The organism is Rhodanobacter sp. B05, from assembly GCF_002001085.1.
Lineage (GTDB): Bacteria > Pseudomonadota > Gammaproteobacteria > Xanthomonadales > Rhodanobacteraceae > Rhodanobacter.
In genome coordinates this window covers 173,015-230,676 of sequence record NZ_MUNU01000010.1, presented here as the reverse complement: position 1 = coordinate 230,676, position 57,662 = coordinate 173,015, and the positions used below count along the sequence as shown (strand labels likewise).

Genomic DNA, 57,662 nt, shown 5'->3' with positions numbered 1-57,662 from the left:
GAGTAGGTCACCGCCAGGGGCTTTATCCAAAAACCCCCACCCGAAACGGTGGGGGTTTTTCTTTTGTGCGGTGGCGACCGTAGGTCGCGACCCGCAACAGGTCACCGCCAGGGGCTTTATCCAAAAAACCTCCACCCGAAACGGTGGGGGTTTTTCTTTTGTGCGGTGGCGACCGTAGGTCGCGACCCGCAACAGGTCACCGCCAGGGGCTTTATCCAAAAACCTCCACCCGAAACGGTGGGGGTTTTTTCTTGGTCGGCGTTGCTGCGGCGATCAAAGATCGCGGGCTGCAACAGGTCATGGCCAGAGTCCAAAGGCACGATTGCGTCAGGGTGGGCTGTCCCCGATCGCCTATGATGGACAGACGCCAAGTCTTCCGACCGGCGCCCGAGGAGCCAACCATTGTTCGTCCACGTCGAAACCCGCCGCCGGCCACGCTGGCACTGGGCAACGCTGCTGATTGTCAGCGTTTGCGTGGTGTGCTTCGTCGGTCTGGCGATGATGCCGGCGCCGCAGAGGATCTTGCTGCTGCAGCAATGGGGGACGGTGCCGGCGAACGTCTTCGACGCGCACGAGGCGCTGCTGCCGCAACTTACCGATCCGGCCTTGCTGCGGTTGTTCACGGCGCTGTTCATCCATGTCACCTGGTTGCATCTGCTGAGCAACCTGCTGTTCCTGGTGATCTTCGGGTTGCCGGGCGAGCGCGCACTGGGCTCCTTGCGGTTTTTGCTGCTGTTCGTGATCGGCGGCATCGTGGCCAACCTGATCGGCGCGTTGTCGCTGGCTGGCGTGCGATTGCCGATCATTGGCTGCAGCGGCGCGGTGTCCGCCGTGGTGGGTACCTATGTCGCGCTGTTCCCGCGCGCCAAACTGGGTCTGGTCTTGCCGCTGGGGCTCTATCTCGAGTTTGTGCGTGTGCCGGCCTTCCTGCTGATCGGCATCTGGGTCTTGCTGCAATTGTTGTTCAGTTACGCCGGACCGAGTTATGGCGCCTATGTCTGGTGGGCTCACATCGGCGGCTTCGTGTTCGGCCTGGGTTTTGCGTTGTTCTCGCGCGAAGCGATCGCCCGCCGCCTGCGTGGTTGACTTGCCTGGTCAGACGGGCTCGGTCCAGGCATGCAGGCGGGCAAACTGGCGCAACAGGCGCCGCGCCACCGGGGTGGCACCCACGGCGTTGAAGATTCGCTCGGGGTCGGCACCCTCGCGACGAAGGTCGGCGCGTTTGCGTCGGATGTAGGCGCGCATCACCTCGGCGTTGAATTCGGGGTGGAACTGCACGCTCACCGCATTTGGACCATAGCGCAAGAGCTGGTGCGGATCGCGCGCGGAGCGGGCGAGGATAGTCGCCCCGGCCGGCGGCTCGAGTACGCTCTGCTCATGCGTCGTGTGCGCGCGGAAACCATCGCGAACGACACGCGTCAGCGGATCGCTTTCCTGCCCCGCTGACAGCTCGATCGGTTGCGTGCCGATCTCGCGCCCGCCCGGCAGGTAGTCGACCCGTCCGCCCAGGGCATGCGCCATCAGTTGATGGCCGTAGCAGACGCCGAACAACGGCAGCCCGGCATCCATCGCATCGCGGATCCAGCCCGCGCTGCGTTCGCTCCAGGGAAGTCGTTCGGTGACCATCGCCGCCGAGCCGGTGATGATCGCGCCGGCGACGGCCTGTGCCGGCGGTAGCGCTTCGCCGGCGGCGACGTCGACCAGTTGCACCCGCTCCCGGCGCAGTCCGGCGACGAGCCGGAACCAGTGCGGAAAATCGCCATGCCGCGCACGGATGGCATCCGGCGCCCGGCCGGTGCGCACGATCAATACAGGTTTCATGCAGGGGTTCCGCGCGGGGTCGGGGTATCGCTAAGGTTGATCATTGTCGAAGCCGTCGATGGGCGGCAACACGGTGAGCACTTCCTGCACCGTGGTCAGCCCGGCGATGACCTGGTCGGCCGCCGAGATGCGCAGCGGGCGCATGCCCTCGGTGAGCGCCGCCTGGCCGAAACCGCTGAGGTCGAGCTGGGCCGAGATCATGCCGCGCAATCGGGTCGACAGCTTCATCATTTCGTAGATGCCGGTGCGACCCAAGAAGCCGGTGTTACGGCACTCCAGGCAGCCCACCGGCCCGAAGACCCGCTCGGGCACCGGCATCGACCAGCCGTGGGTCAGCACGTTCCACGCTTGCGGATCCTGGGTTGTGGGCTGCTTGCAATGCGGGCACAAGGTGCGCACCAAGCGCTGCGCCACCACACCGGTGAGCGTGGACTGGATCAGGTAGTGCGGCACGCCCAGATCGAGCAGGCGGGTGACCGCGCTCGGCGCGTCATTGGTATGCAGGGTCGACAGCACCAGGTGGCCGGTGAGCGAAGCCTGCACCGCCATCTGCGCGGTCTCCAGGTCGCGGATCTCGCCGACCATGATGATGTCGGGATCCTGCCGCAGCAGGGTGCGCACGCCGGCGGCGAAGTCCAGGTCGATCGCCGCATGCACCTGCATCTGGTTGAACTCGGGCGAGACCATCTCGATCGGGTCTTCCACCGTGCATACGTTGAGTTCGGGGGTGGCCAGGTGCTTGAGCGTGGAATACAGCGTGGTGGTCTTGCCTGAGCCGGTCGGGCCGGTGACCAGCACGATGCCGTGCGGCCGCTCGACCATGCTGCGCCAGTTGGCGCCCTCGCTCGCCGAGAAACCCAGCTGGGCGAAGTCTTTCACCACCAGATCCGGATCGAAGATGCGCATCACCACCTTCTCGCCAAACGCGGTGGGCATGTTCGAGATGCGCAGCTCGACCTCGCGGCCGGATGAGGAACGGGTCTTGATGCGGCCATCCTGCGGCCGACGCTTCTCGGCCACGTCCATGCGCGCGAGGATCTTGATGCGCGCGGTCACCGCGGTCATCACCGGTGCCGGCAACTCGAATACCTTCTGCATCACGCCGTCGATGCGAAAGCGGATGTGGCCGGTGTCGCGTCGTGGTTCCAGGTGGATGTCCGAGGCGCGCTGCTCGAACGCGTACTGCAGCAGCCAGTCGACGATGTGCACCACGTGGCGGTCATCGGCGCCGACCTCGCCGCTCTTGCCCAGCTCGACCAGTTGCTCGAAGTTGAGGATCGCCGCGGAACTGTCGCTGCCGGTCTTGGCGTCCTGTGCCAGCTGGATCGAACGCTGGACGCCGTAAAACTCCTGCAGGTAGCGGTTGATGTCGAGCGGGCTGGCGACGACGCGCTTGATGTCTCGGCGCAGCATCTGCGCCAGGTCGGGCGCCCAGCCTTCCTCGAACGGCTCGCAGGTGGCGAACGTCACCTCGCCGACGGTCGCGGCGATCGGCAGGATGCGGTGCCGCTTCGCATACGCCATGCTCACCACCTGGGTGACCGCGGCGACATTGATCTTCATCGGATCGATTTTCAGATACGGCAGCCCGGCGTGGCCGGCCAGCCATTCGGTCAGCGCCTCCAGACTCAGCGGGCGGCCGGGCTCGCGCTGGTTGGTCAGCTTGGCGTTGGCGATCAGCACCAGCGGGTGCAGTTCGACCGTGCTGCGGCCGGCACGCGCACCCATGCGGACATTCTTGGCGTCCTCGGCCGGCACGTAGCCGTCGACCACCAGGGCCGCCAGCACCTCGTCCAGTTCCAGCCGACCACGGCGGCCGAGCAGGGATGCAATTTGTGGTGATGCGGCCATCCGACTGTGTCCTCCCCAAGGCTTTGACGGCCGGGGTTTCCAGCCGCAAAGCACGCTGCAGCTATACTAACGCGCTTTAGCCAAGGTCACGGAAAACCATGTCCGCGCGCACCTTCCAGGATGTGATCCAGACCCTCAACCGCTACTGGGCGGAACAGGGCTGTGTACTGCTGCAGCCGCTCGACACCGAAGTGGGTGCCGGCACTTTCCACCCGGCCACCTTCCTGCGCGCGCTTGGCCCCGAGCCGTGGTCGGCGGCCTATGTGCAGCCATCGCGGCGGCCCACGGACGGTCGCTACGGCGAGAATCCCAATCGCCTGCAGCATTACTACCAGTACCAGGTGGTGATGAAGCCCAACCCCGAGAACATCCTCGAGCTGTACATCGGCTCACTGAAGGAACTGGGCCTCGATCCGCTGGTGCACGATCTGCGCTTCGTCGAGGACAACTGGGAATCGCCGACGCTGGGTGCCTGGGGGCTGGGCTGGGAGGTCTGGCTCAACGGCATGGAGGTCACCCAGTTCACCTATTTCCAGCAGGCCGGCGGACTCGAATGCCGTCCGGTCACCGGCGAAATCACCTATGGCCTGGAACGGCTGGCGATGTACCTGCAAAATGTGGATAACGTTTTTGACCTGACCTGGACCGACGGTCCACGCGGAGTCGTCACCTACGGCGACGTGTTCCTGCAGAACGAAATCGAGCAGAGCACCTACAACTTCGAGCACGCCAACGTGGTCGAACTGCTGCGCTGGTTCGACGTGTGCGAGGGTGAGGCGAACAAGCTGATCGCGGCCAACCTGCCGTTGCCGGCGTACGAGCAGGTGATGAAGGCCAGCCATACCTTCAACCTGCTCGATGCGCGCCGCGCGATCAGCGTCACCGAGCGGCAGCGCTACATCCTGCGCGTGCGCGCGCTGTCGCGCGGCGTTGCCGAGGCGTACGTGGCGCAACGCGAGAAGCTCGGTTTTCCGGGCCTGAAAAACGCCGTTGCCCAAGACCGCCGGGAGCAGGCCGCATGAACGCCGGCAAGTCGTTGTTGATCGAGCTGGGCACCGAGGAACTGCCGCCGAAGGCGCTGGACGAACTGTCCGCCGCCTTCCTGCGTGGTGTCTGCGACGGTCTGGCCAAACGCGGCGTCAGCGCGGGGCTGGATCAGGCCGTGGCTTACGCCTCGCCTCGCCGGCTGGCGGCCTTCGTTCCCGATGTCGCGTCGTCGCAACCGGAGCAGGTGATCGAACGCCGCGGCCCGGCGCTGGCTGCCGCCTTCGATGCCGAAGGCCAGCCGTCCAGGGCGCTGCTCGGCTTTGCGCAATCCTGTGGCGTCGATGTCGGTCAGCTGGAAAAGCTGGAAACCGACAAGGGCGCCTGGTTCGTCTGGCGCACGATCAAGCCGGGTCAGCCGCTGGCCGCGCTGTTGCCGGAAATCATCGACGAAGCGCTGAAGGCACTGCCGATCCCGCGTCCGATGCGCTGGGCCGATCACGACTACAGTTTCGTGCGCCCGGCGCACTGGCTGGTCATCCTGCATGGCGCCGAGATCGTCGATGGCGAAGTGCTCGGCCTGTCCAGTGGCCGCAAGTCGCGCGGCCACCGCTTCATGCATCCGCAGCCGGTGCACGTGGCTGACGCCGATGGTTGGATCGACTCCATGCGCGCCTCGAAGGTGCTGGCCGATCCGGTCGAACGGCGTCAGCGTATCCGTGACGAGATTGCGAAGGTGGCTGCTGGTATCGGCGGCACGCCCCGGCTGGACGATGCACTGCTGGACGAACTGGCCAACCTCACCGAATGGCCGGTCGCGATCGCGTGCACCTTCGAGCAGGCCTTCCTCGACGTACCGCCGGAGGCGCTGGTCACCACCATGGTGGTGAACCAGAAGTTCGTGCCGGTGTTCGACGCCAACGGCAAGCTCACCGAGCATTTCATCGGCATCGCGAACATCCAGAGCAAGGACCCGGCCGAGATCCGCCGCGGCTACGAGCGGGTGATCCGGCCACGTTTCGCCGACGCGAAGTTCTTCTGGGACGAAGACCTGAAGACGCCGCTGGCCAGCTACCAGGAACAGCTGAAGAACGTCACCTATCAGCAAGCCCTCGGCAGCCAGTGGGACAAGAGCGTACGCGTGGCCGAGCTGGCGCGCATCGTCGCCAACCGCGTCGGCGCCGATGCGGCGCAGGCGACGCGCGCGGCCAGCCTGGCCAAGTGCGACCTGTTGACCCGCATGGTTGGCGAGTTCCCCGAACTGCAGGGCGTGATGGGGCGCTATTACGCCAGTCACGACGGCGAGGGCGCGACCGTAGCCGCAGCGTTGGACAGCCACTACCAGCCGCGTTTCGGTGGTGATCGCATTGCCGCCGACAAGCTCGGTCAGGTGCTGGCCGTGGCCGAACGGCTGGATACCCTGGCCGGCATCTTCGCCATCGGCATGAAGCCCGGCGGCAACAAGGATCCGTTTGCACTGCGTCGCGCCGCGCTCGGCCTGGCGCGCACCCTGATCGAAGGTGGCCTGGAGCTGGACCTGCGTGGCAGTTTCATCGAGGCGCTGGAGCTGCTGCCGGACACGGCACTGGCAGCGGGCCTCAAGCCCGGCAAGGACGGCAAGCCACCAAGTCTGCATGCCGGCGCGCGCCGCGCGATCCTGGTCGATGAGCTGGTTGAGTTCGTGCTCGACCGCCTGCGTGGTTACTACGCCGAACAGGGTTTCGAGCACGCGCAGTTCGAGTCGGTGCTGGCGGTGCAGCCGGCGAGCCTGGCGGATTTTGACCGGCGCCTGCGCGCCGTCGTCGAATTCGGCCGCTGCCCGGAGGCGGCCAGCCTGGCGGCTGCCAACAAGCGCGTCGCCAACATCCTGCGCAAGCAGGCCGAAGAAGCCGGCGCGCCGCCGATCGGCCGCGCGGTCGATCCCGCACACTTCGAGGCGGATGCGGAGCGTGAGCTGGCTGACGCATTGACTGCCGCCCGGCGCGACAGCGCCGCGGCGCAGGCCGCCGGTGATTATGCCGCGGTGCTCAGTCGCCTCGCGCAACTGCAGGCGCCGGTGGATGCGTTTTTCGACGGCGTGCTGGTCAACGCCGACGATCCCGCCGTGCGGGCCAACCGGCTGGCCTTGCTCGCCCAGTTGAAAACCCAGTTCAGCACGGTCGCCGACATCGCCCTGCTCTGACGTGGGCGGCGCGGGAAAAAAAAGGCAGCCGCGCGGCTGCCTTTTTTTCGTCGATGAGTGCGGGGATTCAGGCCGTGGTGCGGCTCTTGCGGATGCGATCGGACAGGTGGTGATTGAATGCCATGATCGCACCGGTATCCACGTTGACGCCGCCGGGCCCGAGGATTTCATAGAGTTCGGTGAGCAGGTCGGTGTTCCCGGCCAGGGTCAGCGGACTGTCCGCCAGCTCCAGCTCCGATTGCAACATCTGCATCGCGGTGTTCAAGCGCTGCGGATCCAGACCGTTGACATGGGCGGACAACGGCAACTGGGTGACCGAACCCAGTTTGGTTCGCGGCCGATGGGTGCGCACGACTTCGCTGGTGTACTGATCGTCCTGGAAGTTCGCCGTGGGATCGACCTGGATCGCGCCCTCGCCCGCCACCAGCCACACCAGCGAGATGCCGAGCGTGCGTGCCAGGGTCACGCAGCGCGCGCGGGAGGGATCGGTGTTGCCGTCGCGCCAGCTGCGCACCACGCCCTCGGAGAAACCGCACATGCGGGCGATCTCGGTGGCGCTGCCGACCCGCTGGATCAGCAGACGGATGCGGTCCGCGAAAGTGCCAGCGGTGCTTTGGGAGGACGGCTGCTGCATGCTCATGAGGATGGCCAGGTCAGAAAGGGGAAAAGGGCAAGCCGGATCGCAAGTTATTCCGAGTGGTGGCAAGTGGAATGGTGGTTCCGGTCAGCGCCGCGATATTTTGCGCCCGCTTTCGGTCCCGTGCCAAGTCGATCGACACCGGGCACGCATCCATGCCGCACCGCCATTTGCACCTCATTCAGGAACGCTGGGCAGGCGCGTGCGTTGACATCGGTCACTCTGACATCGCACGGGCCCCAGAGTTTCAGCCTCGTTGCCGGACTTTCTTCCGGCGATATCCTGCTGCTACCGTCAGGCCGGTGTCGCCGCGGCCGCACCGGAAACGGCCAACCACCAGCACAGGACATCGCATGAGCCAATTCGGACTGCTCGGCAAGCGACGCTTCGCGCCCTTCTTCTGGACCCAGGCGCTGGGCGCGTTCAACGACAACGCGTTCCGCAATGCGCTGGTGATGCTGGTGGCATTCCAGATGGGGCTGGACGACCAGACCGTGTCGCTCTACACCAACCTGGCGCCGGCGCTGTTCATCATTCCGTTCTTCCTGTTCTCTGCCACCGCCGGACAACTGGCGGAGAAATACGAGAAGAGCCGGATCATCCGCTACGTGAAACTGTTCGAGATCGCGGCGATGACGCTGGCCGCCTACGGTTTCTACACCCACCACACCTCGCTGTTGCTGGTGGTGCTGTTCATGATGGGCATGCACTCGACCATGTTCGGGCCGATCAAGTACGCGATCCTGCCGCAGGCACTGAAGCCGCAGGAACTGGTCGGCGGCAACGGCCTGGTCGAGATGGGCACGCAGATGGCGATGCTGATCGGCATGATCGCCGGCAACTCGCTGATGCTGGTGGCCGGCGTCGGTCCAGTGCTGGCGTCGGCGGCGACGATCGCGGTGGCCGTGGCCGGCTACCTGGCGAGTCGGCGCATTCCGCCCGCGCCGGCCACTGCGCCGGAGCTGAAGTTCAACTGGAATCCGTTCAGCGAAACCGCCCGCGTGCTCGGCATCACCCGCGCCGACCACGCGGTGTTCAACGCGGTGCTGGGCATCTCGTGGTTCTGGTTCTTCGGCACGGTGCTGATCGCGCAACTGCCGATCTATACCCGCGAGACCCTGGGCGGCGACGGCTCGGTCAATACCCTGGTGCTCACCCTGTTTTCGATCGGCACCGGGGCGGGTGCGCTGCTGTGCGAAAAGCTGTCGGGCAAGCGGGTGGAGATCGGCCTGGTGCCCTTGGGTGCGTTCGGCCTCACCGCGTTCGGCATCGACCTGTACTTCGCCCGGCATGGGATGGCGGCAGTGCGCGGACTGGATTGGCTGGCTTTCCTGCACGGCGCCGGCAGCTGGCGCATCGTGCTCGACCTCATCGGGATCGGCGTATTCGCCGGTTTCTACGTGGTGCCGCTGTTTGCCTTCGTGCAGTCGCGCACGCCACGCGAAAAGCTGTCGCGCGTGATCGCCGGCAACAACATCCTCAACGCCCTGCTGATCGTGATGGCCGCCGTGTTCGGGCTGGTACTGGGGCGACTGGGCATGAACGCGGCGACGATCTTCCTGCTCGACGCCCTGCTCAACGTGCTGGTGGCGGTGTACATCTTCACCCTGGTGCCCGAGTTCCTGATGCGCTTCATCACCTGGGTGCTGGTGAACACGCTGTACCGGGTGCGCGTGGACGGCATGCAGCACCTGCCCGAAGACGGGCCGGCGCTGCTGGTGTGCAACCACGTCAGCTACATGGATCCGCTGCTGCTGATGGCGAACCTGCGGCGGCCGGCGCGTTTCGTGATGTACTACAAGATCTTCAACACACCGCTGCTGAGTTTCGTGTTCCGCACCGCCAAGGCGATTCCCATCGCCGGCTTCAAGGAAGACCCCGCGGTGCTGCAGGAAGCCTACGACGCGATCGACGCCGCGCTGGCGGATGGCGAGCTGGTATGCATCTTCCCCGAAGGCGGTCTGACCGCCGACGGCGAGATTGTCGTGTTCCGGCCCGGCGTGGAGAAGATCCTGGCGCGCCGCCCGGTGCCGGTGGTGCCGATGGCGTTGCGCGGCTTGTGGGGCAGCGTGTGGAGCCGGCGCGATTCGATGCTGCGTCGCGCACGACTGCCGCGACGGTTCCGCGCCAGGATCGAGCTGGTGGTCGATGCGCCGGTGCCACCGCAGCACGCCAGCGCCACCATGCTGGAAGCGCGCGTGCGCGAATTGCGCGGAGATCTGGCCTGATCTCCCCTGATCTCCGCTTTCAGCTGACCCAGCTGCCGATCACCAGCAGTGCCACCACGCTGAGCCAGGCCAGCAAGGCACGCAGCAGGGCGCTGCGCAGGCGGCGCAGTTCGTCCAGCGGGTCGCTGTGTTCTTCGGCGTAACCATCGCCGGCCTCGATGTCGATCAGCACGTCGGCCTGTGCGGCGGCGCCGAGAAAGCCCGGGCCGCGCTCGTACCAGCTGGTCGGCGTGGCCTGGATGTGCCAGCGGCGCCAGGCGTCGATCACTGCGTCCCAATGGCCGACCACCGCCAGGGTGAAGGTGAGCAACTGCGCCGGCAGCCAGTCCAGCGCGTTGGCGAGGTAGCCGGCGGCGCGCTGGCAGGCAGCGTCGAGCAGCAGCGAGTCGTCGCGGCCCAGCGTCTGCGTCAGCCGATACAGCAGCGCGCCGACCGGACCGAGCAGGAAGAACCACAGCAGCACGGCGAAGCGGCGGCGCAACGCGGCATAGACGATCGCCTCGCCCAGCGCCGGCGCTGCCCAGGTCACCGGGCGGCCGTCATCGGCCAGCGCCTGCGCGGCCGCTTCGCGGCTGACATCATCGGGTGCGGCCAGGATCGCCTCCAGGTCGCGCTCGAATTCGCGCGGGCCGAAGCAGTACAGCAGCACGACGAGGGCGAACAGCAACGGCAGCAACTCACCCAGCAGCGTATGGCTGAACAGCCACGCCAGCAGCACGCAGATCACCAGCGGCAGCGCCAGCGCCAGCACCACGCGTCCGGCGCCGCCGATATCGGACAACTGCACTACCCAGCGCCGGAACAAGCCGTCCCGGCGCCAGCCGGCCAGCTGCGGGGCAACATGCAGCAAACCCAGGGCGATGAGGGCGGCAAGCAGACGGATGGCCATGGCAGCGGACTCTCGGACAATGGCTGCATTGTAGCGAGCGCACGCGGCGCCCGGGCAGCATCACGGACCGCAGTGATACTCTGCGGTGGTGCGCTCAACCTGCGCCAGGCTGACATGCCGCTCCAGCCGTTCCCGCTCGGTCATGCCTCGCCATGCCTCGACATCCACGCCGGGCCGATCCCTGCCAGCCGTCCAGGTTGCTGCGGTTCCAGCGCATGCGTGGGTCAATCCGTGGCCCGTATCCGTGCACGGACCGCCCGATACCCGCGAAGTTCGAGGCTGGCGAAGTTCAGGGCTGGCGAAGAGGCCGAACGGCTCGGGCCGCTCAGGCCGTGCCGGTCAGCGCATCCAGATCCAGCCCCGCGCGCGCCTGCAGCCAGTGCGCGAGCAAACGGTAGGACACCGACAAGGCAGTGGACGGCGCGAAGCTTCCATCGGCGATGCCGTCGACGATCTGTTCGGGGGTGAACCAGCGCGCGTCCTCCAGTTCCAGGTCGCGCATGCGGATCTCCCGCGATACCGCGGTGGCGATGAAACCGACCATCAGCGAGGCCGGCATCGGCCACGGTTGCGAGGAGTGGTAATGCACCTCGTCGACGATCACGCCGGCTTCCTCGGCGACCTCGCGGCGCACCGCGTCCTCCAGTGCTTCGCCCGGTTCGACGAAGCCGGCGAGGGTGGAATAGCGATGCGCCGGCCAGCCGGCCTGGCGACCAAGCAGGCAGGCGCCCTCGTGCTCCACCAGCATGATCACCGCCGCATCGGTGCGCGGAAAATGCAGGCGCGCGCAGTTGGGGTTGCTGCATTGCGCGCGATGGCCGGCGGAAACCAGCCGCAGCGCCGCGCCGCAACAGGCGCAGAAGCGCGTCTCGCGTTGCCAGTGCGACAGCCCCTTCGCATAGGCGAACAGGCCGGCCTCGTCGGCGCCGAGCAGCAGGCCGGCGCCGCGCAGGCTCATGCGGCGCGCGCCGAGCGCCTCCTCAAGCTCACCGTTGCGCGATGGGTCATCCGCCACCAGCAGGAAATGCGGCGCACCATGCGCGATGCCGAGCAGGCTGGCGGGTGCGTCGGCAAACCATCGCTCGCGTTCGCCGGCATCGAGCCAGCGCAAGGCATCGCCGTCCCGGTGCAGAAACGCTTCGCCGCCGCCATCCAGCAGCAGGTAGCGCGCGGCATCCGAGCGGGCCTGTGTGGCGATCCACGCCGCTTCGTCGCGATGCTCGGCCACGCGGTCGAGCACCAGGCTCAATCCGGCAAAGGTGTTGGGGCGCGGCAGCCTGGCCTGATCCATCACGCCGCGATCAGGCGGAAAAGGACGAACCGCAGCCGCAGGTGGTCTTCGCGTTCGGGTTGCTGATCACGAACTGCGCACCGCTGAGATTCTCGGCGTAGTCGATCTGCGCGCCGGTGAGGTACTGCAGCGACAGCGGATCGCACAGCAGGGTGACGCCTTCGCGTTCGATCGCCAGGTCGTCCTCGGCCTGCGCCTCATCGAAGGTGAAGCCGTACTGGAACCCGGAACAACCACCGCCGCTGATATACACGCGCAGCTTCAGCGCCGGATTGCCTTCTTCGGCAATCAGCTCGTGCACCTTGTGCGCGGCGGCCGCGGTGAACACGAGCGGGGCGCCGCTGCTGCGGTAATCGGGAATGGCGACGATGGTTTCCATGGCTGTCTAGATGGGGGCGTGGCCGACAGGTGCAAGCATAGCGCGTCAGGCCGGCACGGCCTCGTCATCGATCGCGGGCGAGGCGGCATCCGGTGCGGACAATGCGCGCTGGGCCTCCTCCGCCTGGCGCGAGATGCGCCCGTTGACCTGGGCCCCGGCCGCCATTTCCATGGTGTGATAACGCAGGTCGCCGTCGATGCGTGCCAGCGGCGCCAGTTCCAGCCGCACGCCGACGAACACGTCGCCGGTGATGTGGCCGTTGATCACCGCATGCGGCACGCGTACTTCGCCCTGCACCTCGCCGTGCTCGCTCAGCGTGAACATGGCATCGTCGCCCTCGGCCAGCACGGTGCCCTCGATGCGTCCGTCCAGGTGCAGCGCGCCGCTGAAGCGCAGGTCGCCGCGGATCACCGTGCCGCGCGCGATCAGGCTGGTTTCGGGGCTGCTGTTGTTGCGGTCGTGGCGTCTACGGTTGAGCATCGCGGTCTCCCTCGGCGGTGGTGATGTTGCCGCTCAGCGCGGCGCTCCAGGCAACGGCGCGACTGATCGCTTCGCCAGTTGCCGGCTGGATGTGGATGCGCAGTCGCGTGGGCCGGAAATCCGCGGGCAGCACGATGGTGCCCTGCAACTGCTGGAAATAGGTGAATTGAAACGGCAAGCCGTCCTTCTGCGCGCCGTCGCCCAGCGCCGGCCAGTCGAGCGTGACCACCTTGTCGTTGCGCAGGCCCTCCACGCTGACCGTGGCATTGCCGCTGGTTTCGTCGCCGCGCTTGGCGTTCTGGGTGAGGCTGAGGATCAGCGTCCAGCCGCGCGAACCGGTGATCGGCTGCAGCTTCACTTCCTGCAGCTTCAGTCCCTGGCGCTGGCCATCGCCGCCGACCAGGCGCGAATAGAAGCCGAGGTCGGCGCGCAATGCGCTGAGTTCCTTCTCGCGCTGGGTCAGCGTGCCGCGCAGCGCACGGGTGGCCACGTCGTTGACCTGGGCCGCCCGTTGCAGGTTCGCCACCTGCTGCTTCAGATCATCGACCTGGGCCTGCAGCGCACGTTGCTGGCGATGATCGACCGCCGCCGGCGCGACGTGCGCGCTCAGGAAATACGCCAGCAGCCCCACCGCCAGCAGGCTGCCCAGCCAGCCCAACCCCCACCACAGCCGGCGCCAGCGCTGGCCGACGTCGTCGTGCCGGCGCACCACGAGGCGCGGTGGTGGTCGTGAACCCATGCGAGGCCGTTCCGGAAAACCCAAGGTATAGCCCCGACGTGACGAAAGCGTCAAGGAACCGGCGCACGCCTGCGCGGGTCCGGTGCGATGGCGTGCGCGGATCGTGACGCGGTATCAGCTCTGCATCTTGCTTTGCAGGTAGCGCTCCGCGCCGATGTCCTTGATCAGGCTGAACTGCGTTTCCAGCCAGTCGATGTGCTCTTCCTCATCGTGCAGGATGTGCTTGAACAGATCGCGGCTGATGTAGTCGGAGATGCCTTCGCTGTACGCAATGCCCTCGCGCAGGTCGGTGGTGGCGGCCATTTCCAGGTCCAGGTCGCCCTGCAGCGCCTCCAGCGGGTTCTCGCCGATGCGCAACTTGCCAAGCCGCTGCAGGTTCGGCAGGCCGTCCAGGAACAGGATGCGCTCGATCAGGCGATCGGCATGCTTCATCTCGTCGATCGATTCCTTGTACTCGTGCTCGGCCAGCTCGGTATAGCCCCAGTTCTTGTACATGCGGGCGTGCAGGAAATACTGGTTGATCGCGGTCAGCTCGTTGTAGAGCACCTTGTTGAGGAACTCGATGACCTTGGCATCACCTTTCATGGCGTTTCTCCCTCACGACAGACAGCGCGAACTATACAAATTCCGCGCAGCGATCGACGGAATGAGAACGGCAACGGTTTGCGGTCGTGCGATGCGCCCGGCACGGCGGCCGGGGGGAACTGGCTCAGGCGGCGACGAGCGGCAGCTTGCAGAGAACCTGCGCCCTGGCCTGGTCGAACGTGGTGTGCGCCTCGTCCCGGCAGCTGCCGCAGCAGTCGCCGCAACCGGTGCGTGCCTGCAATTCGGCAAACGTCCGCACCCCATCGGCCGCTTCGCGGCGGATGTCGTGGTCAGTGACGGCGTTGCACAGGCAGATGTACATGGCGCGTATAAGAACGCGAATGCGAATGATTGTCAACAAATAAATCGCCGCCGACTGCCGCCCGTTCAGGTGTCTGCAACCATAACCATGGTGCGATCGTCCTTGGGATTGGCGTCCGCCCTTGGCTATCAGGGCAATGCGCCCAGGCTCAGCCGGTACTCGGTCACCTGGCGATAGGGCATGCCCGGTTTCACGATGACGCTTGGAAAGCCCGGCTGATTGGGGGCATCGGGAAAACCCTGTGGTTCCAGGCATAGCCCGGCGCGTGGACCGAAGCGCCCCGCCTTCAGGGCCTGCCCGTCGTAAAACTGCAGTGCGGGTTCGGTCGTCCAGATCTCGAGGGTGACGCTGTTGACGGGGCTGATCAGGCTGGCGGCATGGGCAAGCGATGCGCGATCTCGCGTCTGCGGCTCAAGCACATAGTTGATGTCAAAAGCTCCGGCGCCCACGACGCGTGGGTGGCGGAAATCACAAGGCGTTCCGTCGATGGATCTGATTTCTCCTGTTGCAACGTGGTCCGCGTCGACCGGTGTGTATGACGCGGCGTTGATGGCCAGCCGGTGGTTGTCGATCGTCGGGCTGCCGTCGAGATTGAAGTAACTGTGCGTCGCCAGGTTCAGCGGCGTTGGCGCATCGGTTTCCGCACTGATTTCGATGCGGAGAGTGGACGGCGTGAGTAGACGATAGGTGCAGGTGACCGAGACGTTACCGGGAAATCCCAGGTCGCCGTCTGGGGAGGTCAAGCCGAGCGTGACCTGGTTTTCGTCATGGCTCAGCAATCGCCAGGGCCGTTGGCCGAAACCGCCGCCACCGCCGTGCAAGGTGGATCGACCGCGATCGTTTCGAGGCAGGCGATAAACCTTGCCGCCCAGCGTGAACGCGCCGCCACCGATGCGATTGGCAACGCGTCCGGCGATCGCGCCCATGTGCGCGCCGTGGGCGAGATACTCGTCGAGGCTGTCCAGTCCGAGGACCAGATCCCGAGATTGGCCGTCCTGCAAGGACAGGCTCAGGCCTTTGAGCGTCGCGCCCCAAGTGATGATGGTGGCGCTCAGTCCTTCCGGCTTGCCGAGTACGATCTCCTGGACAGGGTGCCCTTCGCAGTTTTCGATGATACGCACGCGTCACCCCTCTGCTACTTCCCGGCCTTGCGGCGACTTGCGATATATGATCGTATCATCATACAAATGGGGCGGGCCGCGGGAAAGCTATGGCGACGCCAGGCGGTTCTTTGCTCGGGCCAGCACAGGCCCGACGATCTCGATTGAGGAAAACGTGATGAAACGGTTCACCCTGGCTCTGTTGATGTTCGGCCTGTCCTTGATGGCTTCGTTCGCAAGCGCGCAAGTTGCGCCCCCACGGCCGCCCCGGCAGTCCAACGGACTGGCGCTGACGCCGCCGATGGGCTGGAACTCGTGGAACAAATTCGGTTGCGACATCAACGAGAGCGTCATCCGCGCGGCGGCGGACGCGATGGTCAGTTCGGGGATGAAAGATGCCGGCTATCAATACGTGATCATCGACGATTGCTGGCACGGTGCGCGCGACAGCAACGGCGACATCCAGGCGGATCCCAAGCGCTTTCCTTCGGGCATCAAGGCGCTGGCGGATTACATCCACGGCAAGGGCCTGAAGTTTGGCATCTATTCCGACGCCGGCAGGAAGACCTGCGCGGGCCGTCCCGGCAGTCGTGGCTTCGAGTACCAGGACGCGCGCCAATACGCCGCCTGGGGTGTCGACTACCTGAAGTACGACTGGTGCTCGACCGGTAGTCAGGATGCCAAGTCAAGCTACGAGACCATGAGCGACGCCTTGCGCGCCTCGGGGCGGCCCATCGTCTTCAGCATCTGCGAATGGGGCAAGAGCCAGCCCTGGTTGTGGGGCGAGACGATCGGCAATCTGTGGCGCATGTCGGGTGACATCTACGACGGTTGGGAGAGCCGCGACGGTCACTACAACGGCATGACCAACATCCTGGACATGCAGGTTGGCCTCGAGAGCTACGCCGGCCCCGGCCACTGGAACGATCCGGACATGCTCGAAGTCGGCAATGGCGGCATGAGCTTCGAGGAATACAAGTCGCACTTCAGTCTGTGGGCCGTACTGGCCGCGCCGCTGATCGCCGGCAACGATCTGGCGCACATGAGCAAGGAGACCCGGTCGATCCTCACCAACAAGGAAGTGATCGCCGTCGACCAGGATGCGTTGGGCATCCAGGCCAGCCGCCTTGCCAAGAACGGCGACGATGAAGTCTGGGTCAAACCGTTGAAAGGCGGTGGTCGCGCGATCGTGTTGTTCAATCGCAGCAAGCAAACCCACAAGATCGGCGTGACCTGGGAGGCGCTGGGCTACCCGGCAACGCTGGAGTTGCGCGTGCGCGACCTGTGGAGCCACAAGGATCTGCCCAAAGCGCACGGAAGCTTCGCCGCGGATGTGCCGCCGCACGGCGTGGTGATGATCCGCGTCGAGGCCTGATCTCTAGAAGTCGCCTGCTGTATGCGGCAGGCGACTTCATCCTTCTTACTTATTGGAAAGACTCCCCATGAAGCGGATCTCTGGTTTTCTGAGCGGCCTGCTGGCCGTCGGATTCATGCATGTCGCTACGGTCAAGGCCGAGAGCGCTCCGCCGCAGCCGCGGGAGTCCAACGGCCTCGCCTTGACGCCGCCGATGGGCTGGAACACCTGGAACAAGTTCGGCTGCGCGATCAACGAGACGGTGATTCGTCAGGCCGCCGACACCATGGTCAGCTCCGGCATGAAGGACGCCGGTTACGAGTACATCGTCATCGACGATTGCTGGCAGAGCGGGCGCAACGCCAAGGGCCAAATCGTCGCCGATCCCCAACGCTTCCCCTCCGGCATGAAAGCGCTGGGCGACTACATCCATTCGCGCGGCCTGAAGTTCGGCATCTATTCGGATGCCGGCAAGCTGACCTGCGGCAAGCGCCCGGGCAGCCTGGGGCATGAGTATCAGGATGCACGCACCTACGCATCCTGGGGCGTCGACTATCTGAAATACGACTGGTGCTCGACCTATACCCAGGACGCCAAGTCCACCTACGAGACGATGAGCGACGCCTTGCGCGCCTCCGGGCGGCCGATCGTCTTCAGCATCTGCGAATGGGGTCTGAGCAAACCGTGGCTGTGGGGCAACGGCGTCGGCAATATGTGGCGCACCACCGACGACATCTACGACCACTGGGAGGGCCGGCACGGCTACGAGCACAGCGTGATGGACATTCTCGATCTGCAGGTCGGTCTGGCAGGCTATGCCGGTCCCGGTCATTGGAACGACCCGGACATGCTGGAGGTCGGCAACGGCAAGATGTCGTTCGAGGAATACAAGTCACACTTCAGCCTGTGGGCCGTGCTGGCGGCACCCTTGATGGCCGGCAACGACCTCGCCACGATGACGCCGGAGACCAAGGCCATCCTGACCAACAAGGAAGTGATCGCCATCGATCAGGATCCTCTCGGCGTGCAGGCGAGTCGCGTGGCCAAACACGGCGACTACGAGGTCTGGGCCCGGCCCCTGAAAGGCGGCGGTCGCGCCGTCGTCCTGCTGAATCGCAGCAAGGCCAGCCACCCGGTCACGGTGACGTGGGAGGACTTGCACCTTCCTGCATCGTTGCGCCTGAAGGTGCGCGACTTGTGGACGCACCAGGACTTGCCCGCAGCCAAGGGCAGCTTCTCCGCGGAGGTGCCGACGCATGGCGTGGTGATGGTTCGGCTGGATTGATCCATCAGTCCTCTTGCATTTATTGCCTAGTTTCAGATCGTCGGAGCGCTACCCTCAGTTGGGAGGGTGTCGTCCCCTCCCACGTTCGGAAAGCTCGATAGAAAGAATTCGAATCCTCGTAGCCGAGCAGAAACGCCACTTCCGTGACATCCATCTCCGGCCGGTTGAGGTACTCGTGCGCCAGTTCCCGCCGCGCCTCAAGAAGCAACTGCCGGAAGGTTGCGCCGTCATCGATGATTCGACGCTGCAAGGTCCGATCGCTCAACCCGAGCTCGCGCGCCACGGCCGATATCTCCGGCCGGTTTCCCGCGAGCAGGCGTTTGAGAATCCATTTCACCTGCTCACGGATCGAACTTTGCGCACGGCGCTCTTCAAGCGCGCGTTCGAGCTGCGGATTCAACATGTCAAGCAGCTCGGCGTTGTAGGTAAGGAATGGTCGGTCGAGATCGGTCGCGTGCAGGACGAGCGCATTCCGTCGCGCTCCGAACGTGATCGGGCCCTTGAAATAGGCTTCGTGGAAGCCGGTCGCCTCCACGCTGCGCTTTAGCTCGACCCTTTTCGCCGTCACCAAATGCCCTGTGCCGCGGCGACCAAGTTCAACGAACGAGACAAAGGCGGCGTCTGTCAGCAGGGGCGGCGTTTCTTCCTGCGCGTGGAGCCACACAGGCTCGACCACGCATTCGTCCTTGCTCACCTTGATTTGCAGTTCCTCGGGCGAACACAGTTGCTTGAAGCGAGCAAGGCGGGTGAGGGCATCCCGGTAGTCACGGGCGTAATAGGCCGCCATCGTTGACGGTGGCCGATGGCCAACGTCGATCTGGGTGGCGATTTTCAGGCCTGCGGCCGGATCAGCGGAGAGCTCGCCCACGGCACGCCAGAGTGAGAAGAACTGCGCCGTCGTGACGAGGTTCTTCTTGCCGTCGTAAACAGTCAGTGGCAACCGAGCTTGGCTCAGCACCGCTGCTGGCGTAAGTCCGATCTTCGCGAGCCCTATCCAAAAGGCGTTTGCGGCTTTGAAACGGTCTGGCACGTGGACGGTCATTTTTTCTCTCGCTGGCATTTCGTCTGGAAGCCATCGCGCTGTCAGGACATTCCTCGGGTTAGCTGCGCGTGCTGGGCGGGCGTGATCAGAGTTCCGGGCCATCGTGATCAATGGGGCCGGAAGCCATGGATCGGACCGAGCACCTCGATCATCCTCACGCTCACGCCGACGATCATGGCACTGCTGCTGATGGGAGACGTTCCTGCGACGTTCCTGCGACGATCGTGCTCGGAGCCGGACTGACAGCGTTCGGCGTGCTGTTCGCGATCAACTCCTCTTGCACAGCTACCTGGGGCAGCAGATCGCTGCGGCGGTGCGAAGCAGTGGGATATCTTGGGATATGGGGCGACAGCGCCAGTTAGGCCCTGGGTGATGCGCGGGCGGAACGATGCTGTTTGTGTTGGTGACTGCGATTGAGGGAGCAAGCGAGCCTGGAGGCGTTGAAATTGGTATGCCGGAATTGAGAGATCGCCGCACTCATCGTTAAACCTCTGATTCTCAGAGCGGTAGGTATGCCGATCTATTCAACACCGCAAGGACGGTGTTGCGTGCATGGAGCAGGACAGATTTGAGCTCGTCTGAGGAAACCTCTGCAAACCCGAGTCCTCGGAGCAGAAAAATACCTTCAACAGCCAGCAGTGCGTGACGGACTTCAGCAAACTCACCATGTTCCGATCGAAGCGGATCGAGCAATGCGCTGTAAAGGCGTCGCACCGGTCCCAACATGTCAGGGGCGTGCACCAGTGCGGTTATGAGGAAAGCCGCCATTTGCGTCGAGGCGTCGTCCTCTGCCAGGGCTTCCTCAATATGTGCGAGGACCAATTCGACCGGCCCAGTTGGCCCACTGCCAAGTCGCCCATGCACTGCCTCCTGAAAACGAGCCATTTCTCGTTCTAGCGTCGCGTATACCAATCCATCCTTAGTCGCAAAGGTATAGACGAGACCGCCCTTGCTGATCCCCGCACGCTCGGCGACGGCATCGAGCGTGAAATTTCGACCACCAGATTCGAGGATGACGGCCCCGGCAGCATCCAAGACCTTGTCCCTGTCGATTTCCTTCTTTCGCGTCACAACACCCCCTTGCTTTTTCGACTGACCAGTCGCATATTATTTCCGACTGGCTAGTCAGATTAGCGCGGTGGCGCTTGCACAGCAAGGCTGCTCCCCAGCTAGCCCACTAGCGAACTTTATGAAAGGACTTAGAAATGGAAGACTCTTTACCCGCCGCAGCCCTCGGTCACTTTGTCATGAAAGTGCAAAACATCGAGGCAAGTCATCAATTTTATGCTGGCTTAGGTCTGCGCGCACTCGACACGTTTCCTGGATTGGCGATCGTTGAACTGCGCGGTGGCACGCATTTGCTGCTATTTCAAAAGGACGACGATCAGAGCCGCATTTTGCAGAACAGTCATGTCGGCCAAAGACCAGAATTTGGCAGCGAAAAATTGGATCTGATGATCGCTGGGCATACAAAAGCGGAGCTCGATCTCTACAGGACCGGCCTGATTGATAAAGGATATTCACCGTCAGCCATCGCAGAACGCGCGCTATACGGCCATCACTATTTCACAATACAAGATCCCGATGGCAATGGCGTCAGTTTCTACACTAGTCATTGTGGCGACAAGCCCGTTTGATATTTCCGCGGAATATCGGATGCGCCAGCAAGCCATTGACGCCAAAGCCAGCGCCCGATTAGGCCATCAGCGATGTGATCTTCGGGCTTGAGCCAGGGCACGCGATGCCCCCGACCACGATCAGCTGGCTGTGCGGTAACCTCCTGGCTTATTGCGGGCTGGAAGGTTGGTTCAGTTCGTCGAACCTGCCATCAACAGACTATGGTGCAACCAGCTCGAAGCCGCCAAAGCGTCACTTGATCAGGACCGCACGCTGATCGAGCTCGGTCCCGTGATCAGACTTTGACGGTACGGGTGATCAACGAGGCCGGTCTTCGCAGTTAGCCAATGATCGCTTTGGGTTCCACGTACTCTTGCAGCCCGAAAATACCGCCTTCCCGACCGATCCCCGATTGTTTGAACCCACCAAAGGGAGCAAACGGATCGTGACTTATTGTGTTGATCAGGACGCGGCCGGCGGCGAGTTTGCGCGCCACGCGGGTGGCTCTTTCCGGGTCCGCCGAGCTTACGTAGGCGATGAGGCCGAATTCGGTGTCATTGGCGATTTCAATGGCCTCGGCTTCCGTCTTGTACGTCAGTATCGACAGGACCGGTCCGAAGATTTCTTCCTTCGCGATACGCATCTCGCGGGTGACGTTGGCAAACACGGTGGGCTTGATGAAATTCCCATCTTCAAGTCCCTGGGGATGACCTTTCCCGCCGATGACGAGCTCCGCACCTTCCTCGATCCCGGACTGGATGTACTCCTGCACGCGCTTGTACTGCCTTGTGCTGGCCAATGGGCCGAGGGTGACGTCCTTGTCCCTCGGGTCGCCCACTTTGATTTTCTCGACGGCCGCCTTGGCCAATCGCTTCACTTCGTCGAGTCGGTCTTCCGGCACGATCAGACGCGAAGCCGCAATGCAGGCCTGCCCGTTGTTCAGGTAGCAGGCGTTGATGGCCATCGGGATCGCCGTGGAGAGATCGGCGTCGTCCAGGATGATGTTGGGCGACTTGCCCCCGAGCTCCAGCGTCAAGCGCTTCATCGTGTCCAGGGAGTTCTTGGCGACCAGTTTTCCGATCTGCGTCGAACCGGTGAAAGCGATTTTCTGAATGTCGGGACTTTGCGTTAACTCCGTCCCGACGACCTCGCCGAGGCCCGTCACGACATTGATGACGCCAGGAGGCAACCCGGCTTCATGAAAGGCGTCCATCAACACTTCCGTTTGCATAGCGCTCATCTCGCTGGGCTTGATGACGACCGTGCATCCGGCAGCGATCGCCGGCGCCACCTTGATCGCGATCGAGCCGGCGCTCGAATTCCATGGCGTAAATATGCCCACCACGCCGACCGGTTCCATCACGACCTTGGATGTGCCGACAGTTTTGACCAGGTCGAAATCTTCGAGGACTTTCTTGAAGTGCAGGAAAATGTTCGCCGCGAGGTTGTTGGAGCCCTTCGCACGGTCTTGCGGTGCGCCGTATTCCACGACCGTCGCCTCAACGAGCTGATCCATTCGCTTGGCCACGGCGTCGTGCAGCCGCTGCAGAAGCTCCATCCGGTATTCCTTGCTACTTTGCGAAAAGGTGTTGAAGGCCTCTTTCGCAGCACCGATGGCTTTTCGGGTGTCGATTTCGTCTGCCATGGTGACCTTGCCGATAACCCTGTTGTCGGTAGGGTTCACCAGGTCGACGACCTGGGTTCCATGGGGAGTGACGAACTGGCCGTTGATATAGGCGCGATCAAAGGCTCTTACTGGAGTCGTGGTTTCATGTGTTTTCATTTGTGTCACCGTTCATGAGGTTTCGGCTTTACCAAGGTCGCTGTGGCTCTCAGGACCCCAGCTCACAATTTCAGTGTGGCTAAAAGGCGGGGCGACGTAACTAGCAAAAGACGCCAATGCTCTTGCAGAACGTGCCGAACGGTCTGTTGATGAGCTACCGCTCCTGGTTCCAGCCTCCGGGCCGCGATCTCTCTACCGCAAGGTGGGCCTGCCGGTGCCGTGGGAAGCCGTCGAGCGCAAGGCAGCCGAACTTTGCGGTTCGGCGGACGTCCGCTTCTTGCAATTTGACCGTCAAGTCTTGGAAATGCCGACAGGCAACAACGGGTGGCGGAAACGGCCCTTCGTCGGGGGAGTTGCCGTCTCGTAACGATCGTCGTTAGTTATCGTGATCGGTAGCGATGCGTTGATTCACCATGACCAGAGCGGTAATCACCGCGGGCCAGTTCTGCTGTCGGGTCTGGTTAGCGGTAATGGCGATGCATGCTCAGCTCAGTGGCCATACGCACTGGCCTTGAAGTGTCGGCGCAGGATCAGCGCGACGGCTGCCTGACCTGCCGCTGGCCATGCCGGTAAAACAGCAGGCCGATGCCGATCAGCAGTGCCGAGCCCCCCACCACCTTGAGCAGGAACAGGCTCGGATTGCTGCTGTCGGCGGGAGGAATCATCGAGGTGACGATCGCCAGCAAGGTGACTGCGAAACCGGTCAGCCCGGCCAGCCAGCAGCCGAAGGTGCCGCCGGGCGACAGGTTGACGCCTTCGTTGCGGCCGGCGGCGCGGCGGCGCAGCAGCGGAAACGCCAGCAGGATGTACAGCAGGGGCAGCAGCGACATGATGGCGGTCATGTCGACCAGGATGATGTAGGCCTCGTGGATGCTGGAGCCGGACAGCGCCGCCGCCAGCACCAGCGAGGTCAGGATGCCCTGGGTGATCAAGGCGACATGGGGCGTGCCGTACCTGGGATGCAGACGGCCCAGCGCGGCGGGCAGGTAGCGATCGACGCCCACCACGAAGGGCAGGCGCGCCGTACCGGTGACCCAGGCGGAGATGGAGCCGATCGTGCCGACCGTGACGAGTGCTGCGGTCAGCGAGCCGAACATCGGCAGGCCGATCCGTTCGCCAATCGCGGACAGCGCCTGCGGGATGCCGGCGATGATGTCGATGGTCGAGGCGGGTAGCGCGATCAGCAGAGATGTCGTGCCGGCGATATAGATGGCCGCAATGACGACGCAGGAAATCAGGGTGGCACGCGGGATCTGCCGGCGCGGATCCTTGATTTCTCCGCCGAGGATCAGCCCGAGTTCGAGACCCTGGAAGGCGAGGGCCATCGTCGCGAAGGTGGAGAAGGTTGCGAGCTTGCTGAAGTCGGGTAGCACGTTCGTCGTTGTGATCGCGGTGGCCGCCCCGAAGTGGTACGCGGCCAGCGCGCCTGCTACGAGGATGAGTGCAGCCGCCGACCAGGTCGCGATGCCGCCGATGTTCTGCAGCCACTTGGCGCGTTCGAGGCCGAAAATGCCGAGCCCGGTCGCGACCCACAGTACCGTCAGGCAATAGACGAGGTTGTAGCTGCCGTCGCCGGCACGCGCCAGCCAGCGGTCGCCGCCGACATGCAGAAAGATGCCGGCGCTGAACAGCAGCGCGAACGGGAAATAGACCAGGTTGGAGACCCAGTACGTCCAGCCGGCGATGAAGCCATGCATATCGCCGAACGCCGCTTTCGACCACAGGTACAGGCCACCCTGTCCGGGTACGCGCGAACTCAGTTCGAGTACCGCCAGCGCCAGGGGGATGAAGAAACCGATAAGTCCCAGCAGCCAGAGCACCAGGCTCGAAGGCCCCACCTGGGCTGCCATCGACAGCCAGCGCAGAGCGACGATCGCCGCGATGTTGAACAGCACCAGGTCTCTGGTGCCGAGCACACGATGCAGGCCCGGTTCATGCGTTGCTGCCGGCGTGGTGGTCATCGTGTGCTTTCCCCTATGTGCGGTGGATTCAACAAAAAAAGCGCAGCGTTTGAAGGGTGCTGAAGTTTTTTTCCCGTCATTCCAGCGAAAGCTGGAATCCAGCGTCTTACGTGTCTTGCAAGGGCACTGGATCCCAGCTTTCGCTGGGATGACGGGCTATTCAGATCGCCCAAGCGCGATGCCACGATGGCGGCAGGGGCTGCGGCAGGTTCCATCGCCCGCCGTGCACCCCAAACATCGCAGCACATTCGCTTGAATCAGATGGCGACGTCTTCAGCCGCCTGCTTGCTGAAGCCTGACGATGCCGTCGAGGGTGCGCTGCCGATCTCGCGCAGCGGCAGGCCGGCCATCAGGTTGCGTTCGATCTGCTCCAGGGTGATGTTCTTCGTTTCCGGGATCAGTACGAAGGTGATCACCAGGAACACGAGATTCAGTGCCGCATACAGCCAGAACGTGGCGGCGTTGCCGATACCGTTGAGCAGGGTGAGGAAGGTGGCGCCGACAATCATGTTGGCGACCCAGTTGGTGAAGGTCGAGCAACCGATGCCGAAATCGCGACCCTTGAGCGGCTGCACTTCCGAACACAGCGCCCAGATCAGCGGGCCGGCGGACATCGCAAAACCGACGATGAAGGTCAGCAGCATCACCACCGTGAAAATCTGCTCGCCATGGGTGGCGATGCCCAGATGCATCATCGTGCCGACCAGGCCCAGGCCCACCGCCATCACGCTGAAGCCGGTGTACAGGATCGGCTTGCGGCCCCAGCGGTCGACCAGGCCGATCGCGATGAAGGTGGCCAGCACGTTGGTCAGGCCGACCACCGCGGTGAACCACATCTGTGCCGAGGTGGCGTAGCCCATGTCCTGGAAGATGCGTGGCGCGTAGTACATCACCACGTTCATGCCGGTGAACTGCTGCATCACCTGCAGCAGCACGCCCAGTCCCACCGAGCGGCGGAAGTTGCGGTTCTCCAGGAACAGGTGCCAGCCGCGTTGCGGCATCTTCAGCTGCTCTTCGATGTCGGCCACTTCACGCGCGACGTGACCGGCGTCACCGCGCAACTTCTGCAACACGTCGGTGGCTTCCTGCTTGCGTCCGCGCATCATCAACCAGCGTGGGCTGTCCGGCAGCAGGAACAGGCCGAGCAGGAACAGGATGCCGGGAATCGCGATGATGCCAAGCATCCAGCGCCAGTTGCCGCTGTAGCTGAAGGCGGTATCGGACAGGAACGCGACCAGGATGCCGATGGTGATCATCAGCTGGTACAGCGAGATCATCGCGCCGCGGATATGTTCCTCGGCCACCTCGGCCAGATACAGCGGGGCGGTGAAGGTGGCCACACCGATCGCCAGACCCAGGATCAGCCGCGCCGCGACCAGTGTCTGCGGCGACCATGCCATGCCGCTGAGCAGCGAACCGGCCACGAACAGCACGCCGCCGAGGATCAGCGAACGCTTGCGCCCCAGCGTCGCGGACATCCAGCCTGCGCCCAGTGCGCCGATCGCCGCGCCGAGCATCATCGAGCTGACGATCCACTCGATCATGTGATCGGAGATCTGGAACTCTTTCTGGATGAACTGGGTGGCACCGGAAATCACACCGATGTCCAGGCCGAACATGAGTCCGGCCAGCGCGGCCAGCATGCAGGTGAATAGGGCCGTGGTGCGAGACGGATGGAGCGGGGATGTCGCGACAGTATTCATGAAGGAAATCCTGCAGGCCGCGGACGGCGATGGGCGATTGGTTGAACGGTGGTTTTCACGGAGTGATGCTCACGCCGGCATGCCGGCGAAACGTGGTTCGGGCAGGCCGCGCACGCCGACCCGCGAACGGAACAGCGCGCCGGCGTGGGTGTCGGCATCCAGCTGCGCCGCGGACAAACCATCGCGTGCGCTAGTGACATACAGCGTGTCGAGATCGGCGCCGCCGAAGGCGGGCCGGGTCGGCTGTCGCGCAGGTACCGGCAGCAGCTGGCGCAGCGAGCCGTCGGCGGCATAGCAGACCACGCGTGCGAGGCCCCATTGTGCGTTCCATAGCGAACCCTCGGCGTCGACGCACGAACCGTCCGGTTCGCCGGCAAGTTCGCCCAGATCCGCGAACAGTTGCGGTGTGTCCAACATGTCGCCGTACTCGCAGCGCTGGATGCAGCGTGCCAGCGAGTCGCAGTAATACATCGTGGTGCCGTCGGGGCTGAAGGCGATGCTGTTGCTGATGGCCGCCTCGGGCAGCGCGAGCTGTTCCAGGCTGAGGTCGGCATTGAGCCGCCAGAAACTGCCTAGCGCCTGCTTGCTGCCCGTAACGGGCTCATGCATCGTGCCGAACACGAAGCGGCCCTGGCGATCGCAGGCACCGTCGTTGCAGCGCGTAGGCAGGTCGGGTTCGATCTCGTGCAGCGTCTGCAGCTGGCCATCGGCGAGACGGAAAAATGCCAGCCGTGAGGCCAGCGCCAGCAGCAGCCAGCCATCGGTTTCGCAGAGCGCGAACGAGGCGAGTCGTTCGGGCATCGACCAATGCTCCAGCGTGCCGCTTTCAATGTGCAGGCGATGCAGCGTGGCGCGCTGGATGTCGGTCCAGTACAGCGCCTGGGCGCGTTCGCACCAGACGATGCCTTCGCCCAGGGTATTGCCTGCGTCCAGCGCGACGTCCATTGGCGCCAGTACGGTCGGGGCCGTCATACCCAGCCGCCGTCCACGATGAAATCCTGTCCGGTACACATGCGGCTGTCGTCGGCGGCGAGGAACAGCGCGGCACGTGCCAGATCCTCGGCCATCAGGAAGCCGGGCATGCACTGCGTGCGCGCAATCTCTTCGCGGCCGGCGTCGTCCAGCCACAAACGCGCCTGCTTGTCGGTGATCACCCAGCCCGGCACCAGGCTGTTGATGCGGATGTGCTGCTGGCCGAGCTCGCGTGCCATGCCGTTGACGAAGCCGCGTATCGCCGCCTTGGCCATCGCGTAGAGCGGGTAGCCACCATTCTTTTTCATCCAGCCGGTGGAGCCCAGGCAGATGATCGCGCCGCCGCCGAGCTGGCGCATGTCGGGAATCACCGCCTGGGTGGCGAAGATCTGGTGTCGAAGGTTCACCGCCACGTTGCGCTCGAAATCCACGGGTTGGATGTCGGCCAGTGCATGGCGTGCGTCGTTGGCCGCGTTGTTGACCAGCACGGCGATCGGTCCGATCTGCGCGCGGGCTGCGATGATCGCGGCCTGCAGTGCGTCCAGGCCCGTGAGATCACAGTGCAGATAATGCGGCGCATGCGGCACGTCGGCGAGCGAGGCGCACAGCGACGCGGCGCCGGCATCGTCCACATCGAGAAACGCGACCCGCGCACCCTGGCGGGCGAAGCCTTCGACGAAGGCCGCACCGATGCCGCTGGCGCCGCCGGTGATCAGCACGCTGCGGTCGACCAGGCTGGGATAGGTGGCGAACGAAGGCATCAACAGGCTCCGGAATCGGGGGAAGGCGCGACGAGCATGCTCACCATTCGGCTACGCTGCCGTCCTCGTGGCGCCACAGCGGATTGCGCCAGCGGTGGCCGATCTTGGAACGTTCGACGACGTAGGCTTCGTTGACCTCGATGCCGAGGCCGGGGCCGCCGGGAATCGCGACGTAGCCATCCGCGTAGGCGAATACATTGCGGTCGACCACATAGTCGAGCAGGTCGTTGGCGGCGTTGTAATGGATGCCCAGGCTTTGTTCCTGGATGAAGGCGTTGTGGCACACCGCATCGAGCTGCAGATTCGCCGCCAGCGCGATCGGGCCGAGCGGGCAGTGCAGCGCCAGCGCCACGTCGTAGGCTTCCGCCATCGCGGCGATCTTGCGGGTTTCGGTGATGCCGCCGGCATGCGAGGGGTCGGGCTGGATGATGTCGACGCCGCCCATTTGCAGCACGCGCTTGAAGTCGTAACGCGTATACAGGCGCTCGCCCAGCGCGATCGGTGCCGGCGCGATGCTGGCGAGTTCGGGAATCGCATCCAGATGTTCGGACAGCACCGGCTCCTCGATGAACATCAACTTGTACGGCGCCAGTTCGCGCATCAGCACCTTGGCCATCGGCTTGTGCACGCGACCGTGGAAGTCGATGGCCAGGCCGATGTGCGGACCGACCGCTTCGCGCACGGCCTGCACGTTCTCCAGCACGCGCTCGACCTTGGCGTGACTGTCGACGAAGTGCATCTCCTCGGTGCCATTCATCTTGACCGCGGTGAAGCCGCGTTCGACCGCGGCCCTGGCGGCGCTGGCCGTATCCGCCGGACGGTCGCCGCCGATCCACGAATACACGCGAATGCGCTCGCGTACCGGGCCACCGAGCAGTTCATGCACCGGGACGCCGAGATGCTTGCCCTTGATGTCCCATAGCGCTTGGTCAACACCGGCGATCGCACTCATCAGGATTGGTCCGCCGCGGTAGAAGCTGCCGCGGTACATCACGTTCCACAGATCCTCGATGTGACGGGGATCCTTGCCGATCAGGTAATCGGACAGTTCATCGACGGCGGCGGCCACGGTATGTGCGCGACCTTCCACCACCGGCTCGCCCCAGCCGCAGATGCCGGCATCGGTATCGATGCGCAGGAAACACCAGCGTGGTGGCACCAGGAAGGTGGTGAGTTTGGTGATCTTCATGCACGGTGTTCCTGAGACTTTGGAGAGACGGCTGCCCACGCCTGCGCGAAGGCGCGGGCGCGGCTGGCAACTTCATCGACGTCGAGGCCGGGCGCATACAACGCGGAACCGATGCCGAACCCCTGCGCGCCGGCGGCGAGCCATGCCGCCATGTTGCCGGGTGTGATGCCACCGACCGGCAGCACCGGCAGTTCTTTTGGCAGGACGGCACGCCAGGCCTTGAGTGCTTCGGGCGACACCTGATCGGCGGGAAACAGCTTCAGGCCGTCGGCACCGGCCGCCAGTGCGGCGAAGGCTTCGGTCGGCGTGGCGACACCGGGCACGCAAACCATGCCGGCTTCCTTGGCGGCGCGGATCACGGTGGTATCGGCATGCGGCATCACGATCAGCCGGCCACCGGCGGCGGCGACCTCTTGCACCTGGGCTGGTGTCATCACGGTGCCCGCGCCGATGAGATAGTTGTCGCCCAAGGACTGGCTGAGCCGACGGATGCTTTCCATCGGCTGCGGCGAGTTGAGCGGCACTTCCAGCACGCGAAAGCCGGCGTCGGCGAGCACATGACCAATGCTCACGGCTTCGTCGGGACGGATACCGCGCAGGATCGCGACGAGAGGCAGGGGATTGAGCCAGGAGCTCAGCATGAAGAAGTTTCCTTGGGCGCCGTGGACGAGTCGGTGCTGACCAGGCCGATATCGCAGGCGATTTGCCACAGCCCGTGCGCGGCGGCGTCCAGCAGGGGGTCGGCAAGATCGAAGTCGAAGTGGGATGCGGCCAGCCGATAACGCGCGCACAGCGCGGCATCGCCAATCAGTTGCAGCGGTGCGTCCTGGCGGAAGCGATTCGTGGCAAGGCTGGAACGCAGTTCCTCTCCGATCAGCAGGCCGGAGAGATATTCGGGCACGGCGTCCGGCGCCAGCGCACCGTCGAGCATCAACGCGCGCGCGGAGAACAGCCGGCTGAATGCCCCGGCAGTACCGCTATCGCGCGCCGCGATGACGCCACGCGCGAACGCATCAGGATCAACCGCAGCATCGCCCGCGCCGGCACAAAGGATCGAATGCTGCCGGAGCAGTGCAAACAGTTCGCCCGTCATCATGGTGCAGAAATCGGCCACGGCACCATCGCGCACGCGAGCCCACTTGCTGTGCGTGCCGGGCAGGATCCAGGTGGAATCGGGGATCAGTGCCGGGCGCAGGGCCAGCGCGCCCAGCAACTGGGTTTCCTCGCCGCGCATCACGTCAGGGCCGTGCGGATTGCGCAGGCCGGGGATGATATGGACGTCCGAACCATCTTTGGCACGCAGGCTGCGGACGGCGCTGCCGAGCTGCGCCGTGTCGGCAGGAAGGTTCATGTACGGCACTTCCAGCCAGCCCTGACGGCTGCCGACCATGCCACAGGCCAGTCGGGGCAACTGGGGCCAGCCTTCAGCGATGTCGGTCAGTGCGGCATCGAAGTCGCCCTCCGGCAGATGGCGAATGCCCCACGGGCGCGCGCGCGTCTCGCGGATTTCGCCAGCTGCGTCGAGCCAGTAGGCGCGCAGGCTGGTGGTACCCCAGTCGAGTCCGATCAAGCCGCTCATGGATTCAGGCTTCCCCATGGCACATGGATGTCGCGTACGTCACGGCGAGGAGTCCTTCCAGATCAGCGTCTGCGCCGGGGCCAGCGGCAGCTGGCCGTGCACGATCTTCGCGCTGGCCGGGAGCGCAGGGGCAAACGGCTGCGGGTTGTAGTTCACCATGAAATCGAATCCGCCGCGCCAGTCGATGAACACGCCCTTCGGCAGATCCTCGATCGCCACGCCGGCGCGCTGGTAGACGCTGCGCACGATCTCGCGTTCCAGTTCGCCGTCATCGGTCGACACGCCGATCATGGTGACGCTGCCCTTGCCCAGCTTGCGGGTGGTCGCCGCCGCCTTGCCGGCATAGTAATGATCGGCATAGGTGGCGAGTACCTGGGTGCCTGGGCGCGGGGTGAGGATGTCGGCCCAGCGATGCCACTCGTGCGTCTTTCCATCTGCGGTGACTTTTGCGCTGGCGCTCGGCGGCAACATGTCGAAGCCATCGACGTCGTCGCCGATCAGATCGAGGATCGGCGCATACCATGGCCCTTCGGGGAACTGGCCGAGCTCGTTTTTCTGCCCGGTGCGGCTGGTCAGGATCAGATGGCCACCCTGTTCCACATAGCGCCGCCATTTGTCCGCCAGCTGCTGGCTGACCATCTGGTAGGCCGGCGCGATCAGGAACGGGTAGCGGCTGAAGTCATCGCCTTCCGCGATGAAATCCATCGGCGCGCCGGTGCTCTTTACCGCCAGCGTGTAGCCGTTGCGGTAAGCCCAGCTATGCCACAACGTGGTTTGCGGCTGGATCTCCAGATCCCAGAACACGTCGTGGCTCCACAGATAAGCGGTGTAGCGCGCCGCCAGTTTTTGCGGAAGCTTCGCCTTGCTGTCGAGCTGCACTTCGAGCGCCTTGATCTGATGCAGGGTGTCGACGAATTCACGCCCGGTGCGCGAGAGCGTCACGCCGTCGGTGCCGACGATGCCTTCGTGATACATCTCGCTACCGCGCAGCGGATGCCGATAACGGTAGGTGCTCAGCAAGGAGGCACCAGACGCAAACGCATGCCACATCCACATGCTGACCGCGCCGGGCATCGGCTGCGGATTGATCTCACCCCAGTTGACCTGGCCCGGCTGCAATTCCATCACGCCGAACGTGCCGTTGATGGAGCGGAAATACGCCGCCGCTTCCATCAGGTTGGCGGGCTTGCCGATTTCGTAGTTGTTGCCGCCCAGCACGTTCGATCCCTGCACCGGATACAGCGTGAAGGTGGGGAAGTCCAGATCATGTGCGCGCCGCGGATCGGTGGCGGTGGTGACATTGGTGTAGTTGGTCGTCACCCACTGCCCGGGGCGCGCGTACTTCTTGATGATCAGCGCCTGGGCATCGAGGAAGTGCGCGGTGGTGTCGGCCTGGTAGCGGGCGAAATCCAGCTGCGCATGCGGGCTCAGCTTGTCTTCGGCCGCGAGCGTGGCATTCGGGAGGTGCACCTGCTTGAAGCTGCCGTAGCGGGTGCTCCAGAACGAACCGGCCCATGCCGTATTCATCGCCTCGATGCTGCCGTATTTCTTCTGCAGCCAAGCCTGGAACGCCGCCCGCGCGCTGGCGCTGTAATCGAGGAAGGTGCCGGGCTCGTTGTCGACCTGCCAGCCCCAGACGCGTGGATCGTGGCCGTAGCGCTGGGCCATGGCGGTCACCAGCCGCGCCACGAAGGTTTCGTACTTCGGATTGGCCAGGGAGACCTCCGCGCGGATGCCGTGTTCATGGCGCTGGCCGTGCTCGTCCACCCGGTAGACCTCGGGGTAGCGCTCGTCCATCCAGCTCGGCGGCGCTGCCGACGGCGTGCCGAGGACGACGCGCAATCCGGCCTTGCTGGCCAGGTCGATGGCATGATCGAGCCATGTGAAATCGAAGTGGCCTTCCTCCGGCTCCAGGTAGGTCCAGTCGAATTCGGCCATGTGGGTGAAGTCGAAGCCGAGCCTGGCCATGCCATCGAAGTCGCGCTGCCATTGGCTGCGCGGCCATTGCGTGGGGTAATAGAACACGCCAAAACTCATCGGCTCGCGCTGGTGCAGCAAGGCCGCGCCTCGCAGCCGTGCTGGATGCGGACCGCCGGTATCGACCAGCTTCGTAGCCACCGGATTCGCGTTGGCAGCGATGATCGTCATGGAGGCGGCGAGCAGCGCCGCCAGCAAGGGCCGAAACATGGGGTGCGCCTGTGGTGAGATTCAAATGTCAACTTATACTACAATTAAAACTCCCGCAATATTCGTGCGCGATCCTATGGACATCCTGACTCCTGACGCGGCGCTGGCGCTGGCTGACCGGCACTGGCGCATCCGTGGCGATATCTGCGCCCTGCCATCCTATGCCGATCAGAACTTCCGCATCCGCACCGGGCATGGCGAGTATGTGCTGAAGGTGGCGCACCCGTCATGGTCGCGGCTGGATCTGGACCTGGAGAATCAGGCCATGATGACGCTGGCCGAGCGCGAGCCGGCGCTGCAGTGGCCACGGGTACAGCTCAGCGTGGACGGCGAACACCTGCTGACTTTGCCGATCGCGGGACAGCCATGCCAGGTGCGTGTATTGAGCTTCGTGCCCGGCACGACGTATGCGGATGCCATCGGAGCAGTCCCGCAGACGCAGCGCGCGGCGTTGCACGAGAGTCTTGGTAGTGCGGTCGGCCGACTGACGCGTGGGCTGCAGGACTTTCATCATCCGGCTGCCGATCGCCAGCACGACTGGAATCTGCTGCGGTTGCCAACGCTGCGCGACGAAATCGCGCATATCGAAGATGCCGGCCTGCGCGTCATCGTGCAGACGCACGCCGAGGCGTTCTGTGCCCGCCTGCCGTCATGGCGAGCGCAGCTGCCGATCACGGTGCTGCACAACGATGCCAATGATCTGAATGTGATCGTGTCAGATGACGGCGGTGGCCAGCGCGTCCGCGCGGTGATCGATTTCGGCGACATGTGCACCAGTTTCCGGCTGGCCGACCTGGCGATCGCCTGTACCTATGCGATGCAGCACGAGGCCGATCCGGTGGCGTGCGCGCGCACCATCGTGCGCGGCTATCTGGCGCAGTGCCCGTTGCTGCGTGTCGAACTCGAACAGCTGCATGCCTTCATCCTCGCGCGCCTTTGCCACAGCGTGCTGATGGCGACGCGCGCGCATAGGGAAGAGCCCGACAACCCGTTCATCCTCGTGTCGCAGCAAGGCGTGCGCGCGCTGTTGCGCGAACTCGCCGAAGTCGACCACGATGCCATCGTCGGCCCCTTTCCGGAACCCGGCCATGACTGATCCCACCACCGCCAGCAACGTGCCACAACGCAGCAATGCCGATATCCTGCGCTTGCGCAAGCAGTTGCTGAACCCGACCCTCAGCGTGTCGTACAACGAGCCGCTCAAGATCGTGCGCGGTGAAGGCGTCTGGTTGTACGACCAGGATGGCCAGGCTTACCTCGACATGGTCAACAACGTCTGCCATGTCGGGCATTGCCATCCGCGCGTGGTCGCGGCCGGGCAGGCGCAGATGGCGCAGCTCAACACCAACACCCGCTACCTGCATGACAACATCGTCGAGTATGCGCTGCGCCTGACGGCCACCTTGCCGAAGCGCTTGTCGGTCGTGTTTCTCACCAACTCGGGCACCGAGGCAAACGACCTCGCGCTGCGCCTGGCGCGGGCACACACCAAGGCACAGGGCGTGGTGGTGGTGGATCACGCTTACCACGGCCATTCGCCGTCGATGGTCGAGCTGAGCCCGTACAAGTTCAACGGCAAGGGCGGCGCAGGGCAGAGTCCGCATGTGGGTGTGGTGGCGATGCCCGACGTTTACCGTGGACCTTTCCGCGAAGCTTCCACGGCGGGTCGGCAGTATGGCCAGACGTTGCCAGCGGCCATCGACAGCCTGCGTCAGCGCGGCATCGCGCCGGCGGCGTTCTATTGCGAATCGCTGCTGGGTTGCGGCGGCCAGATCGTGCTGCCGGAAGGCTATCTGGCCGAAGCCTACGCGGCGGTACGCGCGGCCGGTGGCGTGTGCCTGGCCGATGAAGTGCAGGTCGGCTTCGGCCGGGTCGGCGAACATTTCTGGGCGTTTGAATCTCAGGGCGTCGTGCCGGATATCGTCACCCTGGGCAAGCCGATCGGCAATGGCCATCCGATGGGCGCCGTGGTGACCACGCCGGAGATCGCCGCCAGCTTTGTCAGCGGCATGGAGTACTTCAATACCTTTGGCGGCAATCCGGTGTCCTGCGCGATCGCGCTGGCCGTGCTGGACGTGATTGCGGACGAACAGTTGCAGGAGAACGCACGCCGCGTCGGTGATTTCCTGATGGACGGCTTGCGCGAATTGCAGCGACGCCACGATTGCATCGGTGACGTGCGTGGCCGCGGCCTGTTTGTCGGTGCCGAGCTGGTGCGCGATCGCGCAGCGAGAACTCCCGACCAGCCGAAGGCCAAGGCCGTGGTTGAAGCGATGAAGGCACGTCACGTGCTGCTATCCACCGAAGGCCCGGACGACAACGTGCTGAAGATCAAGCCGCCGATCGTGTTCAGCCAAGCGAATGCCGAGGAATTCCTGGACAAGCTCGATCAGGTATTGCGCGGGGCGTAGTTCGGTTGCGTGGATGAAAACTTGAAGGTAATGCAATCTAGCATTACTCTATGTTCAAGTCGTAGCCCGAGGGCACCACCATGACCATATTGACCGTTACCGCACGGGGACAAGTCACCTTTCGGAAGGATGTGTTGCAACACCTTGGCATCAAGCCCGGAGAGAAGATCGAGCTGGACTTGCTGCCCGACGGTCGGGCCGCACTGAAAGCAGCCCGGCCCACCGGGTCGATGGCTGGCTTCGTCGGCCTGCTGGCCGGACGCACAACCAAGGTCGCCACCATCGAAGAAATCAACGAGGCCACGGCGTCGGGCTGGGCGGGCCGCAAGTGAAGGTCGCGGTTGACACGAATGTGCTGGTCCGCGCTGTAGTGCGCGACGATGCCAGGCAAGCGAAGATTGCCGCCAAGCTGCTGACGAGTGCTGACGTGATCGCAGTCGCGCTGCCATGTCTGTGCGAGTTCGTCTGGGTGCTGCGTCGTGTCTACGGCTTCACCCCAGCGGACGTGGCCGCTGCGATCCGGGCACTGCTCGATGCAGCAAATACGGAAACGAACCGACCAGCCGCTGAAGCGGGCCTGGCCGTACTCGAAGCTGGAGGCGACTTCGCCGATGGCGTGATCGCCTTCGAGGGCCAATGGCTAGGCGGCGAAACCTTCGTATCGTTCGACAAGAAGGCGGTCGCCTTGCTCGCCGCGCAAGGTCAATCCTCCCGCTTGCTATGACGAGCGGTGAGCTCGCAACGACCTTCCTGACGCTGTTTCCGCGACGTCGTGATTAACGGCGCAGCGGAACTTCGATCGTCGAGAGCTCGGCAAACCGTACAGACACTCAGGACGCTTTCTTGGTGCGTCCCTTGCGCTTCTTGCGAAGATTGGCCAGCGAATCCGCAATCATGCCTTGCATCGCCTTGCGGGCGACCTCCGGCTGCTGGCGGCGGATCGCTTCAAGCACTTTCAGATGCTGTGGCAGGGAATAGCTGAAGTCGCCGGCCGTTTTTGCCGACAGCACGAAGAACATCCCGAGCGCACTTTCGACCACCGAGAAAAGCGAGATCATCAATTCATTGCCGGTCGCCTGGAGCACGGCATCGTGAAAGCTGAGGTCCGCCGCCGCCCACTCTTCAGTGTCACGGGCGGCCTCCATTTTCCGGTAGGCCAGATCCACCTGGGCCAGCTGGGTCGCGGTGCGTCGGCGTGCTGCTGCTGCCGCCGCCGCCGGCTCGATGATTTCGCGCATCTCCACCAGTTTCTCGATGAAGTCGTCGGTCGGCATCGAGGCGCAGCGCCAGGAAAGGACATCCGCGTCCAGCTGGTTCCAGAAATGCGTCGCGCGTACGCGGGTGCCCACGCGCGGGCGAGACTCGATCAGGCCCTTGGCGGACAGGACCTTCAAGGCTTCGCGCAGGGCCGTGCGGCTCACATCCATGCTTTCGGCCAGATCCTCCTCGCGCGGCAACACATCACCGGGACGCAAATCACCGACGACAATCCGCTTGCCCAGTTCACGGATCACATGGCCATGCAGATTGCGTGAATCCGTAGCCTTCATGTTCAACTTCTCTCCGCGGTAAGGGCGCTTCCGGCGTTGTCACGCCGCCATGACGTGAAGCCGTGTGGATCGGATGCCGCAACATGCTGCAGTGCGATAACGTCCGAAATTTATCATACAAACGTACCGAGTGAAGGTTGGGCGGTACCCAGGCATGCAGGCGGCCACGCAGGACTGAAGCTCGGCGGCAGCGATCCGTTGTCCTGCCGCCAAGGCCGCGATCCATCGCCACGCTCGCGCGTTGCCTTGAGCCGGCCATGGACCGTGCAGCGGCGCGTGCCGGGCAGGCGATGGCGTCGCTGGCGCGTCCGTCCCTGCACACCTTTTCAGCCGCCATCCCGCGGCAGCCCCGCGTCGTGTGGGCGCGTGCGGCAGCTCCAGACTCATCCGTATTTTATACTATGGTAGTACAAATGGGATTTTCTGGGTTAGGATGCGAGCTCGCCGAGGCGATACCCGTGGCATGGATAGCGGGAGAAGTGGCGAGACAGTTTCAGGAACTACGTGGGACCAGCTGACGCGCAGGCGCAACGGCATCGAGTCCAGGCAAATAACTAAATGATCCATATGTCTCGGGGAGGAGAATTCATCATGAGAACTTGCACGCAGGTCAATCGACGGGCTCTAAGCGTTGCCATCGGCGTCATGCTGGCGACCGGGGTCGTCCATGCCCAGGACACGGCATCCCAGACCACGCCACCACCGACGGCGCCATCGACCGAGCACGCCAGGCAGAAACCCGCCGAGCCGGCATCGGTGCAGACGCTCAACACGGTCGTGGTCACCGGCAACTCCGCGTTCGGCGGCATCAAGAAGATCGATGCCAGCTACTCGATCACCACGGTGACGAGCCAGCAGATCAAGGAGCTCAACCCGATCAGCGTGGCGGATCTGCTGAAGGTATCGCCGGGCGTCCATCCGGAATCCTCCGGCGGCCAGACCGGCGCGAACATCGAAGTCGCCGGCTTTCCGTCGGACAGCGGTGCGCCATTCGTCACCTTGCAGATGAACGGCTCGCCGCTGTTCCCGAAGTGGGATTACTTCACCGATGCGATGTTCCGCCTCGATGACACCATCGATCGCATGGAAGCCGTGCAGGGCGGAACCTCGGTCCTGTACGGCAACGGCCAGCCCGGACTCATCGCGAACTTCATTCTCAAGGAAGGTACCGCGGTGCCCTCGGGCAGCATCGGTGTCACCTACGGATCGGAAGGCATGGGGCGCCTCGATGGCTTCTACGGCTTTCCCATCGGCGGCCAGGACAGTGGCTGGTACGGCAGCATCGGCGGCTTCTGGCGCAAATCCGACGGCGTGCGCAGCCCGCAATTCCCCGCCGACAAGGGTGGCCAGCTGACCGCGACCTTGAGCCACGACCTCGCCCACGGTTCGGTCATGTTCTATGCGCGCGTGTTGAAGGACAAGAACCAGTTCGTCACCGACACGCCGATCCTCAACCCCGCGCCCGGCCAGTTCTCGGCCTACCCGGGGTTCAATCCGTTGACCGGCACCTTCGGCAGCAATGCAAACCGGCGCCAGTTCCTCGAGACCACGCCGTGCTTCACCGCAGGCTGCAAGCCGGGTGGCCAGAATATCGACATGGCCAACGGCGAGGGTGGCGACATCCACATGCTGGGCGCCAACCTGGATCTGGAATTCGACAACGGCTGGTCGCTGTCGGACAAGGCGCTGTTCGTCGCCGGCCACATGGATATCAATGCGTTCTTCAGCACGGGCGACAATCCGACCACGCTGGGCAACTTCATTGCCGGCGCCGCATCGGACTTCGGGCTTCCCGCCAATCTCACCGCGACGGCCACGTACACCAATGGCAAGCCGGCGAACATGAACGAGAACGTGACCGTTCAGAACCCCGAGTTCATTCCCAAGAAGATCCAGTCGATCAGCAACGAATTTCGTCTGAGCAAGGAATTGTTCAGCGGCAACACCCTGACCGTCGGCAACTATACGGCGGTGTATTCCGTGAAGCATGCCGAGTACGACGGCCTCAATCAGCTGCTGCAGGCAAAGAACAACCCGAACCCGATCGTGGTCAACCTGAGCGATGGCACGAACAATTACGCCCTGACCGATACGCAGGGGCTGTTCTGGAATGCCAATCCGCAGTCATGGATGGCCTTCAACGAGCACTGGCACGCCACGACCATGGCGTTCTTCGTGGCCGACGAATGGAACATCGGCAGGTGGCGCTTCGACGGCGGCATGCGCATCCAGCATGACGACATCGGCGGCTGGTTCCAGAACACCACCTCCGGCGACCTCGATGCCAACCCGTACACCGTGTACAACAACAACGCCGAGTATCTGACGAACAGCTACGATCATCCGTCCGGTTCCCGCAGCGCGCCGTCGTGGACCCTGGGAGCGAACTACGCGCTGAGCGACCACATGAGCGCCTATGCGCGCGTCAACGACGGCGTATTCCTGCCCAGCTTCGACGACATCGTGAACCAGGGGAATCCGCCGGTGGAGAAGATCCACAACATGGAACTCGGCTTCAAGTACCAGGCGCCGTGGATCTATGCCGACATCAGTGCCTATCGCCGGTTGTTCCATGGCATCCCGTACTCGATCGATCTGCCTAGCGGACAGATCAACCTCGTCTACGGTTCGGTGACCAAGGGCATCAACACGCAGGTGACGGTCACGCCGTTCAAGAATTTCTCGATCGCGTTGAGCGGCAATTACATGGACGGTCACTACTCCGGCTACGACAGCTGCGTGCCTTATATCGCGCAGGATGGCAGCGAACGGTGCGACACGATCAGCGGCATGGTTCTGGATCGCCAGCCGAAAATCCAGTATCGGCTGACCCCGGCCTATGTGGTGCCGACCAGTTGGGGCAGCATGAAGTTCTGGTTCACCTATGAGCACGTGGGCAACCGCTATGGCGACCAGCTGCAGCAACAGCCGCTGGGCAGCTATCACGACCTCGCGATCGGTGCCATCGCCAACGTCGGCCAGAACTGGATGCTGACACTGCGTGGTACCAATATCACCAACGAGATCGGCATCACCGAAGGCAATGCCCGCCTGTTCGGCTTTGCCAGCGGCGGCGGTGTGATTCTTGCCCGTTCGATCGAAGGACGTGAGGTCAACTTCCAGGTCAAGTACAAGTTCTGAAGAGTGGGGTAACGGCAGCCGCTGTTATCCGGAAAACCGCGTCGCGTCGGCCGCACCAGCGGCCGACGCGACGGCAGGGGGCAGACTGAACGCTTGAACGTGACCCGAGTTCTTTTCATCTGCGGTCTGCGCCAAGGAGCGACACGCCATGCGTCCATCCCTCACCTTCCTGATCATCGCCGCGGTGGTCACCATTCTTGGTCTTGGCAGCGGTGGCGCACGTGCCGAGCCAACCGGGCTGCGCGCCGATACCGCCGCAAGCTATCTCGACGTACTCGACCTGCATGGCGCACCGAAGACGCCGACGGATCGAAGCTTCAACATCTTTTTCGACGCCGGGTCGTGGCATGGCTACAGCCTGCCGCCAGCCAGCGATACGACGACGGGGTTTTCCGGCCCGTTCGTGCACAGCCTTGGCGAGGGGCAATGGGTCGGTGCGCGCTTCGCCCAGCTGACGTTACGGAATGCCAGCAACAAGCAGAACATTGTTCTCCACCCGCTCGAAAGTCACGCGGCGCCGGGCTATCTGGTGCGCGACTTTTCCGGTCCTGACTTGACGGTAAGCCAGACCCTGTTCTTTGCCGATTCCTGGCATGCGCTGGTGCGCATCGAACTGACCGCGACAACGGCGCAGGACGTGGACCTGTCCGTCGCAGGGCGCGTAATGCCTCAGCAACAGAAGGGCTTGGTCAAGGACGGCGATACGGTGGCGCAAACCTTTGCCCACTCGGACTCGAAGCTGACCACGCAACTCCACGCCGAGGGTGTTGCCGCCGATCAGGTCACCCTGTCAGGCGCCGATTATCGCATCGGGCTGAACCAGCCCCTGCATTTGAAGCCGAATCAGACCGCGACGGTCTGGGTCGAGCAAACCCTGATCTATGACGTTCGCGCCGAGACGCCAAAGCTCGTCCATCTCGCCACTGCCTGGGCGCAAAATCGCGCACGCTGGGCCGGCTATCTGAAATCTGTCGCATCGAGCCATCTCGCCGGCCTGCCGGACGCAACGGCCCGACGGATTTCGGTCAAGGCCATGCTGACCCTGCTGGGAAACTGGCGAGCGGCGCGTGGCGACCTGCACCACGACGGTGTCATTCCCTCGTATTCCAACCCCGAGTTCAACGGATTCTGGGCCTGGGATTCGTGGAAGCATGCGGCGGCGCTGGCGCAATTCGCGCCGGAGCTGGCGCGCGACCAGATGCGTGCGATGTTCGACTACCAGGCCGCCGATGGCATGGTTCCCGATTGCGTCTTTCTCGACAAGGCGGGCAACAACTGGCGCGATACCAAGCCGCCGCTGGCGGTGTGGGCGACGCTGGAAATCTATCGCGCCACCGGCGACAAGGCCTTTCTGGCCGAGATGTACGACAAGCTGGTGCGCTATCACCGCTGGTGGTTCGCGGCGCGCGATCACGATCACGACGGTCTGGCCGAATATGGTTCGACCGACGGCAGCAAGGTCGCCGCGAAGTGGGAAAGCGGCATGGACAACGGCGTGCGCTTCGACGCCATCCGCATGCTGAGGAACGGCAATGGCGCCTGGTCGATGGATCAGGAATCGGTCGATCTCAACGCCTACCTGTACAAGGAAAAACTGGATCTGGCGCAGGTCGCAGCGATCCTCGGCAAGACCCAGGATCAGGCGCAGTGGCTGCAAGAGGCCGCGACGATGAAGGCCGCCGTTCAGACCCGCATGTTCGACAAGACGCGTGGTTACTTCTTCGATACCAAACTCGGCAGCGGCGATCCCGTGCGCGTATATGGTTCGGAAGGCTGGACGGCGCTGTGGGCCGGCGTGGCCAGTCCCGAGCAGGCCAAGTCGGTGATCCGGATCATGCTTGATCCGGCCAAGTTCGCCACCTTCATGCCGTTCCCGACCCTTGCCGCGGACGATCCGCACTTTTCCCCGATCAAGGGCTATTGGCGCGGCCCGGTATGGCTCGATCAGGCGTATTTCGGCGTGGAGGCGCTCCGGCGCTACGGCCATGGCGGGCAGGCCGACGCCATGGCACGCCGCCTGGTACTCAACGCCAAGGGTCTGACGCAGCAGGCGCCGATGTATGAGAACTACGACCCGTTGACCGGCCAGGGTTATCAGTCACCCAACTTCAGCTGGGCGGCCGCCAGCTATCTGTTGCTGATGCAGCCGAGGGCGAGCAACCAGCACGTGCCGTGATCGACCGCGTCCCGATCTGGCCCGCGGTTACCGATCGCCCGGCAACCGGCTTTCGCGCAGCTTCAACACGACAAGTTCAGGCAGCGGCGCGCCCCGAACGCGGGCCCGTGGGCGGCGTATCGGCCTCGTCGTGGGGCGGCGTGGTGCCGATCACCACCCCGAACAACTCCTCCACCAGCGGCGCGAAGTGGCGCAGCGCCTTGGCATAGACATCGCGCTTGAAGTTGACCACGTGCGCGGCCGGGTACCAGAAGTCCACCCAGCGCCAGATGTCGAACTCCGGCTTGTCGCAGGCGTCCAGCTTCAGCGCGTCCTCGCCACCGACCAGCTTCAGCAGGAACCACACCTGCTTCTGGCCGATGCAGGTCGGCCGCTGGTGCCGACGCACGTAGCGCTCCGGCAGGCGATAGCGCAGCCAGCCGTGGGTGGCGGTGATCACCTCCACATGGTGCGCCGCCAGCCCGGTTTCCTCCTCCAGCTCGCGGTACATCGCCTCCAGCGGCGTCTCGTCGGTGCGCATGCCGCCCTGCGGAAACTGCCAGCCATCACGATTGACCCGGCGCGCCCAGAACAGCTGGCCGTCTGCATTCAGCAGCACGATCCCCACGTTCGGACGGTAGCCATCTACATCAATCATGTCGTCTCCTGGGGCGATGCCCCACGGACCGGGAGCAGAATCGCAGCCAGACCTCGTGCCCGATTCAACCACAGCCCGCAAAGCCCCAGCAAGCCGCCGACTTGAACCCGCGCGCCCGGCCCACTACACTTCCGCGCCCCGCCCGTGATCGTTCCGATCGCCCTGCGGCGGGTTCCCAATGGCTATGTAGCTCAGCTGGTTAGAGCACAGCACTCATAATGCTGGGGTCGGTGGTTCGAGTCCACCCATAGCCACCAATTAGTTGTTCAGTGACATCCAAAGAAGGCCGGTAAACGTAGCTACGGCAACGGTTCCGGCCTTTTTAGTGTCCAGCGGTGTAGCATTCCGTCCTATGCGATCTACCGTCGCGAGGCGGTAGATTTGACGGGAGATTGCTACCGTCAAAAAAACTACCGTCAATGGGCCTCCGCCATGTCGCTTTCTGACACTGCCATACGCAACGCGAAGCCAGGTGCCAAACCGGTCAAGATGACCGATGGCGGCGGCATGTACCTGCTCTTGAATCCGAACGGTTCGCGCTGGTGGCGGTTTGACTATCGGTTTGATGGCCGGCGCAAGACCTTGAGCATGGGCACCTACCCAGACACTGGCCTGAAGGACGCCTGTGAAAAGCGCGAGGAGGCCCGCAAACTGATAGCTGCAGGGGTAGATCCCAGTGCGCAGCGCAAGGCCGTTAAAGCCGCCGGGCTGGATCGCGCGGCGAACAGTTTTGAAGTGGTGGCACGGGAATGGTTGGCGTTGAAGCAGCGCGAGTGGACACCGGGCCAGTACGCCAAGGAGCACGACCGGCTGGAGAACCACGCCTTTCCCTGGATTGGCCATCAGCCCGTGGCAGACCCCATGGGGTGCACTGTGCTCGTTCGCTCGTGCAGGACCCCAGCTTCGTGGGGATCGGCAATGCCGATCTGATCGGCCGCCGACGGGATCATCCGTTGCCGCCACCCTGCCCCGGCACATTGGGGGATTACGTACCGTTCTACTTCACTCCCTACTCGCCGATGCTCAACAACATTAGAACCGGCTGGGGTGGCGTCGCAAGGCGTGACCGGTCGGAGATTACGTTCCTGGTCTCGTCGTTGCCTCGCCTTAACGAACTGGGGATCGACTTCGTGTTCAGCGATCGCCACGCCTATCTGGCTGCGGCGCGGTTCAGCAACGTACTGGTGGAGTTGGCCGCATCCCTCGCGACTTAGTCAACAGTCTCACCTTGCAGACTATCTTGGTACGCCTTGGGGGTGCAGCCCAGTTCGCGGCGGAATACGGTGTAAAGGTATTGCACCGAGGTGAAGCCGCAACGCACCGCGATATCCGCGAGGCTGGATTCGCCGCTGCGCAACAGCTCCTGCGCGAACTCCAGCTTGTGTCGCAGGATTTCCTGGTGAACGCTGGTTTTGAGGCTGCGCCGGAAATGCTCTTCCAGCAGTGAGCGCGACACGCCGACGTAGTTCGCCACCTGCTCAGTGCGGATGCCGAGGCAGCCATATTGGCGGATGTAGTGCAGTGCACGCATCACGTGTGGGTTTCGCCGGGTTTGGTGCAGGCTGGATGCGGCCACGTGTAGTCCTTGTGGCGGCACCACCACGCGGGTATCGCTGCAGTCTGCTCCATGCAACATGCGGTGTAGTAGATGGGCGGCGGTGCGGCCCATTTCCTCGGTGCCCTGCTGCACCGAGGTCAGAGGGATGCGGCTCATCGTGCGTGCCAGCGGGTCGTTGTCGATGCCGACGATGGCGACTTCGTCGGGCACCGCGATGTCCGCCATCATGCAGGCCTGCAGCAACTGACGCGCGCGCGCGTCGGTTGCCGCGAGTATGCCGACCGGTTTCGGCAGGGATGTCAGCCAGGCCACCAGCGCCTCGAGTGCATCGCTCCAGCCCGCCGCACTGGTGGCGTGGCCGTGGTAGATGAAGCTCTTCAGGCCGTCGCGCGCAACCATGCTGTCGAACAACCGCTCGCGTTCTTCCGCCCAGCGGTGTGCCGGTGCCGCCGGCAGCGAATAGAACGCGAAGTGTTCCAGCCCCTGCTCGATCAGGTGGTCGTAGCCCAGCCGCACCATCGCGGCGTTGTCGGTGGCGATGTAGGGCAGGCCTTCGGGGTAGCGCGAGGCATCGGTATAGGAGCCGCCCACGGCGACCACCGGCACGTTCACTTCGCGTAGCGCCGCGCAGACCTGCGGATCGTCGAAGTCGGCGATGATGCCGTCGCCGCACCAGCCGGCCAGACCGGTCAATCGGCAGCGGAAGTCCTCTTCCATGAACAGGTCCCAGCTGACCCGTGTGGATGCCAGGTATGCGCCGACGCCGGCGATGATCTGCCGGTCGTACACCTTGTTCGCGTTGAACAGCAGCGCGATGCGATGGACACCATGTGGATTGCTCATCTCGGTCACCATGCGGTGGTCTGGCGGCATGCCCGCACCAGGACCAACAATTGTGCTCCGGGCCAGGCCCGGCTCGACCCGAGGCTAGCACGGCCGGATGGGGGGTGCGGGGGCTTTGCGGCAGGTGCAAAAGAAGAAACGTCAGTCGCTCTGGGCAATTTCGTAATTGCGCTGCCCCCGTGCTGCCCGCAGCATGAATCGCGATTCAGCATGCATGGTCGACGAGATCCGTCCCGAATGAAACGGCCGCCGCAAGCGTCCAACCCCGTTCCCCGAAGGTGTCGTGGCAGCGCTGCCGCCGTCCCCACCACCCGTTCATCGCAAGGAAATTCCATGTCGTATTTCGATTCCATCGCGCCGGTGCGCTACGAAGGGCCGGACACGGAACAACCGCTGGCGTTCCGCCACTACGACGCCGGCCGGCGCGTGCTCGGCAAGACGATGGCCGAGCACCTGCGTTTCGCGGTGTGCTACTGGCACAGCTTCGTGTGGCCCGGTGTCGACATGTTCGGCCAGCCCACCTTCGAGCGGCCGTGGCAGGCCGCCGGCGAGCCGATGGCGAATGCGCTGGCCAAGGCCGATGCCGCTTTTGATTTCTTCGCCCGCCTCGGCGCGCCGTTCTACACCTTCCACGACACCGACGCGGCACCGGAGGGCGACAGCCTGCGCGAGTACGTGGACAACTTCGCGCGGATCGTCGACGTGCTGGAGGCGAAGCAGGCGCAGACTGGTGTGAAGCTGCTGTGGGGCACCGCGAACCTGTTCTCGCATCCGCGCTACGCGGCCGGCGCGGCGACCAATCCGCAGCCGGAAGTGTTCGCCTACGCGACGACCCAGGTCGCGCACGCGATGGCCGCCACACAGCGGCTGGGCGGTGCCAACTATGTGCTGTGGGGCGGCCGCGAGGGCTACGACACCCTGCTCAACACCGACCTTAAACGCGAACGCCAGCAGCTCGGCCGCTTCATGAACATGGCGGTCGAGCACAAGTACAAGCTCGGTTTCGACGGCGACATCCTGATCGAGCCGAAGCCGCAGGAGCCGACCAAGCACCAGTACGACTACGACGTCGTTACCGTCGCCGGCTTCCTCAAGGACTTCGAGCTGGAAGGCGAGATCAAGACCAACATCGAAGGCAACCACGCGACCCTGGCCGGGCACTCGTTCCACCATGAGGTGGCCACCGCGATCGCGCTGGGCGTGTTCGGCAGCATCGACGCGAACCGCGGCGACCCGCAGAACGGCTGGGATACCGATCAGTTCCCGAACAGCGTGGAGGAATGCACGCTGGTGCTGTACGAGATCCTCAAGGCCGGCGGCTTCGGCAAGGGCGGCATGAACTTCGACACCAAGGTGCGTCGCCAGAGCAGCAGCCCGGCCGACCTGTTCCATGGCCACATCGGCGCAATGGATGTACTGGCGGTGGCGCTGCTGCGCGCCGCCGACATGGTCGAGCGCGACCTGCTCGGCGAACTCAAGGCACGTCGCTACGCCGGCTGGGACGGCGAGCTGGGCCAGCGCATCCTGGCCAGTTCCAGCAGCCTGGCCAGCATCAGCGAGGAGGCACTGGCGCAAGGCTTCAACCCGCATCACGTCAGCGGCGAGCAGGAGCGGCTGGAGAATCTGGTCAACCGCTTCATCCACGGTTGATGGCGATGACGACGCACGACCGGCCGCACGCGGTGTCCGGCTGATGTTCGTCGGCATCGACCTCGGCACCTCCGCTGTCAAGGCGGTGCTGCTCGATCGCGACGGTGCGTTGCGCGCCAGCGTGCTCGCGCCGTTGAGCGTGTCGCAGCCGCATCCGCGCTGGTCGGAGCAGGATCCGGAACAGTGGTGGCAAGCCACGCTGAGCGCGATGGACCAGCTATTGCTGCAGCTTGTGCAGCTGGATATTGCTCCCGCGGCGATCGAGGCGATCGGGCTCAGCGGGCAGATGCATGGAGCGACGCTGCTGGATTCGCGCGGCCAGGTGCTGCGCCCGGCGATCCTGTGGAACGACGGGCGCAGCGACGCCGAGTGCGCCGAGCTGGAAAGCCTGGCGGACTTCCGCGCGATCACCGGCAATCTGGCGATGCCGGGGTTTACCGCGCCGAAGCTGCTGTGGTTGCGCAAGCATGAACCCGAAGTGTTCGCCCGCATCGACAAGGTGCTGCTGCCGAAGGACTACCTGCGCTATCGGCTCAGCGGTGATTTTGCGACCGACCCGTCCGATGCCGCCGGCACGCTGTGGCTGGACGTGGCACGACGGGCTTGGAGCCCGATCATGCTGGCTGCTTGCGGTCTGGACAACGAGCAGATGCCGACGTTGGTCGAAGGCCCGCGGGTAACCGGTCATCTGCGCGAGGATCTGGCACGACGCTGGTCGATGGGCGAGGTGGCGATCGCCGCCGGCGCTGGCGACAACGCCGCTGGCGCGGTTGGCATGGGCGTGATTCGGCCAGGTCAGGCGATGCTGTCGCTGGGCACATCCGGCGTGTTCTTCGCGGTGTCCGACGGCTTTCATGCGCGGCCGCAACAGGCCGTGCACAGCTTCTGCCACGCGTTGCCCGATACCTGGCATCTGATGTCGGTGATGCTCAACGCCGCCAGTTGCCTGGATGTGGCGGCGCGGTGGGGTGGCTATGCGGACATCGGCAGCATGCTCGAAGCCGCCGCGGTCGCACCGATGCATGCGCAGCGGCCGTGGTTCCTGCCGTACCTCAGTGGCGAACGCACGCCGCACAACGACGTGCATGCCACCGGGCTGTTCTATGGATTGACGCCGGGCACGCGGCGCGAAGACATGGTGCACGCGGTACTGGAAGGCGTGGGCCTGGGCCTGCTCGACGGGATCGAGGCGGTGCGCGCGGCCGGCGTGGACACCGGACCGGTCAGCGTCATTGGTGGCGGCACGCGCAGCACTTACTGGTTGCAGATGCTGGCCGATATGTTCGGCCGACCGCTGCAGTTGCACAGCGGTGGGGACGTCGGTCCCGCGCTGGGCGCGGCGCGTCTGGCGCGGATGGCGGTGGAAGGCGACAAGGATCCCTTGGCCGCCTGCCCACAACCGCCTGTGCTGCAGGTACTGGAACCGCATGCGGGCCGCCACCAGGAATATCTCGCGCAGCGCCAGCCGGTGTTTCGCGAACTCTATGTGCGGCTGAAAGGGTTGCGCCGCGAGGGTTCCGCTGCGGATGGCAGCAGTCGCGCGACGTGAGGGCGAGCCGGACCCGGCCCACTGCTACAGTCGATTCTCCAGTCGGTCACGCAGAAATTCTATCAAGGGGAACAGGCATGAACGTTGCCGTCGCAACACGGGAAAGCAGCGAAAACACCGGTTTCATCGTGCTGATCAGCCTGGTCGCCACGATCGGCGGCTTCCTGTTCGGTTTCGATAGTGGTGTCATCAACGGCACGGTCGAGGGTCTGCAGAAGGCCTTTCATGCGAATTCCTTCGGCACCGGCTTCAACGTCGCCTCGATGCTGCTGGGATGCGCTGTCGGTGCATTTTTTGCCGGGCGCATGGCCGACATGTACGGCCGTCGCAGCGTGCTGATTGTCGCGGCCGTGTGTTTCATCATTTCCGGTTGGGGATCGGGTATCGCCGGCACGTCCACTGCCTTCGTGATCTACCGGATCATCGGCGGCCTGGCCGTGGGTGCCGCCAGCGTGATGTCGCCGGCCTACATCAGCGAGGTGTCGCCGGCGCGTTATCGCGGCCGGCTGGCCACCGTGCAGCAGATCGCGATCATTTCCGGCTTGTTTGCGGCCTTCCTCAGCAACTACGCGCTGGCGGGCATCGCCGGGGCTTCGGTCAATCCGCTGTGGTGGGGCTTCGAGGCCTGGCGCTGGATGTTCTGGATCGAGATGATTCCGGCCGTGCTGTTCCTGCTGGCGCTGGCGGGCATTCCGGAGAGCCCGCGCTACCTCGTGGCCAAGGGTCGCAAGGAGCAGGCGCTGAAGGTGTTGACGCGCCTCTACGGTGAGCTCACCGCGCGGCTCACCTTGGCTGACATCCAGGGCTCGCTGGCAGCGGATCACCGCCCGCGACTGCGCGACCTGTTCGACCAGACCCGCCGGCGGATTCGGCCGATCGTCTGGGTCGGCATCGGCCTGGCCACGTTCCAGCAACTGGTCGGCATCAACGTGGTGTTCTACTACGGCGCCGTGCTGTGGCAGGCGGTAGGGTTCTCCGAAAGTGATGCCTTGCTGATCAATGTGCTGTCGGGAGGCTTGAGCATCGGCGCCTGTCTGGTGGCGTTGATGCTGATCGACCGGATCGGGCGCAAGCCCTTGCTGTGGATCGGCTCGGCCGGCATGACGGTGACCCTGGCCGTGGTCGCCTTTGCCTTCGCCAGTGCCGGCACAGGGGCCGGCGGCCAGCTGGCCTTGTCCGGGCCGATGGGCGTGCTGGCGCTGGTGGCAGCGAACGCCTACGTGGTGTTCTTCAATGTTTCGTGGGGCCCGGTGATGTGGGTGATGCTGGGCGAGATGTTTCCCAACCAGATCCGCGGCTCCGCGCTGGCGGCCGCCGGCGCGGCGCAATGGACGGCGAACTTCGCCATCACGATCACCTTTCCGATCCTGCTCGCCGGCATCGGCTTGGCCGCCGCCTATGGCATCTACGCCTTCGCCGCGCTGCTGTCGGTGATCTTCGTGCTCAAGTATGTCAACGAGACGAACGGTAAGGAACTCGAACAGATGCCGGGGTGATCAGCATGGTGGATGCGTCCCGTCGTGATGTCTTCAAGTTGCTGGTGGTGGGTGCGGCGGCCGCACCGCTTTCGCTAAGGGCAGCCACCGCAAGGACAGCCACCGCCGTCGTGTGCGGCCCCGACCATGTGGCGGCGCCTGCCTGGCGGACCGGCATCGAGGGTCAGCGCCGCGCCGATCTGGGCAATGGGACCTATCTGAATCCCATCGTTGCCGGCGATCACCCCGATCCGACCATCCTCAAGGACGGCAACGACTACTACATGACATTCACGCCCTTCCAGGCGTGCCCCGGCCTGGTCATCTGGCATTCCACGGACCTGCTCAACTGGACACCACTGACGGCGGCGCTGAACAAGCCACTGGGCAACGTGTTTGCGGTGGACCTGTGCAAACATCAGGGCAAATACTTCATCTACATCCCTGCAGCGGTCGACGGCGGGGACTGGTCGATCCACGTGATCCGGGCCGAGCACATCGAAGGCCCCTGGAGCGACCCGATCGATATGAAGATCGCCGGATGCATCGATCCCGGCCATGTCGTGGGCGAGGATGGCAGGCGCTATCTGTTCGTCAATGGCATCCGCATGATCCGGCTCACCGACGACGGTCTGGCCACCGACGGCACGCTCGAACATGCGTATACCCCCTGGCAATATCCGCAGGACTGGGTAGTGGAGGACTTCGCCCCCGAAGGCCCCAAGCTGCTTCGCCACGGAGGCTGGTTCTATCTGATCAGTGCCGTCGGCGGCACCGCAGGCCCACCCACCAGCCACATGGTGATCGCGGCGCGATCACGGTCGGTGCATGGCCCCTGGGAGAACTACCCGCATAACCCGTTGGTGCGCACAAAGTCGGTGGACGAGCCATGGTGGTCGCGCGGCCACGCCAGCCTGGTCGAAGGGCCAGGAGGTGACTGGTGGATGGTGTATCACGGTTACGAAAACGGCTTCCGCACGCTTGGCCGGCAAACTCTGCTGGAGCCGATGGAGTGGACCGCCGACGGCTGGTTCCAGGTCACCGGTGGCGACCTTTCGCGGCCGTTGCCAAAGTCACGCGGCGGTGCCAGCAGTCCGGCGGGGCTGGCACTCTCGGATGACTTCTCGAGCAACAAGTTCGGCGTGCAGTGGAGCCTTCACGACCCCCGGTCGAGCGGGATGCAACGGGTTCGTCATGAAGCGGGCGGACTGCATCTCGCGTCTACCGGAACCTCGCCTGTAGACAGCACGCCACTGTTCTGCATACCCGGCGATCGCTCCTATGTCGCGGAAGTCGCTCTAGACCTGGTCGGCAACGCCGAAGGCGGCCTGCTGCTGTACTACAGCCCCAAGGCTTTCGTCGGCATCGGATTCTCGCCGCGCGAACTGAAGACGTTCGAATACGCCGACGAGCTGCCCTGGATGCGCTCGCCGATGCCGACCTCCAGCGTACGCATACGGTTGACCAATGATCGCAACGTCATCACCTTTCATCACTCCCATGACGACGGCAAGACCTGGGTCCTGCACGGCCTGCGCATGGAAGTCTCCGGCCTGCACCACAATGTCTTCGGGGGTTTCCTCGGCCTGAGGATCGGCATCTACAGCGCGAACGAAGGCAGCCTTGTGGTACGCGATTTCACGTACCGCGCGCTCGATCCGAGCTGAACGAACTGCCGGGCCGGTCGATGATCGACGTCAATGCCTGCTGGCGGGTCGTCGCGAAGGGTTTGATTCCGTGGAAAGCGAACAGTTTTCGTGTGTCACGTCACGGCTGTTTTGCTGGCCTGCAACACGACACACCGGCAACGCTGGCGGCAGCCAGCGCCGATCAGTGGCGGTCGTGCCGCATGATGCGCAGTCGATCAGGATCGCGCATCGCATGACCACGGATTCCCCATCGTGAGTGCGTGATCGCGTGCTCAGCGGTGCACATGTCGAGCTGCCTGCGCGTCTCGATGGCGGACCGTGTTGACCCATCGCGACGCATCGAACACGGGCGCGGAACCGCCGCATTTGCCGCTGTTTTGCGGCAAACGCAAAAGAAGAATCGTGAGTCGCGCTGGACAATTTCGTAATTGCGCCCTTGCACCCGCCACCGCAGCATGCAACACGTAACGCACCGCCGAGACCACATGGCGTGTTTCCGAGAGAAACGGGTGGTGCGTCCGCAAGAGTCATCCGGGGAATGCCGTTGCAGCGGGAGCCATCGTCGATGCGCCGGCCCGTAGTGAAGGTCCCGCGGTCAGCGAACAACCATTGGGAGGGGCAACAGGTGAACGATCGGTCCAGCAACAAGGTTCGGCAACAGACATCCGCGCAGCTGCGGCGCACGGGTCTTTCGATGGCCATCGCGATGAGCGTGGCGATGCTCTACGTGCCGGCGCAAGCCTGGGCACAGCAGGCCACGCCCACCGCCGCCGGCAGCCAAGGCGCGGACCAGGCCGTCCCATCGAAGGCGGTCACCAAGAAGGCCAGAACGAATCAGAAAAAGGGCGCGACCCAACTCGGCGCGGTCGTGGTCACCGGCATCCGCGCATCCGTCGAGGCGGCGCAGGACGTCAAACGCTACGCCGACACGTTCGTCGATTCGGTGTCCGCCACGGACATCGGTGCGCTGCCGGATCGCAGCGTCACTGACACCCTGGCGCGCATTCCCGGCGTCACCATCGACCATTTCCTCTCCCAGGGCGATCCGGAACACTTCTCCGCCGAAGGCAATGGCGTGCAGGTGCGCGGCCTCACGCAGGTGCGTTCCGAACTGAATGGCGGCGACAGTTTCTCCGCCAACGGCGGGCGCGCCCTTAGCTTCCAGGACGTGCCGCCGGAATTGATGTCCGGCGTCGACGTCTACAAGAACCAGACGGCCGACATGATCGAGGGCGGCCTGGGCGGCACGGTGAACCTGCGCACTTTCATGCCGTTCGACTTCCAGGGCCAGAAGATCGCCGCTTCCGTCAGCGAGAACTATGGCAACTTCGTCGAGAAGTACAAGCCGTCCGGCTCGGTGCTCTACAGCAATCGCTGGCACACCAGCCTCGGCGAGATGGGTTTCCTCATCGATGTCGCCGACTCCCAACTGTCCACGCGTACCGATGGCCTGTTCGTGCGGCCGTTCTTCAAGAACGCCAGTGGCACCTGGGTACCGCGCGGCGCCGACTGGCGCACTCTGCTCTACGATCGAAAGCGCGATGGCACCTACCTGGCCTACCAGTGGCGTCCCACCGACAATCTTGACTTTTACGCCACCGCGTTCCAGAGCAAATACCACGAGGTCTGGAACGAGGATGCGATCTTCGTGAGCAACGACCCGACGCAGGTGGCGGTGGACGCCAGCCAGCCGAGCCAGGTCAATGGCGGGGTGTTCCAGTCCGGTCGCCTCACGCAGCCCGGCGGCATGCCGATGGGCACCGATATCCGCGCATCCAACAGCCACTCCAAGACCACCGACTTCTCCACCGGGATGAAGTGGCGGCTGGGAACCGCCACCGAACTCACCAGCGCGGTGCAGTTCGTCAAGGCCACCACCAACAGCCTGGATTCCACGGTGTCCCTGGGCACCAACGTGCCCTACATCGACGTCGCGCTGAACGGCACCAAGCCACCGCACATCGGCGTCGATTCCGACTTCACCGGCAACCCCGCCAATTACTACTGGGGGTTCACCATGGATCACCAGGATCAGAACTATGCGAAAGAACTGGCCTGGCGCGCCGACATCAAGCACAGCTTCGACGACGGGTTCGTGCAGGGGGTGAGGGGAGGCGTGCGCCTGACCAACCGCTTTGCCGACAACATCGATACCGGCTACAACTGGGTGCCCGTGTTCCAGACCTGGATGCAGGGCTGGGCAATACCCAGCGGTGCCCTGCCCGGCCTGGACTTGAACGGCAAGGTCAATACCAGCCTGGTACACCTGGACACGTTCAACAACTTCTACCGGGGTGGCGCCGGGATACCCGGTGCGTTCTATGCACCGGTGCCGTCGACCGCGCTGGGCTACCCGGCCAGCTACGCGGACATCCACAACGCTGCCATTCCGTATTACCTCGCCGGCAGCGGGTATGACGTACCGTACAAGCAAACGCTGCTCGATGCCGCGCACACCAATCTTCAGCACGAAAAGACCTACGCGGCGTACGCCATGCTCGACTTCGGGGTGGACGATGCCAATCTGAGCGGCAATATCGGCGTGCGTGCGGTGCGGACCACGAATGCCGCCCAAGGCTTCCTGGTGTATCCCAACCAGAGTTTGGCGCCCTATCTGGGCACGGGCCAGACCTCGCCCATCAGCGCCCGCAACGAGTACACCGACATCCTGCCCAGCTTGAACGTGAAGTGGGAGTTCGCGCCGAACCTGATCACGCGTTTCGCCTTTTCCAAGGCGGTTGCGCGGCCGGACTTCAGCCAGATGCAGGCCTATCAGATTCTCAATGCCGGCGTAGTGTCAGGCTATACGCCGCCACCCGGCACCACCACCCTGCCGATCGACAAGCTGACGCTGACGGGCACGTCCAACAGCAATCCGTACCTGACGCCGATGAAGGCCAACCAGTTCGATCTGTCGCTGGAGTGGTACTTCGATCAGGCCCGCGGCGGCATGGCTTGGATCAATCTGTTCCGCAAGTCGCTAAGCAACTATTTCCGCAACGAGTCGGAGTTCGTGACGTATCCAGGTATCGATGGCAACAACTATCAGTATCTGATCACCCGTCCGGTGAACATTGGCAAGGCGACGATCAATGGCGCGGAAATCGGCTGGAACGAGTTCTTCGATTTCCTTCCGGTCAAGGGCTTCGGCATGTCGGCGAACTACACCTACATCCGCAGCAGGACCCATGTGCCGAACGACACGACGGCGGTGCCGCTGGATACGGATGGTTCCACCTACGGCAGCCTCCCGGCGGATGGCCTGTCGAGGGACTCGCTCAATGTCGCGGGCTTCTACGAGCACGGTCCGTGGCAGATCCGGCTGGCCTACAACTGGCGCAGCCAGTATCTGCTGTCGATCGGTCCGAACGGCTACAACGGTACCGACAACAACATTCCGTGGAAGCTGCCGGTATTCGCCGATGCCTACGGCCAGCTGGACGGGTCGATCTTCTACTCGTTCAACAAGCACGTGAAGCTCGGCCTGGAGATGAACAACCTCAACAACGCCGAACAGCGCACGATCATGTATCAGAATGGAGCCGGCAAGCACATCACTTCCTGGTACGTGAACGACACCCGTTATGCGCTGACGCTGCGCGCGACGTTCTGATCGTGCAGTGCCTGAGCCGTCGGTGAGGGTTTCGGCATGGGGCAAGGCATCCGGCGTCGGGTGCCTTGCCGGGCGCCGGAAAGCCTCACCGCATCCCAGCCAAGTTCAGCGCGCGGGCCGGGATAGCGGCAAGCCTGAGGAAGCGTTTCTTCGAGCTGTCCGGAAAGATCGGCGTCATTTTCGAGCGGTCGTGATGGGCGGCGAAGGCTGTGGGCAGCGTATGAGCCGTCGCATGTTTCGGCGGCTCACCCGGCGCCCAAGAGGGAAGCGCAATGAAACGATTCATGCTCGGCCTGCTTTGCACGCTGCTGTGCCACATGGCTGCCGCATCCGTCGTGGTGAAGCAAATCAGCTATCGGGGTGACGATGCCGGCCCGGTGCCTTCGCCGACGCAATACCGCAATCCGGTATTGACGGGTTTCTACCCCGATCCGTCCGTCACCCGGGTCGGTGATGATTTCTACCTGGTCAACTCCACGTTTGGCTACTTTCCCGGGCTGCCCGTATTCCACAGTCGGGATCTGGTCGACTGGACGCAACTCGGCAATGCGATCGACCGACCCGGCCAGATCGATTACGGCCATGGCGAATTGACCGGCGGCTTGTTCGCCGCGTCAATCAGCCACCACGGCGACACGTTCTACGTCACGAATACCTGCTTTTATTGCGACAAGGGGAATTACCTGATCACGGCGAAGCATCCCGCCGGGCCGTGGTCAAACCCCGTCTGGCTGGGATTCGAAGGGATCGATCCCTCGCTGTTTTTCGACCAGGACGGCACCGCGTGGGTGGTGAACAACGGCATGCCTGAAGGCAAGCCGCGCTACGAAGGGCATCGCGCGATCTGGATCCAGCAACTCGACCTCGCCACGATGAAGATGATCGGTCCGCGCAAGGTGCTGGTGGATGGCGGCGCGAACCCCGCCACCCAACCGCAATATGTCGAGGGGCCGCACCTGTTTCGCCGTGGCGGCTACTACTACCTGAACACGGCCGAGGGCGGTACCGGCGAACAGCATGCCGAGATGATCTATCGCAGCCGCAAGGTCACCGGCCCCTACGTGCCGTGGGATGGCAATCCGATACTGACCCAGCGCGACCTTGCGCCCGGCCGGCCGCATCCGGTGACGTCGACGGGGCACGCGCAGTTGGTCGAGTTGAAGGACGGGTCCTGGTGGGCGGTATTCCTGGGGACGCGGCCTTACCGCGGGAACCAGTACAACCTGGGCCGTGAGACCTTCCTGCTGCCGGTAACATGGCACGACGGCTGGCCAGTCATCCTGCCGTACGGCAAGTCGGTTCCCCTGGTGGAACAGCGACCCGACTTGCCTCGCGAGGTGCAAGCGGTGCCGATGAACGGGCCTTTCCATTGGACCGAGCGCTTCCGTGCGCCGACCTTGCCCATGCAGTGGATGACGCTCCACCCTCCACGCAAGCCCTGGTATGCCACCGGCAGGGAAGGCCTGCGTATCCAGCCGTCGGCGGTGCCGCTGGGCGACGACACGTCCGCCCAGCCAGCCTATGTGGCGCATCGGCTGCAGCATCACCGGGCGACGATCGATGCCCGGTTCGATGTGCGCGGGATCAGTCTCGGCGAACAGGCGGGGCTCGCCATGTTGCAGAACGAAACCCATTTCTATGCGGCGGGCATCGTCCGCCATGCGTCGGGCGACGTGCTGGCGTTGTATCGGCGCGCGAGCAAGGACGATCCGCTGGCGGGTGTCGCGCTCGGCCATGTCGACTTGCCCGGCAAGATCGCCGCTGTCTCCATCCGATTCAAGGTGGATGGTCCGCGCCTGGACGTCCTTTACGCCGTCAACGCAGGCGCCTGGCACGTACTGCTGCGAGGGCTGGACGCCAGCCTGCTGAGCGCCGCAAGGGCAGGTGGTTTCACCGGCACCACGTTTGGTCCCTACGCCTGTCTGCCGTCAGCGGCCAGCGTCGGCTCGCACAAGACACAGGGTCATTGAGCAGCATCGTGGTGCTCGATATGGCGGCGATCTGAACCGAACCCACTGCCGAGCTTGTCGAAGCACGCTCTTGCGCAGCGCCATCGAGTGCCGTCGCGCGCAAGAGCAGCCACCGTTTCCCTGGTAACGAAACAGGTTGAACCAATGGGACGTGCGGGCCGTTGCACGTATCCGACGGCAGCAAACAGCTGCCTATTGCGGCAAGTGCAAAAGAAGAAACATCAGGCAACCTGGCCAATTTTGTAATTGCATCTCCGCGCCCACCACCGGAGCATGCATGTTGCACGGTTCAGACCATGTCGCACGTTTCATGGCGAAGCAGGTCGTGCGCATGCACGAGCCATTTCGTGAACGTTGTTGTCGCCCGGCCGATCGCTGGCAAGCGGGTCGACATGTTCAAGTCCTGCAGTCAGCAAACCATCATCGGAGGGGAGCCAAGTGAACGACGGGATCGGCAGTGCCGCTCGACAAGACGTGCATGCCGGCTCACGTCGCAGGTGCGTGTCGCTGACTGCCGCC

General features: G+C 64.0%; 48 protein-coding genes and 1 tRNA gene. 23 read left to right on the top strand and 26 right to left on the bottom strand.

Annotated features, from left to right (window positions below; translation table 11 throughout):
* Nucleotides 1-402: 402 nt before the first annotated feature.
* Nucleotides 403-1,086, top strand: coding sequence for a rhomboid family intramembrane serine protease (locus B0E47_RS04900; protein ID WP_077512872.1), 684 nt, complete (start codon nucleotides 403-405; stop codon nucleotides 1,084-1,086).
* A 9-nt stretch (nucleotides 1,087-1,095) separates the two neighbouring features.
* Here the strand turns inward: B0E47_RS04900 and B0E47_RS04895 are convergent, their stop codons facing one another.
* Together B0E47_RS04895 and B0E47_RS04890 are read right to left on the bottom strand one after the other, a co-directional pair.
* Nucleotides 1,096-1,821, bottom strand: a complete 726-nt coding sequence (locus tag B0E47_RS04895) for a glutamine amidotransferase (RefSeq protein WP_077512871.1) — start codon at nucleotides 1,819-1,821, stop codon at nucleotides 1,096-1,098.
* 30 nt (nucleotides 1,822-1,851) lie between these two features.
* Entirely contained in the window at nucleotides 1,852-3,672 is a 1,821-nt protein-coding gene (locus B0E47_RS04890; RefSeq protein WP_077512870.1) for a GspE/PulE family protein, read from the bottom strand.
* Nucleotides 3,673-3,770: 98 nt separating this feature from the next.
* On the opposite strand from B0E47_RS04890, the gene glyQ reads away from it, so the two are divergent.
* Together glyQ and glyS are read left to right on the top strand one after the other, a co-directional pair.
* Nucleotides 3,771-4,694 (top strand): glycine--tRNA ligase subunit alpha, encoded by a 924-nt coding sequence (gene glyQ, locus B0E47_RS04885; protein ID WP_077512869.1) that lies wholly within the window; start codon nucleotides 3,771-3,773, stop codon nucleotides 4,692-4,694.
* The gene (gene glyS / locus B0E47_RS04880; protein ID WP_077512868.1) at nucleotides 4,691-6,838 is read left to right on the top strand and encodes a glycine--tRNA ligase subunit beta; all 2,148 of its coding nucleotides are present in this window, start codon (nucleotides 4,691-4,693) and stop codon (nucleotides 6,836-6,838) included. The genes glyQ and glyS overlap by 4 nt, the downstream gene beginning before the upstream one ends.
* A gap of 67 nt (nucleotides 6,839-6,905) precedes the next feature.
* Here the strand turns inward: glyS and B0E47_RS04875 are convergent, their stop codons facing one another.
* Nucleotides 6,906-7,478, bottom strand: coding sequence for a helix-turn-helix transcriptional regulator (locus B0E47_RS04875; RefSeq protein WP_077512867.1), 573 nt, complete (start codon nucleotides 7,476-7,478; stop codon nucleotides 6,906-6,908).
* Nucleotides 7,479-7,828: 350 nt separating this feature from the next.
* Here B0E47_RS04875 and B0E47_RS04870 point away from each other — a divergent pair, with 350 nt between their 5' ends.
* Nucleotides 7,829-9,703 carry an MFS transporter gene (locus tag B0E47_RS04870; protein WP_077512866.1) on the top strand — a complete coding sequence of 625 codons (1,875 nt, stop codon included), beginning with the start codon at nucleotides 7,829-7,831 and terminating at the stop codon, nucleotides 9,701-9,703.
* A 19-nt stretch (nucleotides 9,704-9,722) separates the two neighbouring features.
* Here B0E47_RS04870 and ampE read toward each other — a convergent pair whose 3' ends face one another.
* From ampE to B0E47_RS04830, 8 genes are all read right to left on the bottom strand, one after another.
* Nucleotides 9,723-10,592 (bottom strand): regulatory signaling modulator protein AmpE, encoded by an 870-nt coding sequence (ampE, locus tag B0E47_RS04865; RefSeq protein WP_077512865.1) that lies wholly within the window; start codon nucleotides 10,590-10,592, stop codon nucleotides 9,723-9,725.
* A gap of 325 nt (nucleotides 10,593-10,917) precedes the next feature.
* Complete coding sequence (gene nudC / locus B0E47_RS04860; RefSeq protein WP_077512864.1) at nucleotides 10,918-11,883, bottom strand: NAD(+) diphosphatase; 966 nt, start codon at nucleotides 11,881-11,883, stop codon at nucleotides 10,918-10,920.
* A 10-nt stretch (nucleotides 11,884-11,893) separates the two neighbouring features.
* On the bottom strand, nucleotides 11,894-12,262 hold the full coding sequence (erpA, locus tag B0E47_RS04855; RefSeq protein ID WP_077512863.1) for an iron-sulfur cluster insertion protein ErpA: 369 nt from the start codon (nucleotides 12,260-12,262) through the stop codon (nucleotides 11,894-11,896).
* A gap of 45 nt (nucleotides 12,263-12,307) precedes the next feature.
* Entirely contained in the window at nucleotides 12,308-12,742 is a 435-nt protein-coding gene (locus B0E47_RS04850) for a polymer-forming cytoskeletal protein (protein ID WP_077512862.1), read from the bottom strand.
* Nucleotides 12,729-13,481: a DUF6776 family protein gene (locus B0E47_RS04845; RefSeq protein WP_077512861.1), complete on the bottom strand. Its 753-nt coding sequence runs from the start codon at nucleotides 13,479-13,481 to the stop codon at nucleotides 12,729-12,731. The genes B0E47_RS04850 and B0E47_RS04845 overlap by 14 nt, the downstream gene beginning before the upstream one ends.
* 114 nt (nucleotides 13,482-13,595) lie before the next feature.
* Entirely contained in the window at nucleotides 13,596-14,066 is a 471-nt protein-coding gene (gene bfr / locus B0E47_RS04840; RefSeq protein ID WP_077512860.1) for a bacterioferritin, read from the bottom strand.
* A gap of 124 nt (nucleotides 14,067-14,190) precedes the next feature.
* On the bottom strand, nucleotides 14,191-14,388 hold the full coding sequence (locus tag B0E47_RS04835) for a (2Fe-2S)-binding protein (RefSeq protein WP_168171005.1): 198 nt from the start codon (nucleotides 14,386-14,388) through the stop codon (nucleotides 14,191-14,193).
* A 128-nt stretch (nucleotides 14,389-14,516) separates the two neighbouring features.
* The gene (locus B0E47_RS04830; protein ID WP_077512859.1) at nucleotides 14,517-15,509 is read right to left on the bottom strand and encodes an aldose epimerase family protein; all 993 of its coding nucleotides are present in this window, start codon (nucleotides 15,507-15,509) and stop codon (nucleotides 14,517-14,519) included.
* Between the two features lie 157 nt (nucleotides 15,510-15,666).
* On the opposite strand from B0E47_RS04830, the gene B0E47_RS04825 reads away from it, so the two are divergent.
* Complete coding sequence (locus B0E47_RS04825; RefSeq protein WP_077512858.1) at nucleotides 15,667-16,863, top strand: glycoside hydrolase family 27 protein; 1,197 nt, start codon at nucleotides 15,667-15,669, stop codon at nucleotides 16,861-16,863.
* A gap of 67 nt (nucleotides 16,864-16,930) precedes the next feature.
* Nucleotides 16,931-18,127 (top strand): glycoside hydrolase family 27 protein, encoded by a 1,197-nt coding sequence (locus B0E47_RS04820; protein WP_077512857.1) that lies wholly within the window; start codon nucleotides 16,931-16,933, stop codon nucleotides 18,125-18,127.
* 19 nt (nucleotides 18,128-18,146) lie between these two features.
* On the opposite strand, the gene B0E47_RS04815 is transcribed toward B0E47_RS04820, so the two are convergent.
* The gene (locus B0E47_RS04815; RefSeq protein WP_077512856.1) at nucleotides 18,147-19,169 is read right to left on the bottom strand and encodes an AraC family transcriptional regulator; all 1,023 of its coding nucleotides are present in this window, start codon (nucleotides 19,167-19,169) and stop codon (nucleotides 18,147-18,149) included.
* Between the two features lie 498 nt (nucleotides 19,170-19,667).
* Nucleotides 19,668-20,240 carry a TetR/AcrR family transcriptional regulator gene (locus B0E47_RS04810; RefSeq protein ID WP_077512855.1) on the bottom strand — a complete coding sequence of 191 codons (573 nt, stop codon included), beginning with the start codon at nucleotides 20,238-20,240 and terminating at the stop codon, nucleotides 19,668-19,670.
* Between the two features lie 134 nt (nucleotides 20,241-20,374).
* Between B0E47_RS04810 and B0E47_RS04805 the strand changes: the two genes are divergently transcribed.
* Nucleotides 20,375-20,806 (top strand): VOC family protein, encoded by a 432-nt coding sequence (locus tag B0E47_RS04805; RefSeq protein ID WP_077512854.1) that lies wholly within the window; start codon nucleotides 20,375-20,377, stop codon nucleotides 20,804-20,806.
* 320 nt (nucleotides 20,807-21,126) lie between these two features.
* On the opposite strand, the gene B0E47_RS04800 is transcribed toward B0E47_RS04805, so the two are convergent.
* The 9 genes from B0E47_RS04800 to B0E47_RS04760 form a co-directional block, all read right to left on the bottom strand.
* On the bottom strand, nucleotides 21,127-22,569 hold the full coding sequence (locus B0E47_RS04800) for an aldehyde dehydrogenase family protein (RefSeq protein WP_077512853.1): 1,443 nt from the start codon (nucleotides 22,567-22,569) through the stop codon (nucleotides 21,127-21,129).
* A gap of 530 nt (nucleotides 22,570-23,099) precedes the next feature.
* Entirely contained in the window at nucleotides 23,100-24,530 is a 1,431-nt protein-coding gene (locus B0E47_RS04795; RefSeq protein WP_077512852.1) for an APC family permease, read from the bottom strand.
* Between the two features lie 257 nt (nucleotides 24,531-24,787).
* A complete protein-coding gene (locus B0E47_RS04790) occupies nucleotides 24,788-26,233 on the bottom strand; it encodes a sugar porter family MFS transporter (protein ID WP_077512851.1) in 1,446 nt (481 codons plus the stop codon).
* A 69-nt stretch (nucleotides 26,234-26,302) separates the two neighbouring features.
* Complete coding sequence (locus B0E47_RS04785; RefSeq protein ID WP_077512850.1) at nucleotides 26,303-27,205, bottom strand: SMP-30/gluconolactonase/LRE family protein; 903 nt, start codon at nucleotides 27,203-27,205, stop codon at nucleotides 26,303-26,305.
* Complete coding sequence (locus tag B0E47_RS04780; protein WP_077512849.1) at nucleotides 27,202-27,966, bottom strand: SDR family oxidoreductase; 765 nt, start codon at nucleotides 27,964-27,966, stop codon at nucleotides 27,202-27,204. Before B0E47_RS04780 ends, B0E47_RS04785 begins: the two co-directional genes overlap by 4 nt.
* A 40-nt stretch (nucleotides 27,967-28,006) precedes the next feature.
* Complete coding sequence (gene dgoD / locus B0E47_RS04775; RefSeq protein ID WP_077512848.1) at nucleotides 28,007-29,155, bottom strand: galactonate dehydratase; 1,149 nt, start codon at nucleotides 29,153-29,155, stop codon at nucleotides 28,007-28,009.
* Nucleotides 29,152-29,796, bottom strand: a complete 645-nt coding sequence (locus tag B0E47_RS04770) for a 2-dehydro-3-deoxy-6-phosphogalactonate aldolase (protein ID WP_077512847.1) — start codon at nucleotides 29,794-29,796, stop codon at nucleotides 29,152-29,154. Before B0E47_RS04770 ends, dgoD begins: the two co-directional genes overlap by 4 nt.
* Entirely contained in the window at nucleotides 29,790-30,734 is a 945-nt protein-coding gene (locus B0E47_RS04765) for a 2-dehydro-3-deoxygalactonokinase (RefSeq protein ID WP_139351337.1), read from the bottom strand. The genes B0E47_RS04770 and B0E47_RS04765 overlap by 7 nt, the downstream gene beginning before the upstream one ends.
* Nucleotides 30,735-30,773: 39 nt before the next feature.
* Entirely contained in the window at nucleotides 30,774-32,921 is a 2,148-nt protein-coding gene (locus B0E47_RS04760; RefSeq protein WP_077512845.1) for a beta-galactosidase, read from the bottom strand.
* Nucleotides 32,922-32,985: 64 nt separating this feature from the next.
* Here B0E47_RS04760 and B0E47_RS04755 point away from each other — a divergent pair, with 64 nt between their 5' ends.
* From B0E47_RS04755 to B0E47_RS04740, 4 genes are all read left to right on the top strand, one after another.
* Nucleotides 32,986-34,017, top strand: a complete 1,032-nt coding sequence (locus B0E47_RS04755) for a phosphotransferase (protein WP_168171004.1) — start codon at nucleotides 32,986-32,988, stop codon at nucleotides 34,015-34,017.
* A complete protein-coding gene (locus tag B0E47_RS04750) occupies nucleotides 34,010-35,332 on the top strand; it encodes an aminotransferase class III-fold pyridoxal phosphate-dependent enzyme (protein WP_077512843.1) in 1,323 nt (440 codons plus the stop codon). The genes B0E47_RS04755 and B0E47_RS04750 overlap by 8 nt, the downstream gene beginning before the upstream one ends.
* Before the next feature lie 80 nt (nucleotides 35,333-35,412).
* A complete protein-coding gene (locus B0E47_RS04745) occupies nucleotides 35,413-35,664 on the top strand; it encodes an AbrB/MazE/SpoVT family DNA-binding domain-containing protein (RefSeq protein WP_077512842.1) in 252 nt (83 codons plus the stop codon).
* Entirely contained in the window at nucleotides 35,661-36,056 is a 396-nt protein-coding gene (locus B0E47_RS04740; protein WP_077512841.1) for a type II toxin-antitoxin system VapC family toxin, read from the top strand. Before B0E47_RS04745 ends, B0E47_RS04740 begins: the two co-directional genes overlap by 4 nt.
* 106 nt (nucleotides 36,057-36,162) lie before the next feature.
* Here B0E47_RS04740 and B0E47_RS04735 read toward each other — a convergent pair whose 3' ends face one another.
* Entirely contained in the window at nucleotides 36,163-36,882 is a 720-nt protein-coding gene (locus tag B0E47_RS04735; protein WP_077512840.1) for a FadR/GntR family transcriptional regulator, read from the bottom strand.
* A 591-nt stretch (nucleotides 36,883-37,473) separates the two neighbouring features.
* On the opposite strand from B0E47_RS04735, the gene B0E47_RS04730 reads away from it, so the two are divergent.
* Nucleotides 37,474-40,023 (top strand): TonB-dependent receptor, encoded by a 2,550-nt coding sequence (locus B0E47_RS04730; RefSeq protein WP_077512839.1) that lies wholly within the window; start codon nucleotides 37,474-37,476, stop codon nucleotides 40,021-40,023.
* Nucleotides 40,024-40,171: 148 nt separating this feature from the next.
* On the top strand, nucleotides 40,172-42,199 hold the full coding sequence (locus B0E47_RS04725; protein ID WP_077512838.1) for a trehalase family glycosidase: 2,028 nt from the start codon (nucleotides 40,172-40,174) through the stop codon (nucleotides 42,197-42,199).
* Between the two features lie 76 nt (nucleotides 42,200-42,275).
* Here the strand turns inward: B0E47_RS04725 and B0E47_RS04720 are convergent, their stop codons facing one another.
* Nucleotides 42,276-42,836 carry an RNA pyrophosphohydrolase gene (locus tag B0E47_RS04720; RefSeq protein WP_077512837.1) on the bottom strand — a complete coding sequence of 187 codons (561 nt, stop codon included), beginning with the start codon at nucleotides 42,834-42,836 and terminating at the stop codon, nucleotides 42,276-42,278.
* Nucleotides 42,837-43,016: 180 nt separating this feature from the next.
* On the opposite strand from B0E47_RS04720, the gene B0E47_RS04715 reads away from it, so the two are divergent.
* From B0E47_RS04715 to B0E47_RS04705, 3 genes are all read left to right on the top strand, one after another.
* Nucleotides 43,017-43,093: transfer RNA gene (locus B0E47_RS04715), tRNA-Met, on the top strand.
* A 175-nt stretch (nucleotides 43,094-43,268) separates the two neighbouring features.
* Entirely contained in the window at nucleotides 43,269-43,766 is a 498-nt protein-coding gene (locus B0E47_RS04710; protein WP_077512893.1) for an Arm DNA-binding domain-containing protein, read from the top strand.
* Nucleotides 43,742-44,050: a DarT ssDNA thymidine ADP-ribosyltransferase family protein gene (locus B0E47_RS04705; RefSeq protein WP_168170998.1), complete on the top strand. Its 309-nt coding sequence runs from the start codon at nucleotides 43,742-43,744 to the stop codon at nucleotides 44,048-44,050. The genes B0E47_RS04710 and B0E47_RS04705 overlap by 25 nt, the downstream gene beginning before the upstream one ends.
* On the opposite strand, the gene B0E47_RS04700 is transcribed toward B0E47_RS04705, so the two are convergent.
* Nucleotides 44,047-45,237 carry a DNA-binding transcriptional regulator gene (locus B0E47_RS04700; RefSeq protein ID WP_077512892.1) on the bottom strand — a complete coding sequence of 397 codons (1,191 nt, stop codon included), beginning with the start codon at nucleotides 45,235-45,237 and terminating at the stop codon, nucleotides 44,047-44,049. The genes B0E47_RS04705 and B0E47_RS04700 overlap by 4 nt on opposite strands.
* Before the next feature lie 333 nt (nucleotides 45,238-45,570).
* Between B0E47_RS04700 and xylA the strand changes: the two genes are divergently transcribed.
* The 6 genes from xylA (at nucleotide 45,571) to B0E47_RS04675 (ending at nucleotide 55,173) form a co-directional block, all read left to right on the top strand.
* The gene (xylA, locus tag B0E47_RS04695; RefSeq protein ID WP_077512836.1) at nucleotides 45,571-46,887 is read left to right on the top strand and encodes a xylose isomerase; all 1,317 of its coding nucleotides are present in this window, start codon (nucleotides 45,571-45,573) and stop codon (nucleotides 46,885-46,887) included.
* 43 nt (nucleotides 46,888-46,930) lie between these two features.
* Nucleotides 46,931-48,436: a xylulokinase gene (gene xylB, locus B0E47_RS04690; RefSeq protein WP_077512835.1), complete on the top strand. Its 1,506-nt coding sequence runs from the start codon at nucleotides 46,931-46,933 to the stop codon at nucleotides 48,434-48,436.
* A 77-nt stretch (nucleotides 48,437-48,513) separates the two neighbouring features.
* Complete coding sequence (locus B0E47_RS04685; RefSeq protein ID WP_077512834.1) at nucleotides 48,514-49,932, top strand: sugar porter family MFS transporter; 1,419 nt, start codon at nucleotides 48,514-48,516, stop codon at nucleotides 49,930-49,932.
* Between the two features lie 5 nt (nucleotides 49,933-49,937).
* Nucleotides 49,938-51,578, top strand: coding sequence for a family 43 glycosylhydrolase (locus B0E47_RS04680; protein ID WP_077512891.1), 1,641 nt, complete (start codon nucleotides 49,938-49,940; stop codon nucleotides 51,576-51,578).
* Nucleotides 51,579-51,598: 20 nt separating this feature from the next.
* Nucleotides 51,599-51,796: a hypothetical protein gene (locus B0E47_RS16720; RefSeq protein ID WP_139351335.1), complete on the top strand. Its 198-nt coding sequence runs from the start codon at nucleotides 51,599-51,601 to the stop codon at nucleotides 51,794-51,796.
* Nucleotides 51,797-52,185: 389 nt separating this feature from the next.
* Entirely contained in the window at nucleotides 52,186-55,173 is a 2,988-nt protein-coding gene (locus B0E47_RS04675; protein ID WP_254422813.1) for a TonB-dependent receptor, read from the top strand.
* Between the two features lie 85 nt (nucleotides 55,174-55,258).
* Here B0E47_RS04675 and B0E47_RS16715 read toward each other — a convergent pair whose 3' ends face one another.
* The gene (locus B0E47_RS16715) at nucleotides 55,259-55,459 is read right to left on the bottom strand and encodes a hypothetical protein (protein WP_139351334.1); all 201 of its coding nucleotides are present in this window, start codon (nucleotides 55,457-55,459) and stop codon (nucleotides 55,259-55,261) included.
* Between B0E47_RS16715 and B0E47_RS04670 the strand changes: the two genes are divergently transcribed.
* The gene (locus B0E47_RS04670; RefSeq protein WP_077512889.1) at nucleotides 55,458-57,143 is read left to right on the top strand and encodes a glycoside hydrolase family 43 protein; all 1,686 of its coding nucleotides are present in this window, start codon (nucleotides 55,458-55,460) and stop codon (nucleotides 57,141-57,143) included. The two genes, B0E47_RS16715 and B0E47_RS04670, sit on opposite strands and share 2 nt — an antisense overlap.
* Nucleotides 57,144-57,662 lie beyond the last annotated feature (519 nt).

Excerpts from the sequence above, each read along its gene's own strand:
- B0E47_RS04895 (WP_077512871.1), bottom strand. The coding sequence starts at position 1,821 with ATGAAACCTGTATTGATCGTGCGCACCGGCCGGGCGCCGGATGCCATC.
- B0E47_RS04890 (WP_077512870.1), bottom strand. The coding sequence starts at position 3,672 with ATGGCCGCATCACCACAAATTGCATCCCTGCTCGGCCGCCGTGGTCGG.
- glyQ (WP_077512869.1), top strand. The coding sequence starts at position 3,771 with ATGTCCGCGCGCACCTTCCAGGATGTGATCCAGACCCTCAACCGCTAC.
- glyS (WP_077512868.1), top strand. The coding sequence starts at position 4,691 with ATGAACGCCGGCAAGTCGTTGTTGATCGAGCTGGGCACCGAGGAACTG.
- B0E47_RS04875 (WP_077512867.1), bottom strand. The coding sequence starts at position 7,478 with ATGAGCATGCAGCAGCCGTCCTCCCAAAGCACCGCTGGCACTTTCGCG.
- B0E47_RS04870 (WP_077512866.1), top strand. The coding sequence starts at position 7,829 with ATGAGCCAATTCGGACTGCTCGGCAAGCGACGCTTCGCGCCCTTCTTC.
- ampE (WP_077512865.1), bottom strand. The coding sequence starts at position 10,592 with ATGGCCATCCGTCTGCTTGCCGCCCTCATCGCCCTGGGTTTGCTGCAT.
- nudC (WP_077512864.1), bottom strand. The coding sequence starts at position 11,883 with ATGGATCAGGCCAGGCTGCCGCGCCCCAACACCTTTGCCGGATTGAGC.
- erpA (WP_077512863.1), bottom strand. The coding sequence starts at position 12,262 with ATGGAAACCATCGTCGCCATTCCCGATTACCGCAGCAGCGGCGCCCCG.
- B0E47_RS04850 (WP_077512862.1), bottom strand. The coding sequence starts at position 12,742 with ATGCTCAACCGTAGACGCCACGACCGCAACAACAGCAGCCCCGAAACC.
- B0E47_RS04845 (WP_077512861.1), bottom strand. The coding sequence starts at position 13,481 with ATGGGTTCACGACCACCACCGCGCCTCGTGGTGCGCCGGCACGACGAC.
- bfr (WP_077512860.1), bottom strand. The coding sequence starts at position 14,066 with ATGAAAGGTGATGCCAAGGTCATCGAGTTCCTCAACAAGGTGCTCTAC.
- B0E47_RS04835 (WP_168171005.1), bottom strand. The coding sequence starts at position 14,388 with ATGTACATCTGCCTGTGCAACGCCGTCACTGACCACGACATCCGCCGC.
- B0E47_RS04825 (WP_077512858.1), top strand. The coding sequence starts at position 15,667 with ATGAAACGGTTCACCCTGGCTCTGTTGATGTTCGGCCTGTCCTTGATG.
- B0E47_RS04820 (WP_077512857.1), top strand. The coding sequence starts at position 16,931 with ATGAAGCGGATCTCTGGTTTTCTGAGCGGCCTGCTGGCCGTCGGATTC.
- B0E47_RS04815 (WP_077512856.1), bottom strand. The coding sequence starts at position 19,169 with ATGACCGTCCACGTGCCAGACCGTTTCAAAGCCGCAAACGCCTTTTGG.
- B0E47_RS04805 (WP_077512854.1), top strand. The coding sequence starts at position 20,375 with ATGGAAGACTCTTTACCCGCCGCAGCCCTCGGTCACTTTGTCATGAAA.
- B0E47_RS04800 (WP_077512853.1), bottom strand. The coding sequence starts at position 22,569 with ATGAAAACACATGAAACCACGACTCCAGTAAGAGCCTTTGATCGCGCC.
- B0E47_RS04795 (WP_077512852.1), bottom strand. The coding sequence starts at position 24,530 with ATGACCACCACGCCGGCAGCAACGCATGAACCGGGCCTGCATCGTGTG.
- B0E47_RS04790 (WP_077512851.1), bottom strand. The coding sequence starts at position 26,233 with ATGAATACTGTCGCGACATCCCCGCTCCATCCGTCTCGCACCACGGCC.
- B0E47_RS04785 (WP_077512850.1), bottom strand. The coding sequence starts at position 27,205 with ATGACGGCCCCGACCGTACTGGCGCCAATGGACGTCGCGCTGGACGCA.
- B0E47_RS04780 (WP_077512849.1), bottom strand. The coding sequence starts at position 27,966 with ATGCCTTCGTTCGCCACCTATCCCAGCCTGGTCGACCGCAGCGTGCTG.
- dgoD (WP_077512848.1), bottom strand. The coding sequence starts at position 29,155 with ATGAAGATCACCAAACTCACCACCTTCCTGGTGCCACCACGCTGGTGT.
- B0E47_RS04770 (WP_077512847.1), bottom strand. The coding sequence starts at position 29,796 with ATGCTGAGCTCCTGGCTCAATCCCCTGCCTCTCGTCGCGATCCTGCGC.
- B0E47_RS04765 (WP_139351337.1), bottom strand. The coding sequence starts at position 30,734 with ATGAGCGGCTTGATCGGACTCGACTGGGGTACCACCAGCCTGCGCGCC.
- B0E47_RS04760 (WP_077512845.1), bottom strand. The coding sequence starts at position 32,921 with ATGTTTCGGCCCTTGCTGGCGGCGCTGCTCGCCGCCTCCATGACGATC.
- B0E47_RS04750 (WP_077512843.1), top strand. The coding sequence starts at position 34,010 with ATGACTGATCCCACCACCGCCAGCAACGTGCCACAACGCAGCAATGCC.
- B0E47_RS04745 (WP_077512842.1), top strand. The coding sequence starts at position 35,413 with ATGACCATATTGACCGTTACCGCACGGGGACAAGTCACCTTTCGGAAG.
- B0E47_RS04735 (WP_077512840.1), bottom strand. The coding sequence starts at position 36,882 with ATGAAGGCTACGGATTCACGCAATCTGCATGGCCATGTGATCCGTGAA.
- B0E47_RS04730 (WP_077512839.1), top strand. The coding sequence starts at position 37,474 with ATGAGAACTTGCACGCAGGTCAATCGACGGGCTCTAAGCGTTGCCATC.
- B0E47_RS04725 (WP_077512838.1), top strand. The coding sequence starts at position 40,172 with ATGCGTCCATCCCTCACCTTCCTGATCATCGCCGCGGTGGTCACCATT.
- B0E47_RS04720 (WP_077512837.1), bottom strand. The coding sequence starts at position 42,836 with ATGATTGATGTAGATGGCTACCGTCCGAACGTGGGGATCGTGCTGCTG.
- B0E47_RS04710 (WP_077512893.1), top strand. The coding sequence starts at position 43,269 with ATGTCGCTTTCTGACACTGCCATACGCAACGCGAAGCCAGGTGCCAAA.
- B0E47_RS04700 (WP_077512892.1), bottom strand. The coding sequence starts at position 45,237 with ATGAGCAATCCACATGGTGTCCATCGCATCGCGCTGCTGTTCAACGCG.
- xylA (WP_077512836.1), top strand. The coding sequence starts at position 45,571 with ATGTCGTATTTCGATTCCATCGCGCCGGTGCGCTACGAAGGGCCGGAC.
- xylB (WP_077512835.1), top strand. The coding sequence starts at position 46,931 with ATGTTCGTCGGCATCGACCTCGGCACCTCCGCTGTCAAGGCGGTGCTG.
- B0E47_RS04685 (WP_077512834.1), top strand. The coding sequence starts at position 48,514 with ATGAACGTTGCCGTCGCAACACGGGAAAGCAGCGAAAACACCGGTTTC.
- B0E47_RS04680 (WP_077512891.1), top strand. The coding sequence starts at position 49,938 with ATGGTGGATGCGTCCCGTCGTGATGTCTTCAAGTTGCTGGTGGTGGGT.
- B0E47_RS16720 (WP_139351335.1), top strand. The coding sequence starts at position 51,599 with ATGATCGACGTCAATGCCTGCTGGCGGGTCGTCGCGAAGGGTTTGATT.
- B0E47_RS04670 (WP_077512889.1), top strand. The coding sequence starts at position 55,458 with ATGCTCGGCCTGCTTTGCACGCTGCTGTGCCACATGGCTGCCGCATCC.
- B0E47_RS16715 (WP_139351334.1), bottom strand. The coding sequence starts at position 55,459 with ATGAATCGTTTCATTGCGCTTCCCTCTTGGGCGCCGGGTGAGCCGCCG.